Below are 57,671 nucleotides of genomic sequence, written 5' to 3' on the forward strand. Positions count from 1 at the left end.
CGGCACGTGTGGGAAGAGGCCAGGGAGAAGGCGGATGAACTGCGGCTGACGACATGGGGCAAAAAGGTGTACGCGCGACGCAAGGAGACGGTGGAGCGCAGCTTCGCGGATGCGAAACAGCACCACGGTCACCGGTATGCGCGGTATCGTGGGTTGCGGAAGGTACAGATACAGTGCTGGCTTGCAGCGACAGCGCAGAATATGAAGAAGATGGCGCTGCTGGCGCTTCTTTACTGGCTTTTTTGGGTGTTAAAGGCCGCTTATGAGGGATATGTGAGGCCGGAAAGGTCGGGTGAGCGCGAAAACAGAGGGATGAGAAAAAATATCGCGATCGCGACCTGCGGTCGCTCATAAAACAGAACCCCACGAAAAACGCGGGGTTCGTCAGCAATCTGAGGCCGCGCAGTGCGCGGCCTTGACTCGTTTGCCGGGATATTAAGCAATCTTAAAACGCCAGGTCCGCGACTGGCTGGCGGCAAACGCCACCGGCTTGTCTGCCATCTCACAACCCTGTGGCAACGGCTGCTCATCCATTCCGGTCTCGATGCCTTGCAACTGGCACTCGTTGAACGTCACGCGAGTTTCACACGTTTCGCTGTCAGACGGGTTGAACAAACGCAGAACCAACGCTTCGCTGTCTTCTGCCTTCTTCATGGCACTCAGCTGGCAGCCTGTGGCCGGCAACGTAAACAAGCTGTAGTTTTCTGGCACCGTGATCGCGGTGCGGTTGAGTTTCATCGCATCCCACGGGATTTTATTGTAGCACTGCACCGGCGTCAGCCAGCTTTTCGCCTGCTGAGCCACGCCAGCCTCTAACGGCGAGCCGCTGAAGGGCAGCAGACTAAAGCGACAAACCAGCTCTCCGTGAACCTGCGAGTCCGGCACCGGCATTTTGATGCCTGAAGGACGACCCGGACGTAACAGCAAATCTTCTTTGCCCAGCAGCCCTACCCCGCGAAGCAGCGTGAGCGCAAACGTACTTTTCTCTTCGCCAATAACTTCAACTTCACGCAGACCTTCACTGAACAACGCCAGACCGAAACGGCCATTTTGCAAAGCGGCATAGTTAAGGAAATTCCACACAGGCACCGGTGCTTCCTTCCAGCCTTCCGCTTCCCAGACGTTCATCGCTTCATCCTGAACCGGACGCGAGAGCGATCCGAACTGAGTGTCTGTCAGCACACGGTCCGATTTATAAGGCACAGGAATACGCACGCGTACGCGGTGATCATCGGCCTGATTAACAACTTTGACGTCAAATTCCACCCGGCGGCTGTGATGGCTCAGCACAATCGTGGTTTCAAACGTCAGAGATCCGCTGGTTTTGCGAGCAGAACGTTCGGCCAGATTGGCTGGCACCGCCATCGTCGTGCGCAGGACTGCCCTGCTCTGCCAGGCATCGTGAGAGACAGTATGACGATGTTTACCCTGAGCGCTGGTCAGCAACCACTCTTCACGTGAAAGCGAGTAGTCGTACTCATCGCCATCATCAGAGCCGTCTTCAAACTCCAGCACGCGGTCATAAACCAGCCCGCTCTCTTTATCTTCCAGCTTCAGCGTACCGTCACCGTTGAGCGTGATTCGCCAGTAGCTGTTTTCCAGCAGCGCATCGCTGGCCTTCGGCACCGGCACTTGCGGCCCCTCTTCGCCCGCCACGATTTGCAACGTCAGCCAGCCCATCGCGGGCAACACCTGACGCAGCTGAATGTCGTACTCCATGAACGGCTCGTAGTTACCGTAATGGACAATCTGACGGTCCACCAGCCCAGGGTCTATTTCACGTTTATCACGGATGAAGTACGGCACGTCCTGCCCTTCCCCATCCACAATACGGAATTGACTGGAGCGCAGACGAAGAGTGGTATTCACCACTTCATCACGTGACCACGGCATCAGGTTGAACAGCGTCAGTTTGTCGCCCTCGCTCTGCGCCATGTTGTCGACGATTTTACGCATATAGAAGGTTATCAGGCTGTCGGCCATGTCTTCCGCCAGCCAGAAGCGGCTCATGATTTCCCGGTGAACCTTGTCGCTACAGCAGCAGCCGATGCTGTCGTGCGCGTGGTTTTTGAGGATCTCTTTCCACATTTTTTCCAGCAGGCCATGGTGATACTCAAAACCCAGTGTCCAGGCGAGCGTGGCCAGCGGTTCCAGCAAGTTAACGATTTTATTCTCAATACGCGCATGGGCGATTTTGATGTCCATACGCGTTGAACCGATGGTGCGGTGAACGCGCATGTATTTGCCGTCGTTAAACTCACCGTTCAGCGTCGCCAGTTGCTCTCGCTGCTGTTCGATACGCTCGAACACCTCTTCAAAGCGGCTCATCACGAACTCGCGCTGCGGATAAATTTCACGCAGCTTATTCATCACCGCGAAAATGTTCTGCTGGAGCGGCATCTGGTCATGGCCGTTTGGCAGCAAAATTTCTTTGGTTTGCGAGGCTTTCTCCAGCACGTCAAAGTAGCTGTCGAGACGTTTGCGTAACCCCGCTTCGTCCTCCGGTAAGTACTTACCAATCGCGTAGCCCAAGGGCAGCACCTGCGCGACCACTTCGCTGCCGTCCTGGCTCTGCCAGAGGAACTCCGTTTTGTCCGTGCCGTGACGCTCAGAACACCCACGCCAGAACATCGCGCGTTTAATGCCGAAACCGTTATAGATGTGCGGCAATTGCCCGGACATACCAAACGAATCGGGCAGATAACCAATCTTCATCGGTTCGCCAAACGCGAGGCAATCGCGCATGCCGTACATCAGGTTACGCACAATCGACTCCCCCGCCACAACGGTGGTGTCCGTCTGCGTATACCATGGGCCGATAATCAATTTTCCGGCCTCTACCAGCCTTTTCAGGCGCTCTTTGTTTTCCGGTTTAACCGCGAAATAGTCCTCAAGAATCGACGTTTGCCCATCGAGGACGTAATACTTGTACTCTTCATCCTGCTCCAGGCGAGTCAGGATCTCTTCCATATTGTTGACCAGCAGAATGCGCGACTCTTCGGTGGTGAAATACCACTCACGGTCCCAGTGCATGTGCGGGGTGATGTGAACGCGAGATACAGCTTTCATCTTCGTTTCCTGTTCAGTTCTGTTAAGGCATTACGCTGTCTGGAATGTATTTTCCGGTTTTGACCGCCTGGCGACGCCAGAGGATCAAGATGCAGGTGGAGATGGCTGCGCCGATAAGGGCAGAAGCAAACCAGCCAGTGGCAGCGAGCACACCGCCAAGCCCACCGTCATGCAGCAGGAACAAGGAGAAAATCCCTGCGCCCGGCGTAGAGAGACCAATATTCAGGGAACCCACCATCGCGCCAGTAACCATCGACCCCATCACAAACGAGCCAATGACGCGTACCGGATCTTCAATCGCCATCGGAATAGCCCCTTCGGTGATCCCCGCTAAACCCAGCAGCCAGGTGGATTTTCCGGTTTCAATTTCAAAGGTTTTAAACAGCCGCGGCGCAATCATCGTCGAGGCGGTGACGGTAAAGGCTGAGACCATTTTGACAGAGGCAAAAATCGCATACGGGCCATAAACACCGTTCGCCATCGCGCCAAGGCAGAAGGCATAGGCCGCTTTATTGACGGGGCCGCCAAGGTCAAAGGAACACATAAACCCAAGGATTGCGCCCAGCAGCAACGCGTTGGCACCTGACAAACCATTGAGCCAGGCAGTCAAGCCGTTGTTAATCCACGCGACCGGTTCACCGACCACAAACAGCATCAGGCTGCCTGCGCCGAGCGTACCCAAAACTGGATAGAGGTAGAAAGTCAGGAAGCCGTTGTAGCGATTGCTCAGGCGAATATGTGACTTCACCCAGCGCATCAGGTAACCGGCAATCAAACCGCCCGCGACTGCGCCAAGGAACCCTGAACCAATCATGTTGGCTGCAAGTCCGGCGGCAAATCCCGGTGCCAGGGCTGGTTTATCCGCCAGTGAATACGCGGTATAGGCAGCCAGCACCGGCACCATCAGCGTGCCCAGCATGCCGCCGCCTAATTTGCGGTACATCCACAGCCACGAATTTTCCTGATCGAATAAATGCTGAAGCCCAAGCATTTGTGCCAGCAACACAGCCACCGCCAGCACAGTGCCGCCAGCAACAATCAGCGGCACGGCGAAAGAGATCCCGCTCAGCAACGCCTGTTTCAATTCAGTCTTCACACTCTGTTTTTGCTGAGTGTCTTGCTGAACTTCGCGAGTTTCGCTTGAGGGCTTCAGTGCCAGCGCTTGCTCAATGAGTTTTTCAGCATGACGAATCGGCTCAGCTACTGGCACGGTGAGGGAAGGGATTCCGGCGAAACGTTCCGATTCTTTGATGGCGACTTCCGCAGCGAAAATACAGGCCTGAGCAGCGTTAAGTTGCTCAGCCGTCAAACGCCCTTCAATCCCGTTCGCGCCCTGCTTCTCGACATACAGATTGACGCCAAGCTTCTGCCCTGCTTTCTCAAGGTATTCCGCCGCCATATAAGTGTGGGCAATTCCAGCCGGACAGGCCGTCACGCAGACGAGAGTCGGCGCGCTCTTATCCATCGCGCTGTTCGATTCGCTCTGAGGCGCATCCAGGGCGGCAAAGAGTGCTTCAGCGGTAGTTGCCGAACAGACGGCCGCTCGAACGTCATCGTCCACCAGCCGGGTCGTCAGCTCAGTCAGCAACTGCATGTGCGTAGAACCCGCTTCCGCCGGTGGGATGGCAAGCAGCACAATCAGGTTAACGTCTTCTTCACCGTCAACGCCTTCCCAGAGGATCGGGCGTGGCAGCGTGGCGACGGCGAAGGCGGCCTCGTTCACCGCCAAACTTTTGCCATGCGGAACGGCAAGCCCTTCGCCGAGCGCCGTTGGACCTTCACTTTCGCGAAGGTGCACATCACGGAGGAAAGCCTCCAGATTGTTGATTTTACCGAGCGCAGCCAGCCGTTCGGCCAGCGCGCGGATGGCCTCGTCACGACTGTTAAACGTCGCTTGCAGACAGAGGGCATTCGGGTGCGTTAATGCTGTCAGGTTCATCACGATCCTCACTGTGAAGGTGAAAAAAACAGCCCAGAGCTGTTAAGTTGCCTTTATCCTGCCAGATAAAATAATACATTTATGTGATCACTTTCTCTATTACACATAATTTGTATTTAAATTGTATTATTTACAACTTCAATAACCCAGGCATAATTCTGCCATTGGTATTATTGATGTATTGCATTCGGGAGCAGTAAAACGATGGCTAGGAAACCGATGTACCGGCAGATTGCAGACACTCTGCGCGAACGCGTACAGCAAGGCGTGCTAAAACCAGGCGATGCGCTGCCCACTGAGTCTGCGCTGCAGGAAGAGTTTGCTGTCAGCCGTGTGACCGTGCGCCAGGCACTCAAGCAGCTCACTCAGGAAGCGATCATCGAAAGCATTCAGGGCAGCGGATCCTACGTCAAAGAAGAGCGGGTGAATTACGATATCTATCAGCTCACCAGCTTCTATGAAAAACTGGCCGACAGAAATGTCGATACCCACAGCGACGTGAAAGTGTTTGAAGCCATCAACGCTGATGATGAGCTGGCCGACACCCTGCAAATCTCATCGGGGGAGAAAGTCTGGCACGTGAAACGCGTGCGCTTTATCAAGCAAAAACCCGTCACTCTGGAAGAGACCTGGATGCCGCTGGCGCTGTTTCCGGATTTAACCTGGGAAGTGATGGAAAACTCCAAATACCACTTTATTGAGCAGGTAAAGAAGATGGTTATCGACCGCAGCGAGCAGGAAATTGTGCCGGTGATGCCTTCCTCCGAAACGGTAAGTCTGTTGGGATTAGATCCGACACGCCCGATACTGGAGAAAATTTCCCGTGGCTATCTGAGTGATGGACGTGTTTTCGAATACAGCCGTAACGCGTTCAAAAGCGACGACTACAAATTCACCCTGGTGGCGAAGCGTCGCCGCTGAAAGCCCTGCCCGGCGCTCAACTGCCGGGCAAGAACGCTTCATGGCTTAAAGGGTAAAGGTCATCCCGATACGGTAGCGAGATTCGGCGATGCAGTTCTCCCCTTCGTAAAAGCCCTGTTTATCCAGATAATCATATTCCACATACGGGCTAAACCAGCTGTTCCATTTATAACGCAGTGTAAAAGCATTTTCGATAGCCCATGACTTATCGTTTTTATATTTATAATTATCATTGACGTGTTTATACACCGTTCCCTGCCACAGCACACTCCATTGCGGATTAACTTTGTAACCAAGATACACATCCAGACGGTTCACGCTGTCGCGGTGCGATTCTCCTTCTCCGTTGCTGGTTTCGTAGGTGTTATAATCGTAGCGGTAGCGTATGCTGGTATTTAAATCCTGGGTGATTTTATAATTCAGACGTAAATAAGGTCGAATTTGCGTGCCGCTGCTGCTCCAGTGATAAATACCGCCTGGCTGAAAACTCCATTTATCACTTAACGGGATCGTGTAATTAGACTCTATTTCGTTATAGTCTGTTTTGCTGTCACCGAAAGAATGCGCGCCGTCTGATTTATCCGTTCCATTACTCCCTCGGCCATTGTTCTTGTTGTTCTTGTTGTCGGTTTCGATACTCGCCCACCAGCCCGTTTTCCATCCCTGGCTAACCTTGTAGCGCGATTCATAGGAGTGACTGCCTTCCCGATAGCCCCCACGAACATCAAAGGTCAGCGCCTGACTGACGCAAGGATAAGCCGCTGCCACTGACAATACTATGCCTAACCATTTTTTTTGCATAATGCATTCCCTTTGTATTTTTAACTATAGACTTCACCCTGACTTTTCAGTCCTGAATCAACATTTCATGCCGGACGGATAATATTCATTAAAAAAACCAGGTCACGCGAGATATAGCCAAAACAAGATCACCGCCACAATTTTTATTGAAATAACGTTTTATTTTTATTTTAATGAAAAACAGATCATTCCGGTCAATAACCAAAATAGAAGCATTCACGTTTTAAATGCGTTTATTTAAAAAAACAAAATTGTCATAAAACACGATAATTAAATTTTATAATCATGCTCAAAACGATGTGGGTATCGCCTTTTTTTATAAACATAAAACTGTGATGAACGTCATGAACGGCGATCGAAAATTGCCATAACATAAAATGAAATTGCGTTTTATTTTTAAATAAACCTAATTCCAACACACCCTACGGACAACGACATCATGAAGATAAAAAAACTGCGTTGGTATATTATTTCCCTGGTCATGCTGGGGACAATCATCAATTATCTGGCGCGCAGCACCCTCGGTGTCGCCGCCCCGGAGATGATGAAAACCCTGCATCTTTCCAGCGAGCAATATTCGTGGATTGTCTCGGTGTTTCCTTTCACCTACGCCATCGGCGGGATTGCCTGTGGTTTCATCATCGACAAGTTTGGCCTGCGCATCAGCTTCGCGGTGCTGGCCACGCTGTGGTCATTGTGTAATATGCTGACCGCACTTTTTAGCAGCTGGCTGCCTATTGCCTGCCTGCGCGGCGGTCTCGGCCTGACAGAAGCGGCGTTTAACCCGGCGGGGATGAAAGTGACCGCGGAGTGGTTCCCGGCCAAAGAGCGTGGGCTCGCCTGCGGCATTTACAGCCTCGGCACCTCGCTGGGCGCGATGCTGGCACCGCCGCTGGTGGTGTGGGCCATCCTCAACTACAACTGGGAAATGTCCTTCGTTGTCACCGGTGCGCTGGGGATCCTCTGGAGTCTTTTGTGGCTGGCCTGCTATCGTGCGCCGGAGCAGCACCCGGCCCTTATTCAGGAGGAGTATGACGAAGTCCTGGCGGACCACCGACTGACGGAGACCACGGAAAAAGCGACGCTCGGGTCGATGATAAGAGACAAAAATCTGTGGGCCATTTCGCTGCCGCGCTTTATGGCCGATCCGGCCTGGGGCACTCTGCATTACTGGATGCCGCTGTATCTGGTGACTGTCCGTCACATGAACCTGAGTGAAATCGCCATGTTCGCCTGGCTGCCCTTTCTGACTGCAGATTTAGGCTGTCTGGCCGCAGGCTATATCTCGAAATTTCTCAATAACCGCGGCGTGCACATCATCAACGCCAAGCGCATCACCTTCACTTTTGCGGCTCTGCTGATGCTGGCGATGGCGGCGGTGGGCTACGTCGAAAACGTCTATGTGGCTATCGCCCTGTTCTGCATTGCCGGGTTTGCTCACCAGTGTCTGTCGATTACCGTGATCAGCATGTCATCCGATCTGTTCCCGAAACAGAAAGTCGCCACTGCCACAGGCTTTGCGGCCTTTACCGGTAGCATGGGCAACTTCGCTTTCAGCCTGTTCCTCGGCGCGATGGTCGCGGTGGTTGGCTACAATATGTTCTTCATTGGATTAGGGATTTTCGATCTCATCGGCGCAGCGTTCTTGTGGGTGCTGATCAAACGTCCGACAACGGCCTTTACCCCTGCCGTGGCCTGATTGTTCTCGTTAATAAGGATATCGTGATGAAAGTTAAGCTCTTGCTGCTGTCCGCGCTGCTGGGATCCTCCTCGCTTTACGCGCAGAAAAGCACCTGTCTGACCTATGACTGCGCGCAAATGGAGGTGATCAAAACTCACCTCGTCGAAGGCGATACGACTCTGGCTCCGGCCTGGCAGGCTTTACAGAAAAAAGCAGACGAGGCGTTAACGCACCAGCCCTATTCGGTCACGCAGAAAAAGCTGCTGCCGGCCTCCGGGGATAAGCATGATTACTACAGTTTTGGCCCTTACTGGTGGCCGAACCCGGAGACCAAAGATGCTCTCCCCTATGTGCGCAAAGACGGCCAGATAAATCCGTCATCAAAAACCGATGACACCGACAGTAAGCGCATGGTGCAGTTTTCTGACGATGTTCGGGCGCTAGCGCTGGCCGCGTTTTACCGTGCCGACAAGCGCTATGCACAAAAAGCCGAAGTCATGCTGAACACCTGGTTTGTCAATCAACAAACCCGAATGAACCCCAACCTGAATTATGCTCAGGCGATCCCAGGAAGAGTGAATGGCCGGGGGATTGGCATTATTGACACCCGTGTGCTGATAGACGTCGCCGACAGTATCGCGTTGCTGCACTATGCAGGTTTTCTGTCTGACGAGCAGGTTCAGGGTTACAAGCACTGGTACTCTGCCTACACAAGCTGGCTCTTGACCAGCCCTAACGGTCAGGAAGAAGCAAACTGGTACAACAATCATGGTGCCTGGTACGACACGCAAGTCACCGCCTTTTCCCTGTTCAGCGGCAACAAAAAGCAGGCCGACCAGCAAATTGAGGTGTTTAAGCATCGTCATCTGATTTCGCAAATCAACAGCAAGGGCGAGCTCTCCGCTGAACTGGAACGCACGCGCTCATTCCATTACGCCAACTTTGCCCTCGCCGCCTATGCCCGGATGGGCCGCTACGGCGAACAAACCGGCAACGATGTGTGGAATTTCCAGCTCGACAGCCGCACCACCAAAAGTGCCTTCGCGTTCATCAGCAGCCAGGTGGGTAAACCAGCCAGCGAGTGGCAATACCCGGAGCTGAAATACACGCCGGAAGAGGCGATCGGCCCGATGCTCGCCGCCGCCCGCGCATACAAGGATGCCACCTTCGTGCAAAGCGTCGACATCCTTCGCAAAGTGGACGCAAAGAATATCAACTTCCTGACGCCCGGCTCCGCGCTGGTCAGATAATTCGTTCCTGACAGGTAAATGATGAAACAATTCACCGCTCAACAGATTGAAAGTGCACGCCAGAAAGTCACCCCGGAGATAATTCAGGGACTTATCGAGGGCAACCGCGAGGTTATCAACAATGACACCCTGGTTCCGCAAACTGGCTGCGCCACCTGGAACCACTATTTTTATTGCCCTGAACACAGCGTGCGCCTGCTCTGGGACCGACATTCTCCGAAGAAACACCGTTGTCCCGTGGATGGCGCTGAATTTACCGGTGAGCCTTACTCTGGTGCCTGGTGGCGATGGCTTAATGGACTCAATGCCAAAGCCTGCTATGAGCTAGGGCTTCTTTGGCTATTGACCGACGACGAGCGTTATCTCCACAAGGTCATTGATATTCTGATGCAGTACGCCAGGTACTACCCTGATTACGAGGAACATGGCGGTATCCCCTACAATGGCCCGGGGAAAGCCAATGCGCAGACGCTCTGTGAAGCCAACTGTCACGCTGATTTTGCCCGCGGATTCGATATTGTCAGCGCAGTATTAACCGCCGAACAGCATGACTCTATTTCACACCGCTTGCTCCGCTGCGGGGCAGACTTCCTGATGCAACATCGCAGCGATCAGATTCACAATCATGAAGTCAAAATTAATTCAACGATTGGCATCATCGGCGTCCTGCTGGATGACGAACGCTATTTGAATGTTGCGGTTAACAGCCGCTACGGTTTGCGGTATCAACTGGAGCATGCCCTGTTGCCCGGTGGCCTGTGGTTTGAAGGCTCACTGCATTATCACTATTACGCCCTGCAGGGGTTTATGGCCTTTGAGAAATTTGCCCGGAACAGTGCCTGGAGCCTGCTGGATAAACCGTTCTACCCCGAGATGTTGTCGCTGCCGCTCACGCTGCTGATGCCAGATATGACGCTGCCAAAGGTGAATGATTGCGTTAACGGTCAGGAGAAACTGAGCCACGTTGATCTCTATGAATTTGCGTACAGCTACTATGGGAAACAAGAGTATGGTCAGTTGCTGGCGTATCTCTACACCGCCAGACCGCGCGATAACATTGACGCTCTTTTCTACGGCCAACCACTTCCTGAGATGGCGTTGAGCGCTCCCGAGGGCAATGAGCACAATCCCGAAGCTGGCTTCACGCTACTCCGTCCAACGCCAGGTCGGGCCGTGTGCATTAAACATGGCCCCTATGGCGGTGAGCACGATCATTACGACAGGCTTAATCTCATCGTCTTCAACAACGGCAGTGCACTGTTTCCGGATTTAGGCACCACTGGCTATGGCGCTCCGCTGCATTATGGTTATTACAAGAATACATTTTCGCACAACACGCTGTGCGTCAATGCACTCAACCAGCCCCCGGCACACCCGCGGGTGATAGCTTACCAGTCACAGGAAAAAGAGACGCGTCTCATCGCCGAGGTAGACTGGTGCAGCCACGCAGCGTTACCTGACAGCAAAACTCGGGTGGAATGGGATGAAGAGTCTTACCGGGATATCGTCTTTCGTCGCACGGTTGTGGTGACTGAAAATCTGCTTGTTGATAAATGGGACGTCGACAATCCTCATTGTCAGTGTGTGGATGCGGTCTACCATATTGATGCCCCGGCCACGCAGACTGGACCACAGAAAGACGCGAAAACAGGTTATCCCTACGTTAGCCAGGCGACAGAGCAGCCACTGAAGGGGAAAATTGAGGTCCGCTACCAGAGCGATACCCCGGTTTCTGTCACCTGTTATTCAACGAACCCGACCACGTTAATCAAAGCTCAGGGGCCGAATAACCCTTCAACATCCCTGATCGACTCTCTGTTAGTACGCAGCCACGATAAGCAATTTTGCGCTGTCTTTGTTACTGATTTCACGGGCAGTGGCAAAATTGATATTGTGGAAACCGACGAGGGCATCACAGTTATCGACATGACATCAAAGCAGCAATACCGCCTCTGATAACACAGTCAGGGCTAAAAAATTGACTCCTCAACCAAGGTGAAAAAATGTTTGTTTTCAACAATCAGACCCAACTGGAAGACGTAGGTAATGGTGTAACGCGTCGGATCCTTGCCCATGCAGGCAAGATGATGGCGGTGGAAGTGCACTTCGAGAAAGGCGCCATTGGCCCTCTCCACAATCATCCTCACGAGCAATTGACGTATGTGTTATCCGGTGAATTTGAATTCACTATCGCCGATGAAACACATATCGTCAGAGCAGGCGACACTCTCTACAAAAAGCCCCATGTCATGCACGGCTGTGTGTGCCTGCAGAAAGGTGTTTTGCTGGATACCTTCACCCCAATACGTGAGGATTTCCTGCAATAAACCATGAAAAAAGGCCATCCGAAGATGGCCAACCATGTCGAAAACGGACAGTTAAGGCTCCCCGGACGGGGAGCAGAGAGGATCATTAGTTAATGATGGTTTTCAGCGCTTCGCCGATGTCGGCCAGGCTGCGAACAGTGCGGACACCGGCCGCTTCCAGCGCAGCAAACTTCTCGTCTGCCGTGCCTTTACCGCCCGCGATAATTGCGCCTGCGTGACCCATACGTTTGCCTTTCGGCGCCGTCACACCCGCGATGTAACCCACAACAGGTTTAGTTACGTGCTCTTTGATGTAAGCAGCGGCTTCTTCTTCTGCGCTACCACCGATCTCACCGATCATCACGATCGCTTCAGTCTGTGGGTCTTCCTGGAACATCTTCAGGATATCGATGAAGTTAGAACCTGGGATCGGGTCACCGCCGATGCCCACACAGGTGGACTGGCCGAAACCGTAATCAGTGGTCTGCTTAACCGCTTCATACGTCAGCGTGCCGGAACGGGAAACGATACCCACTTTACCTGGTTTGTGAATGTGACCCGGCATGATGCCGATTTTGCTCTGACCCGGGGTGATAACACCTGGGCAGTTCGGGCCAATCATGCGCACGCCAGCTTCATCCAGTTTCACCTTCACGGTCAGCATATCCAGCGTCGGGATACCTTCGGTGATGGTGATGATCAGTTTGATGCCTGCGTCGATCGCTTCCAGGATGGAATCTTTGCAGAACGGTGCTGGAACGTAGATAACGGTGGCGGTGGCGCCAGTCGCTTCTACAGCTTCACGCACAGTGTTGAACACTGGCAGACCCAGATGCGTGGTGCCGCCTTTGCCTGGTGTTACGCCGCCAACCATGTTGGTGCCGTAAGCAATCGCTTGTTCAGAGTGGAAAGTCCCCTGGCTACCGGTGAAACCCTGGCAGATAACCCTGGTGTTTTTATCGATTAAAATGGACATTATTTCCCCTCCACTGCGGCAACGACCTGCTGAGCCGCATCGGTCAGACTTTTCGCTGCAATAATATTCAGGCCGCTGTCAGCCAGTCTCTTCGCGCCGAGTTCGGCGTTGTTACCTTCCAGACGCACCACGACCGGTACGTTCACGCCGACTTCCTCGACCGCACCGATGATGCCGTCAGCGATCAGGTCACAACGCACGATACCGCCGAAGATGTTGACCAGTACGGCCTTCACATTTTCGTCAGAGAGGATGATTTTGAACGCTTCGGTGACGCGCTCTTTGGTTGCACCGCCGCCCACGTCGAGGAAGTTAGCCGGTTCGCCACCGTGCAGTTTTACGATGTCCATGGTGCCCATCGCCAGGCCTGCACCGTTAACCATACAGCCGATGTTGCCATCCAGCGCCACGTAGTTCAGTTCCCACTGTGCCGCCTGAGCTTCACGTGGATCTTCCTGAGACTGGTCGCGCATTTCACGCAGATCAGGCTGGCGGAACAGGGCGTTGCCATCAGCACCCAGTTTGCCGTCGAGGCAGATCAGGTCACCCTGTTTGGTGATAACCAGCGGGTTGATTTCGATCAGCGCCAGGTCGCGCTCCAGGAAAATGTTAGCCAGACCCATGAAGATTTTGGTGAACTGCTGAACCAGTTTACCTTCCAGGCCCAGTTTGAACGCCAGCTCACGTCCCTGGTAAGGCATTGGGCCTGCCAGTGGATCGATGGCGACTTTGTGGATCAGGTGCGGGGTTTCTTCCGCCACTTTTTCGATTTCCACGCCGCCTTCGGTGGAAGCCATGAACACTACGCGACGGGAGCTACGGTCAACGACTGCACCCAGGTAGAGTTCTTTCGCGATGTCGGTCGCCGCTTCAACCAGAATCTGGTTTACCGGCTGGCCGCTCGCATCTGTTTGATAGGTTACCAGGCGTTTACCCAGCCAGTGTTCAGCGAAAGCGCGAATGTCTTCTTTGCTGTTAACCACTTTTACGCCGCCCGCTTTACCGCGGCCGCCAGCGTGAACCTGGCATTTAACGACCCATGGGCCTGCACCGATTTTAGAAGCCGCTTCTTCTGCTTCACGCGGAGTTGAGCAGGCATAGCCGACTGGCGCAGGTAAACCGTAGCGGGCAAACAGCTGTTTGGCCTGGTATTCATGTAAGTTCATGCGTTCTATCCACTTTTCAGGTAATCGTTATCATTAAGCCTGTAGGTCGGTGCGATTATCACGCCGGGTGGCGCTTCGCTTACCCGGCCTACAGGGCAGGTGATGCTTTACTTTGAAACTACACGTCCAGCAGCAGACGAGTCGGATCTTCCAGCAGCTCTTTAATGGCCACGAGGAAGCCCACGGACTCACGACCATCGATCAGGCGATGATCGTAGGACAGTGCCAGATACATCATTGGCAGAATTTCAACTTTGCCATCGACCGCCATCGGACGATCTTTGATGGCGTGCATGCCCAGGATCGCGCTCTGCGGTGGGTTGATGATTGGCGTAGACATCAGGGAACCGAACACCCCACCGTTGGTGATGGTGAAGTTACCGCCGGTCAGGTCTTCAACGGTCAGCTTGCCGTCACGGCCTTTCAGCGCCAGCTCTTTGATGTTCTTCTCAATGTCAGCCATGCCCAGTGCGTCAACGTCACGCAGGACAGGAGTCACCAGACCACGTGGCGTGGAAACGGCCATGCTCACGTCGAAGAAGTTGTGGTACACCACGTCGTCGCCGTCGATAGAGGCGTTCACTTCCGGGTAACGTTTCAGCGCTTCAACCACAGCTTTCACGTAGAAGGACATGAAGCCCAGACGAATACCGTGACGTTTTTCAAACGCATCACCGTACTGCTTACGCAGGTCCATGATCGGCTTCATGTTGACTTCGTTGAAAGTGGTCAGCATCGCGGTAGAGTTTTTCGCTTCCAGCAGACGCTCAGCCACACGCTTACGCAGACGAGTCATTGGAACACGTTTCTCTGAACGACCAGCCAGCGGTGCCGGTGCAGCAGCCGCAGCAGCGGGTGCTTTGGCTTCGGTTTTCGCCGGAGCTTTCGCCAGGTGCTTCTCGATATCTTCGCGAGTCAGACGACCGCCCACACCGGTGCCTTTGATGGCGCTGGCGTCGAGGCTGTGCTCAGCCAGCAGGCGACGGATCGCCGGGCTCAGGGCATCGTTGCTCTGCTCTTCCAGTGAAGCCTGCTGACGCTGAGCCGGGGTAGACTCTTTCGCTTCAGCTTTCGCACCAGACTCTTTACCTGAGCTGTTGCCTTCACGCAGACGACCCAGAATCTGGCGAGACGTCACAGTCGTGCCTTCATCTTCCAGTACTGCATCCAGAATGCCGTCAGCCGACGCCGGTACTTCCAGTACCACTTTGTCAGTTTCGATTTCGACCAGAACTTCATCGCGAACCACCGCGTCGCCTGGCTTCTTGTGCCAGGTTGCAACCGTTGCGTCGGCTACAGATTCTGGCAGGTCGGGAACAAGAATATCTACGCTACTCATTTTGTATCCTTAAATTATTCGACGTTCAGCGCGTCATTAACCAGATCTTGTTGCTGCTTCTGGTGAACGGACATATACCCTACAGCCGGAGAGGCAGAGGCCGGGCGACCTGCATAACGCAGAGCAGCCCCAAAAGGAATCACTTCACGTAAGTGATGCTGGCTGCAGTACCATGCGCCCTGGTTGAGCGGCTCTTCCTGGCACCAGACAAAATCATGCACGTGAGCATAAGCTTTCAGCACGTCCTGCATCGCCTGATGCGGGAACGGATAGAGCTGTTCGATACGCACAATGGCGACATCTTTTTGATCGTTTTTGCGACGCTGTTCCAGCAGGTCGTAATACACCTTACCGGAGCACATCACCACGCGTTTCACGGCCTTCGGATCCAGCTCGTCGATTTCGCCGATGGCTGGCAGGAAGGTGCCGTCAGCCAGTTCTTCCAGGGAAGAGACGGCCAGCGGGTGACGCAGCAGAGATTTCGGTGACATCACCACCAGCGGACGGCGCATACCGCGCAGCGCCTGACGACGCAGCATGTGGTAAACCTGAGCCGGAGTGGACGGCACGCAAACCTGCATGTTTTGTTCAGCACACAGCTGCAGGTAACGTTCCAGACGCGCGGAGGAGTGTTCCGGACCCTGACCTTCGTAACCGTGCGGCAGCAGCATGGTCAGGCCACACATACGGCCCCACTTCTGCTCGCCGGAGCTGATGAACTGGTCGATAACCACTTGAGCGCCGTTGGCGAAGTCGCCGAACTGCGCTTCCCAGATGGTCAGAATACGCGGCTCTGCGGTGGCATAACCGTATTCAAACGCCAGGACCGCTTCTTCAGACAGCACGGAGTCCCAGACTTTGAACTGGCCCTGACCGTTATGCACGTGCTGCAGCGGGGTGTAAGTGGAACCGTTGGTCTGATTGTGAATGACCGCGTGGCGGTGGAAGAACGTACCACGGCCGGAGTCTTCACCGGACAGACGCACAGGAATGCCTTCATCTACAAGCGTTGCGTAAGCCAGCGTTTCTGCGCCGCCCCAGTCGAACAGCTTCTCACCGGCAGCCATGGCCTGGCGATCGCCGTAGATTTTCGCCACGCGAGACTGCATTTCAACCGCTTCTGGCACAGTGCTGATGCGCTTAGCCAGCTCCTGCAGGCGCTTCATCTCGACCTTGTTCGGGTAGCTCTCATCCCACTCGTGGTTGAGGTACGCCGACCAGGTAAAGGAGTGCATGTTCATCGGACGCCACTCTTTCACCACACACTCGCCAGCATCCAGCGCGTCGCGGTAAAGGTTGACCATCTCGGTAGCATCTTCCAGCGTGGAGACTTTGTCGCTTTCCAGTTTGTCAGCGTACAGCTTACGCGGCGTTGGGTGTTTTTTGATTTTCTGGTACATCAGCGGCTGAGTCGCACTTGGCTCATCTGCTTCGTTGTGACCATGACGGCGGTAGCACACCAGGTCGATAAACACGTCGCGTTTAAAGGTGTTACGGAAATCAAGCGCCAGACGGGTCACAAATGCCACCGCTTCCGGGTCATCCGCGTTCACATGGAAAATCGGTGCCATCACCATCTTACCGATATCGGTGCAGTACGGTGTGGAACGCGCATCCAGTGGGTTAGACGTTGTAAAGCCGACCTGGTTGTTGATAACGATGCGAACGGTACCGCCCACTTCATAACCACGCGCTTTGGACATGTTCAGGGTTTCCTGAACCACGCCCTGACCCGCAACAGCCGCATCACCGTGAATGGTGATGGGCAGCACTTTGTTGCTGCTTGGCTCTTCCAGACGGTCCAGACGCGCACGTACGGAACCGATAACCACCGGGCTCACGATTTCGAGGTGAGACGGGTTGAACGCCAGCGCCAGGTGGACCAGGCCGCCTTCGGTTTCGATATCTGACGAGAAGCCCATGTGGTACTTCACGTCACCGGTACCCAGATGTTCTTTATGTTTACCGGCGAATTCGTCGAACAGGTCCTGCGGTTTTTTACCCAGCACGTTGATCAGCACGTTCAGACGACCGCGGTGCGCCATGCCCAGCACCACTTCACGAGTGCCATTCTTACCGGCGTGGCGGATAAGCTCTTTCAGCATCGGGACCAGCGCGTCGCCGCCTTCCAGTGAGAAGCGTTTCGCTCCTGGGAATTTCGCACCCAGATAGCGCTCCAGACCTTCAGCTGCAGTCAGTTCGCTGAGGAAACGTTTTTTCTCATCAGCGGTGAAGCTGGCGTGACCGACCACGGACTCGATACGCTGCTGAATCCAGCGTTTTTCTTCCGTGGAGGTGATGTGCATGTATTCCGCACCGATGGAGCCGCCATAGGTTTGCTTCAGCGCAGCAACCAGGTCAGCCAGTTTCATCGTGTCTTTGCCGATAGCAAAAGAACCCACGTTAAAACTTTCCTGAAGATCGGCGTCGGTTAAGTCGTGGAACGCAGGATCCAGATCGGCCACAGACTCTTGCTTCCACAGCCCGAGCGGATCGAGATTCGCCGCCTGATGACCACGGAAACGCCAGGCGTTGATCAGCTGCAGGACTTTAACCTGCTTGACGTTGGTATCAGGATCGGAAATCGAGGAGGAGTAACGTGAGGCATCCTTCGCCAGACGACGGAAATAATCACGCGTTGTAGAGTGAAATTGATCGGGTTTGACTCCGGTGCCAGGCAGTTGCTGGAACAGTGAACGCCAGTTAGCGTCAACAGAGTCAGGATCGGTTAAGAAGTCTTCATAGAGCTGTTCTATCCAGCTCTGGTTAGATCCAGAGAGGTAAGAAGAGTCCAGCCAGGCTTTCATTGCGCCGTTCTGCATCGTGATCCCTTAAGCATTTTTATGCTTACTTTCGCCGTAGAAACTACCACGCACACCGGGGTACCGGGTCTGCGTGCCGGGGTTCACTTGCGAGCTCTTTTCTATTGGGGCCCGCGAAGGAACCTTTAGAAACTGTCTTAGGGCCTTTGCCCTCTTCCCTGCCCTCGCCATACCGGTAAAGGGGAAGTACATCGGCAGTTTTTAAAGGTTTCCTGCAATTATTTGCCTGATGGCGCTTTGCTTATCAGGCCTACAAGGTCCACACCCCGTAGGCCGGATAAGACGTCAGTCGCCATCCGGCAACCACTACCTCTTACGCACTGCGTTGCAGCAACATCGACTTAATATGGCCGATGGCGCGCGTCGGGTTAAGCCCTTTCGGACAGACACTGACGCAGTTCATGATGCTGTGACAGCGGAATACGCTGAAAGCATCACTTAACCCTTCCAGGCGGCTGTCGGTTTCGGTGTCACGGCTGTCGATCAGGAAGCGGTAAGCCGCTAACAGACCGGCCGGGCCGATGAACTTGTCCGGGTTCCACCAGAAGGACGGGCAAGACGTGGAGCAGCAGGCACAGAGAATACACTCGTACAGACCGTCCAGTTTTTCACGCTGCTCAGGCGACTGTAAATGCTCTCGAGCGGGTGGATTTTGCCCATTATTCAACAAGTAAGGCTTAATCTTCTCATATTGGGCATAGAACTGCCCCATGTCCACCACCAAATCACGCACCACCGGTAAACCCGGCAGCGGGCGAATCACAATTTTCTGCCCGGCACGAAGCAGTGCAGAAATTGGGGTGATGCACGCCAGGCCATTCTTGCCGTTCATGTTCACGCCATCAGACCCGCACACGCCTTCACGGCAAGAGCGACGGAATGACAGTGTCGGATCTTTTTCTTTCAGCTGGATTAACGCATCCAGCAGCATCATGTCGCGCCCTTCTTCCGCTTCGAGGGTATAATCCTGCATACGCGGAGCATCGTCGACATCCGGGTTATAACGATAAACTGAAAACTCGAGTCTCATTTTCCTGTCTCCGCAATTAGTAGGTACGCACTTTCGGCGGGAATGCCGGACGCAGTTTCGGTTCCATGTTCACTTCACGACGCGTCATGGATTCCGATTGCGGCAGGTACAGGGAGTGGCAGAGCCAGTTTTCATCGTCCCTTTCCGGGAAGTCGAAGCGGCTGTGCGCGCCACGGCTTTCGGTACGGAAGTTTGCCGATACCGCGGTGGCATAAGCGGTTTCCATCAGGTTATCCAGCTCCAGACACTCAACGCGCTGGGTGTTGAATTCGCTGGAGGTATCGTCCAGACGCGCATTTTTCAGGCGCTCGCGGATCGCTTTCAGCTGCTCAAGCCCTTTCGCCATGGCGTCACCTTCGCGGAATACTGAGAAATTGTGCTGCATACATTCTTGCAGTGCTTTGCGAATTTCCACCGGATCTTCACCGTTACGGTTGCCGTTCCAACGGTTCAGGCGTTCCAGAGAAGCATCAATTTCTTCTTCGGTTGCATCACGCAGCACGCCCTGCTCAGCAATAGACTCTTGCAGATGCAGACCTACCGCGCGACCAAACACCACCAGGTCAAGCAGAGAGTTACCGCCCAGACGGTTCGCACCGTGTACGGATACGCAGGCGATTTCGCCCACCGCGAACAGACCAGGAATCACCACGTCTTCGCCCTGCTCGTTCACCGTCAGCGCCTGACCGGTCACTTTGGTCGGAATACCGCCCATCATGTAGTGGCAGGTTGGGATAACCGGAATCGGTTCTTTCACTGGGTCAACGTGAGCGAAGGTACGGGAGAGTTCGAGGATGCCCGGCAGACGGGATTCGAGAACATCTTTACCCAGATGGTCGAGTTTCAGCTTGGCGTGCGGACCCCATGGGCCATCGCAGCCACGACCTTCACGGATTTCAATCATGATGGAACGCGCCACCACGTCGCGACCCGCCAGGTCTTTTGCGTTTGGCGCATAACGCTCCATGAAGCGCTCGCCGTGTTTGTTCAGCAGGTAACCACCTTCACCGCGGCAGCCTTCTGTTACCAGAACGCCTGCGCCCGCGATACCTGTCGGGTGAAACTGCCACATTTCCATATCCTGCACTGGCACGCCAGCACGGATAGCCATGCCCACGCCGTCACCGGTGTTGATGTGAGCGTTAGTGGTGGACTGATAAATACGGCCTGCACCGCCGGTCGCCAGCACGGTGGCGTTCGCTTTGAAGTAAACGACTTCACCGGTTTCGATGCACAGCGCGGTACAACCGACCACTGCGCCATCCTGATTTTTAACCAGATCCAGTGCATACCACTCGGAGAAAATCGTGGTGTGGTTTTTCAGGTTCTGCTGATACAGAGTGTGCAGCAGTGCGTGACCGGTACGGTCAGCCGCCGCCGCAGTGCGTGCCGCCTGCTCGCCGCCGAAGTTTTTCGACTGGCCACCAAACGGACGTTGATAAATAGTGCCATTGTCGAGACGCGAGAAAGGCAAGCCCATGTGATCCAGCTCCAGAATCGCTTCCGGGCCGGTCTTGCACATATACTCAATAGCGTCCTGGTCACCGATGTAGTCTGACCCTTTTACGGTGTCATACATGTGCCATTCCCAGTTATCTTCATGGGTATTACCGAGCGCCACGGTGATGCCACCCTGCGCAGAAACGGTATGGGAACGGGTCGGGAAGACTTTCGAGAGCAGCGCACAGGTTTTGCCGCTCTGGGAGATTTGCAGGGCGGCACGCATACCTGCGCCACCTGCGCCTATAACAACAGCATCAAATTCTCTGACTGGCAGTTTCATTACACACCCCACACCACAACAAATCCATAAATGACGTAAACCACCAGTGCAACGACGATAGCCAGTTGCAGCGGCAAACGAATTGCCAGCGGTTTAACGTAGTCGGTCAACACCTGCCACATGCCGATCCAGGCATGAATCAAGAGGGAGAATAAAGCCAGCAGGGTGAAGACTTTGGTGAAAGCGGAAGAGAAGAAACCCGTCCAGACTTCCCAAGTGAGGGTACCGTGGGTCGCGAAGAAACCGACCATGTAGATAATGTACAGAGTCAGGACGATCGCGGTGGCACGCACGAGGATGAAGTCATGTACGCCGTTGCGTCCTAGTGCTGAGGCGTTGCTTACCATACGAGGACTCCTGCGAGAAGTGAAAGCACGACAGTAATAACAAAGGAAATATTCGCAGATTTTTTACCTGCTTCGAATGTCTCTTCCAGATAGCCAAAATCCATCATCAAATGGCGAATACCCAGCACGGCGTGATACGCCAGCGCAGTCAGGATGCCCCACAGGATGAATTTGACGAAGAAGCCGCTCATGATGGAGCTTGCAACCTGAAAACCTTCTGGAGAGGAGAGACTGGTACCCAATAACCACAACAGAATGCCAACCGCCACAAAAGTCATCACGCCTGAAACGCGGTGGAGGATGGACGCTATCGCCGTTACGGGGAATCGGATCGTTTTCAGATCCAGATTGACAGGTCTTTGTTTTTTCACATTTTTTATCATGAATAACGCCCACATGCTGTTCTTATTGTTTCCTTCCTCCGGTCTGCGTGCGGGTCAGACAGCGTCCTTTTCTATAACTGCGCGTCATGTAAAAACTCCCTCTCAAGAGCTAAAACGACACATTACAACGCTGGGTGGCTCGGGATTGCAGGGGGTTTCCGGAGACCTGGCGGCAGTATAGGCCGTTCACAAAATCATTACAATTAACCTACATATAGTTTGTCGGGTTTTATGCGGAACAGTGATCGGTGTCACGATAACAACATTGTTTTAATTTTTACTCACCTGATTTGACAAATATTAAACATTATTGTTACAACCATCACCTGAAAAGGCATATAATGCGTAAAAGTTATGGGGTCATGCTTTCACCTGAGAATAAGTTATGTAACAGTGAGAAAGTATTGACCGATGTAATCTGACAGTGAATAGTGATAGACAGGTTTGAATAAACGGACTGCTAAGACCCTGATTTGCTGTATTTTCATGGTGTAATGAACGTATGCCCCCAGGCGCCCTTTGCTCTGTACCCTGGTTTCCCTCGTGAGCTGAGCTGTGAGCCAAATAACAAACTGGTAACGTCGAACTGCACCCTGGAAGCGAATCCGGCATCCGGCAGTCTTATGCAAATAAGGCGCTAAGGAGACCGTAAATGGCTGATACTAAGGCAAAGCTCACTCTCAACGGTGATGCTGCTATCGAACTGGACGTGCTAAAAGGCACGCTCGGCGAAGACGTTATTGACATCCGTACCCTCGGATCAAAAGGGATGTTCACTTTTGACCCCGGTTTTACCTCCACCGCTTCCTGCGAATCGAAAATCACGTTCATCGACGGTGACGAAGGTATCCTGCTGCATCGCGGTTTCCCTATCGATCAGCTCGCGACGGAATCCAACTACCTCGAAGTGTGCTACATCCTGCTGAACGGCGAAAAACCGACTCAGGCACAGTACGAAGAATTCAAAACCATCGTGACTCGTCACACGATGATCCACGAGCAAATCACCCGCCTGTTCCACGGCTTCCGTCGTGACTCGCACCCGATGGCCGTGATGTGCGGCGTGACCGGCGCCCTGGCGGCGTTCTATCACGATGCCATGGACGTGAACAACCCGCGTCACCGTGAAATTGCCGCGTTCCGTCTGCTCTCCAAAATGCCAACCATGGCGGCGATGAGCTACAAATACTCCATCGGTCAGCCGTTCGTGTATCCACGTAACGACCTCTCCTATGCGGGCAACTTCCTCAACATGATGTTCTCCACGCCGTGTGAAGAATACGTGGTGAATCCGGTGCTGGAACGTGCGATGGACCGTATTCTGATCCTGCATGCGGATCACGAGCAAAACGCGTCAACCTCCACCGTACGTACCGCAGGCTCTTCTGGTGCGAACCCGTTCGCCTGCATCGCTGCCGGTATCGCTTCCCTGTGGGGACCCGCACACGGTGGCGCGAACGAAGCCGCACTGAAGATGCTGGAAGAAATCAGCACCGTGGAACACATTCCGGAATTCGTCCGTCGTGCGAAAGACAAGAACGATTCGTTCCGTCTGATGGGCTTCGGTCACCGCGTGTACAAAAACTACGATCCGCGCGCCACTGTGATGCGCGAAACCTGCCACGAAGTGCTGAAAGAGCTGGGCACCAAAGACGACCTGCTGCAGGTTGCGATGGAGCTGGAACACATCGCGCTGAACGACCCGTACTTCATTGAGAAGAAACTCTACCCGAACGTCGACTTCTACTCCGGCATCATCCTGAAAGCGATGGGCATTCCGTCTTCCATGTTTACCGTGATCTTCGCGATGGCGCGTACCGTGGGCTGGATTGCACACTGGAGCGAAATGCACAACGAAGGCATGAAAATTGCCCGTCCGCGTCAGCTTTACACTGGCTACGACCGTCGTGATTTCAGTTCAGATGTGAAGAAACACTAAGCCTAAAAATGCCCGACGGCGCTATGCTTGCCGGGCCGACGTAAGCCGGGTCTGGCATCGCCTTCACCCGGTTTTTTTACGCTTCAGGGAAGGCGAAAAGCGAGTCTGAGCGAGTCCTGAATGTGTGCAGATTGTGCCTGCAGTTGAGGCATATTGAGCTGATGCAACAGCCTGGCGACAGGGGTTGACGCACGCACCACCAGCACCGCGCTGGAAATTTCTTTTGCCAGCAACTGAGCGGCTGGTTGAGTTAATGGCCCAATCCTGAGCCCCACCTGTTCAAGGGGAATAAGCGACTCTTCCTGATGCCAGACGCCAGTGTCAATCTCGCCCTGAAACACCGCTCGCGGAAGCAAAGTAAAGTCGACTTCCACGTACTCATGCCGATCTTCCGGGAATTGTGCACGCGTCAGACGCTGATGGTCGCTTGAGTGAAAATCAATGCCGACCCTCACACGCTTTGAAGAAGAGGGCTGGGCTTTTTCTACCACCACCAGACTGTCTGGCTTGTAGTAGCTGCCATACCCCACATCGAACAGCTCATAGCCCCGTTCAGCGGCGTCCTCCAGCAGCATCTGAGCCGAACCGGAGGAGAGAAGCACAATGTCCACCTCCCCTGCTTCTAAAGCAGCCAGACGAGTACGTGCGCCACGGAGATAGCCGATTGTAGTGACCGCACCCCATTCATCCGCCTGAAGGACGAAGGCGGAGGCAACCTGCGTTGCCTCCTGCGAGCCGCGCGGAGGCAATAACATCTGAAGTGGGGGAAGACGAGCCGCATCCCAGAGCGAAGAGAAATCCCAGGCAACAACAAAAGTGCCCTGATGACCGCGTGAAACGAGGGTGACGGCACCATTTTTTTTCAGCTCCAGCAGCGCTTTTTGCACCGTGCCGGAACCAATGTTCAGCACCTCCTGAAACCAGGAAGTGGTGGGTAACCGGCCAGACAGGCCGAGCGAAAGCACCGTTCGTGCGATAAACGCGACCGGTGAAAACTGTTTCGCATTGTGCACTATCACTGTCATTCTCTTTGTCGACTCTCCTGATCGAGCAATCGCAATGCCTGCTCGACGCTCTGATTCTCGTGGACCACTGCGTTCAGCGCCCGGAGGACACCGGCAGGTTGCTGCGCCCGGAAGATGCGTCGGCCAAACATCACCCCTTTCGCGCCAGCCTCAATCGCCTGTGCCGCGAGTTGTAATGTTGAGCGAGGATCCTCGCCGCCAGCACCGCCCGCAAGGAGCACCGGAGTATAGCAGGTGCTTGTTACAGCAGCAAAATCCTCCACTGAACCGGGCCACAGCGCCTTCACCAGATCCGCCCCAATGTCGGCGGCGATACGGCAGTACATGCTCATGATTTTCGCACTCAACGCATCCGGGTCGATCCCCTCCAGTGCAGAACGGGGTTCGATGATGACCGCGATCCCATGACGCTCGCAGTCGCGAACAATGCGCGCGTTGCGCACTATCTCTTCCTGCTCCAACGCTGTCTCTTTTTGCCCGAGATACATATAGGTCATCACCGCATCAATACCGCAGGCCGCCACATCGCTGATATCAGCCAGCTGTGCCAGCACCCCCTCACCTCGCCCGTCTTTTCCTGGCGTATAGAGTGAACGGGCATGGTTTTTCCAGTCGAGATGCAAGACAAACCCCGGTCGGTCGCGCCCGATAAAAGTTTTCTCCACCAGCGGGATCATCCCCGGCGACACCATGACGCCATCCGCGCCACGTAGATGACCGAAGACAGTTTCAATTTCATTGCGGGTTTTCAGCCCTGACGGCGGGCCGGCCATGACGCCATGCGAGGCAGCTACCACCACCGCGCGCCCATTCTCCGGGCGAAGAAGACGACCTAAACGAACGGCTTTTCCGGTACGGGGATCCATCTTGCTCTCCTTCACAAATTTGAGGAAAAAGAAAAATGCAATTTGCAGCTTTCTGCAAATTGATCGTATATTAACCATCACCACGATGTCAATGAAATCTGCCAGCGCGTTTTCATCTCATGCAATCGCCCGGCAGCTCTCTTTACCCGTTACTGCAGGAGCATGTATGTCTGACATTTCCACGCTGATTTCCGCCCTGAAACATCTGTTGCCGGAACGGCAGGTGCTGAACGATCCCGACACCCTTCAGGCCTCCAGTCATGATACCTGGCCGCTCTCGACCAAACTCAGACGACTAGGGTGCCACGATTATCAGGCGGATGTTGTGGTGAAAGTCACCGATGAGCAGCAGATCCAGGCGGTGCTGGCACTCGCCACAGAAAAAGATATCCCGGTAACGCCACGTGCCCTCGCCTCATCCGTCACCGGGCAGCCGTTGCCTACACGCGGAGGGATTGTGCTCGATCTCACGGAGATGACGCAGTATCGCGATATCAACACCACGAACCTGACGGTGGAAATCTCTGCGGGCTACAACGGCGGCAAGCTGGAAGATGAACTACAGGCAATGGGATGGACCTTAGGCCACTCACCTCAGTCGCTCTATCAGTCAAGTGTGGGCGGGTGGCTGTCCACGCTCGCAACAGGTCAGTTTTCCTCTTACTACGGGGGAATTGAGGATCTGATTACGGCCTACACGGTAATCCTCGCTACCGGAGAGCGGATACGCCTGAAAGCCTCGCCACGCGCGGCGATGGGCCCGGACCTTCGTCAGCTGTTTATTGGTGCGGAAGGTACGCTCGGTGTGGTGACCTCAGTCCAGCTCAAGATATTCCCTCTCCCACAAACCCGCCTTTATGACACGCTGGAACTCCCCTCGGTCGAGGCCGGTTTGCAGATTATGCGGGAGCAGGCAATGAGCGGATTACGCCCCTTCCTGCTGCGCTTATATGACACCGCCGAAGCCCGTCATGCCATGCAAAACCCGGATCAGGACAAGCCAGTGATGTTCCTTGGCACACAGGGAGTCGATGCCATTGCTCGTGCAGAAATGGCGGCGTTCATGGCTATCATTCAACGCCATGATGGCAAATCGCTGGGCCCTGAGGGCGTACTGAAATGGATGGATCGTCGCTTTGATTTCTCGACCGTGGAAAATCTGCTGGACACCACAGGCGGTTTCGCCGAAACCATTGAAGTGGCCCACACCTGGGACGGCATTGGCCGTCTCTACCATGCGCTGAACAAAGCGCTGACGCCGCTGGCAGGCGAAGTGCTTTCGCATTTTTCCCACGTCTATCCGCAAGGAACATCGATGTACATGATCCTGCTCGGTCAGGAAGCGAGCGATCCGGAGGCCGTCAATAAATTGCGCGCTATCTGGCGCGAAGCCATGCGAGTCTGTCTGGAGCATAACGCCGAGCTGTCGCATCACCACGGCGGCGGGCTGGTGCGTTCCCCGTATGCGCGGGAGTCTCTTGGCTCGTCGCACGTGTTGCTGCGTCGCCTTAAGCACGCGCTCGATCCGAATGGCATTCTGAACCCGGGGAAACTGGGGCTAAATTGACAACACAAGGGGATCACTATGTGGTTTCTTGGGATAGATATCGGCACCACGCATCTGAAGATTATCGGTATCGACGAATCCGGCACGCTGCTGCCGGTGAAAAAGTGCCGCACGCCCGTCCTGGAACGCAACGGGCTGACCTTCCACGATGCCCGGAGCATCTGGGAAATGCTCTCTTCGCTTATCGTGGAATATTCGCGCCACGAAGCGAAGCAGTGCGGCTCGCTGGCCGCGGTCTCCCTCGGCACCTTTGGTCAGGAAGAGTCGGTGGCGGTAAACCGTCGCGGTGACGTCATCTATCCCTCGCTCGCGTGGTGGGAAAATTATCCGCAGGCTGCTCTGGAGGCAGATACCCAACAGTGGCTGGACAGTGAAGAGCATTACGCCATTTCGGGTATGCGTTCGCGCCCCAATCAGAGCCCGGAAAGAATTAGCTGGCTACGAAAACATCATCCTGATATCTGGCAGCAAACGGACAAATGGGTGGATTTCGGCAGCTACGTCATGTGGCAACTCACTGGGGAGTGGCGTGCCTGCTCTTCGCAAATTACCCATTCACAATGTGTTAATTTGCAAACCCTGACCCTGCATGAACCCACGCTTGCCAGACTTAAATTATCGCCAGAGCTTTTCGCCTCCCCTGCGGACACGGGTGAGCGCTGCGGGGAGATCCTTTCGCAGGCGCTACCGGGCGTGCCTCTGCTGCCCGGAGCCAGCGTCTTTGTCGGCGGTCACGATCAAATCGTCGGCGCGTGGGCGGTTCAGAGCCGTCAGCCCACCCACGTTTTCGATTCCATCGGCACCTCGGAATACCTGATGGTGCTGACGCCCCACTATCCGGACAGCCATTTTGCCTGGCAACTGGGGGTCGACATCGAAAGGACCTGGCAGGCAGGTGAGTTTGTAATGGGTTGCGCCACGCCTTCAGGGAAAATTATTCAGACGCTGGCGGAGCTGTTTTATCAGGGTAATTACGACCGGTTGTTCCTTGAACTTCTTCATGAAGAGCCTGACCCGGATGTAGAAGTCACCATCAACGACGATGGCGCATCCAGTCTCTTCTCACTTCTGCATCTGAATGCTGGCATCCAGCCAAAGCAGATTGTACGGGCAACGCTAAACCAGATCGCCGATCGCACTTTCCGTTTACTGCAACAAATGGGGGAAATTGGCGCTGTTCGCCCGCAGGATGCAGTACTGATGGGATCACTGTTCCTGCGTCCGGAAATGCAGGAACACCGGCGGCGGCGCTGGCAAATGCCACTGTTCGTCAGTGAACTTACCGAACCCGTTGCCATGGGGGCGGCGATGATCGCCCGTGAAAGCTGGCTGATTATGACCGATCAGGAGAAACGCCTGTGAAAGTACTTATTGCTTCAATCAATACCGCCATTGAGCGTTTGTTGCGGGTCGAGGAGCAGCAACCTGGTGATGTTCACCGTCTACTGGAGGATTCGACGCTGGCGGGAGGCAAAGGCGTCAACGTGGCAAGGGTTCTGCGTCAACTGCAGCCCCTGCTTGAAAATACTCCCTCGCCTTTACTGATAGGCTTTCTCGGCGGTGCCACCGGACGCCTGTGCCAGGAATTGCTGGCACAGGAAAATCTGCCCGGACGCTGGTGCAACATAGCTGGCAATACCCGTATCTGTGAAGTCATCACCGAGGAAAAAGCGCCTGAAAGAGCCAGCGTCTACAACGCAGCCGGGCCGGTTATCCAACCCGACGAACACCAGCAGTTGCATAATTTACTTAATGAAGCCTTGCCAGATTCCAGCGCCCTGATCTGCACGGGGTCACTGGCAAGGAATCTGGCTTCTGATGAGTATGCCCACTGGATCAGCACCGCGCGTGAACACGGTGTACTGACCCTGTTGGATGCGCAAGGTCCAGCGTTAAGTCAGGCCATTTCCGCCCGGCCGGACATCATCAAAATCAACCGTGATGAACTCCGCCAGGCAAGTAATGGCATCGAACAGAATCTCCCCGCCGCCTGGTGCAAACAGGGTGTGCACTGCGTGATCATCACCGATGGTCCCAATCCTGTGGTCGCCCACACGCCGGATGGCGTCTTCACCATCACACCGCCCGTCGTGAACACCGTCAGCTCAGTGGGATCTGGCGATGCTTATTGCGCCGGGCTGATAACCAGCCTTTTGGCCCGTCCACACGCCGGATGGGAAGCGCATTTAACCCTCGCGGCAGCCTGTGGGGCCGCAAACGCCAGCAGCCCCACCGCCGGGCTGCCAGCTGATGCCGATCTTGTTGCTTTACAGCAACACTGCACGGTTTCGCGTTCAACCGATCGTTAACGGAGAGTTCTATGACCACACATGCACATATCTCTGCCAAAAATGTCTGGATGCGTAACGTGGTGTTGATATCCCTGGTCACCGCCGTCGGCGGCTTTCTGTTTGGTTTCGATAACGGCAGTATTTCCGGCTCGGTGGGCTTTTTGCAGAGCAAATTTGCCCTGGATGCCGACGGCATTGGCTGGGTGACCTCGTCGCTCATCGTCGGCTGTATTATCGGCGTGGCGCTGGCGGGGCCGCTCTCGGATGCCATTGGGCGCAAAAAAGTGCTGCTGCTAACCGCGCTGATTTTTATCTTTGGCGTGCTCGGTGAAACGCTGGCGACCTCCGCAGAGATACTCGTATGGTTTCGTATTCTGGTAGGGGTTGGCATTGGTGTAGAAACCACCATCGCACCACTTTATATCGCTGAAGTGTCACCCGCCCATTTGCGCGGACGCCTTGTGTCACTGAACCAGCTTTTCAACTGCATCGGCAACCTGGCCATTTTTTCGATAGCGGCCATTATCGCCAGCAGCGCCAGTGAGGCATGGAACGTTGAGCACGGCTGGCGGATCATTTTCGCGACGGGTATCGCTCCGGCGATAGTCTTCTTATTACTGCTGGCACGGATACCGGAAAGCCCACGCTGGCTGGTGCGCAAAGGACGTGGCGATCAGGGGCTGAAGGTGCTGCGTCAGATAAACCCCGATGAAGCCAGCGCCAGCGAGCAGTTGCAGGCCATTAAACTGGCGCTGAAAAACGAGCGTCCGTCGCGACTCAGCGAACTTCTGAACCCTCGGTTACGCAAGGCGCTGGTGATTGGCTTTTGCGTCGCCCTGTTCCAGCAGATAACCGGCATCAACGCCATTTTCTACTACGCGCCGGAAATCTTTAAAACGGCGGGCGTGGACGTCAGCGGCGCGATGTCTTTTACCGTATTGATAGGCCTGACGCTGGTCATCGCCACGCTGGTCTCCATGTGGATAATCGATAAAGTGGGCCGCCGTTCGCTGCTGATTTTTGGATCAGTGGGCATGGCAATCGCACTTGCCTGTACGGGTATGCTGTTCCGGGCCAGCGAAGCACACACTACAGCTTTGCTGATCTGCATCCTGGCTTACGTCGCCATCTTCGCGGTCTCTTACGGCACGGTGGCTTACGTTATTATCTCGGAGATTTTCCCCATCCACGTCCGTGGTCTGGCTGTCTCCATCGCCACCTTTGCGCTGTGGGGCGGAAATTTCTTTGTTTCCCGCTTTTTCCCTGTGCTGGTCGAAAACATCAGCGCCGCCAACACCTTTTTTATTTTCGCCGGAACCTCAGTGGTCGCTTTAATATTTGTGCTGACCATGGTGCCGGAAACGAAAGGAAAAACGCTCGAAGAAATTGAACTTGAATTACATGGAAAATAAAGAACAGTGGCAATGTAAATAAAACCACCGTTATCTTTCACTACGATTATCCGGAGTACATGATGAGACCTGGAAAAATATTGCATCCGCAAATCGCCAGCGCCTTAGCCAGCCTGGGCCACGGTGATATTATTTTAGTGACGGATGCCGGAGCACCTATTCCGGCAGAAGCCAACAGAATCGATCTGGCGTTTTGTGCCGGGAGCGTCGATCTGCTGGAAATACTGCGCGTGTTACGCCACGAAATTTTTATCGAAAACGTTATTTTTGCCGCCGAGGTACCAGACAGCAATCCCAATCTGTTCAGCAACGTCACCGATATTTTTACCGGCTCAGGTGCAGACTTCACGCTTATCCCCCACAGCGAACTGGTAGCGAAAGTCTACGGCCGGGCAAAAGTGGTGATACGTTCAGGCTCCTTAATACCGTGGGGAAATTTTGCTCTGGTCGCCAGCACCGATCCCGATGCCTGGTTTGACGAGTCGATGAAGATCATTCCTGAATACGTCGAGCGTTCTAATAAAATCAAAAACAACGCTGTTCCCGGAATCAACAAAGCTCAATGACTGGTGTAAAAAATGACAAATACACATCGAATGAGTTACAGGTTGTCGCTGATCGCTTCGCTGGCGGGTTTATTATACGGGTTTGACTCTGCCGTTATTGCAGGCGCAATCTCCCATCTGGCGAAATACTTTTCCCTTGACGATATCGGTACCGGCTGGGCCGTTTCCTCTGTCGTCCTGGGGTTTATGATTGGTGCCTTTAGTGGGCAGTTTATTACCAATCATCTGGGTCGTAAAAAAGCCCTGATGTTGACAGGTATTCTGGTGTTTCTGGCCGGTATTTTTACCGCCTTCCCGTACAATTTCACGCTGTTTATTATTTTCAGGATAATTGGCGGCATTGGCGTGGGCTTAGGCTCGGCAACCGCCCCGGTATATATTGGCGAAATATCAGCACAGGACGTTCGTGGAAAAACGCTGGGCTTTTACCAGATGATGATTGCCTTCGGCATTTTGTCGGTCTATCTGGTCAACGCGCTGGTCGCCAGTTGGGCAAGCGATGCCGAATGGGCCACGCAATACTCCTGGCGCTACATGTTAGGCGCCATGTCGATTCCAGGCTTTTTCTTTATGATCCTCGCCTGCTATCTGCCGGAATCGCCGCGCTGGCTGATTAGCAAGAATCGTACTGCCGAAGCGAGTGAAGTGCTTCACTACGTCAATGGCAAAGGCTACGACACGCAGAAAGCCATGGCTGAAATTCAGGCATCGTTTCAACAGCACCATCCCTCGGCAAAAAGCGAAGCCATTCTGTCTTCGAAGTACCGACGGGTGTCGCTGACGATCCTTGCGATGGCGCTGCTGGCAAACCTCTGCGGCATCAACGCCGTGCTCTATTACGGTAATATCCTGTTTGAAAACATTGGGATCGCCAATGAGCAAACCGCCTATTATCAGCAGATTGTTATCGGCATCGCGTTCTTTGCGGCAGCGGTCTGGGCTGTTTTACGCATCGAGAAATATGGCCGCCGCCGTCTGCTGATCGTGGGCTCTTTCGTCTGCTTTGCGTCAATTACGCTGCTCGGGATTTTGATCTGGATGGGCGTGACCAGCCTGTTTATGCTGGCGATCATGATTATCTACATTCTGTTCTTTGGCGGCACCGTCGGGCCGATTCTGTGGATAATTATTCCAGAGCTTGCACCCAATATACTGCGAGCAAGACTGATGTCATGGGCCACGTTTTTAATCTGGACCGGCAGCTTTATCGTGTCGCAAACCTTCCCAATGTTGACCAACAATCAGACGCTTACTACCTTATTTAACGGCAGTTTCCCGTTCTTCTTATACGGTTTTTTCTGCCTGCTGTGGTTCCTGCTTAACGTCTTTTTTGTGCCTGAAACCAAAGATAAATCACTGGAGCAGATTAGTGCCGAGATGAGCGCAACCTGAGTATCGCTGACCCTTTCCTGAGTGGAAGGGGTCAGCTTTAATGCTGACACCCAGGACACCAGTAAAAGGGCCGTGAGGACATCATCGTTCGCTCGATTACTCCTCCGCACCGCTCGCACTTCTCGCCATCACGGTGAAACACCTTAAAGCGGAATAACGCGCCATGATGCTTGTTGTCATCCACTTTGCCGCGAGTGGCGTACGAAAGTCTGGGAATAGCCAACAACGCATCTGACAGCGCATCAAGCTGTGTGTCAGTCAGCTCGCTGGCTTTGTGCGTTGCCGCCAGCCCACACTCCCACAGGATTTCGACCCGCAGGTAATTGCCAGGCCCCGCCAGAAAAGCCTGGTCGAGAAACAGCCCTGAAAACTGGCGATGGCGAAACGGTCTGGACAACAATCGCGCCCTCACCGCTTCCGAAGTGAAACGCTCATCAAGCACATCAGGCCCAACTCGCTGCAAGAAAGGATGGGTGGTGAGTTGCTCCGGCGTCAGCATGTCAATATCAGACGCACTGTAGAGCAGAATGGCTTTATCTGCGGTTTGTAACTTCACGCGCAGCACGCGTTTGCTTTCCGGCTGCTCGTCGGCTTCCACCACCCGCCAGACGCCATAAAGCTGGTTGTGGCTGTACAGCGTTAAGCCACCGGAAAAATGCGTGAGTAACGCTTTGCCACGGGTTTCAATGTGAGTCACCGTCTGGCCCACCAGCGTGGGCTCAAACGCTTTCAGCGAATCAAAAGCAAACCAGGCCTGGGTCAGGGGTTTGCCTTTGACTGCCGCTTCGAGGGCATCCGCCGCGCGGCGAATCTCCGGTCCTTCCGGCATAATTCTGTCCTTAACTTTCTCTGTTCAACCGCCAGGCAAGCTGTTGCAGATAGCGACGCTGATCTTCGCGTGCCTTCAGCGCCTCTTCCAGGGTGCAAGGCACAAAGTGAATCGGCTGCCCCAACGGAATTTGCGCCAGTTGGTACATATCGGCTTCGATAATGCAGGCAATTCGCGGATAGCCTCCGGTGGTCTGCGCATCATTCATCAGCACGATAGGCTGACCGTTATGCGGCACCTGCACCACGCCGGGTATCAGGCCGTGCGACAGCAGTTCGCGATCGGTGGTACGCACCAACGGTTGTCCTTGCAGGCGATAGCCCATGCGGTTACTTTGCGGGCTGAGTTTCCACGGCGCACGCCAGAAGTTTTCCTGCGAGGCGGTATCAAACTCATGATACTCCGGCCCCGGCAGCGCACGGATGCGATTCCCGCGCAGCAGCTGTTTGACCCCTTGCGGGCCAGTGAAGGTTCTTGTTGCTGGCAGCAGTTTGAGCGTATCGCCATCCTGCAACCGCCGCCCTTCCAGACCGCCAATGCCCACTTTCAAATCAGTGCTTCGTGACCCCAAAATCTCAGGCACATCAATGCCACCAGCCACCGCGAGATAGCTACGAATGCCGTGTAAAGGGCGTTTAAGCACCAGCGTCTGGCCTGCCGAAACAGGAAGCCGCCAACCCGCCCAAACAGCTTCGCCATCAAGCATGGCTTCGCAACCTGCACCCGTAAGCGCAAACCAACCATCTTGTTCGAACTGAACCGTCAGTTGCCCCAGCGTGATTTCCAGTGCCGCCGCTTCCGGCTCATTCCCCACCAGCAAATTCGCAGTGACGAGCGCAGGTTTATCAAGAGCACCACAGCGGCTCACGCCAGACTGACGAAACCCGTTGCGACCGCCATCCTGCACAGAGGTATACAACCCAGCACGAAGTATTTTCAGCATACGCCCTCCTTTTGCGGCACGAAGCGCACGGTATCGCCGGGCCGTAACAGAACAGGCTCAGTCTGGCTGGCATCAAATAAGGCAAGCGTGGTATGGCCAATTAACTGCCAGCCACCAGGCGTAGTCAGCGGATAAATACCGGTCAGCTCACCGCCAATCCCCACGCTGCCCGCTGGAACCTGCACGCGTGGTTCAGCGCGGCGCGGCATCGCAAGCTTCGCAGAGAGTCCACCGAGATAAGCGAAACCAGGCTGGAAACCGAGGAACCAGACCACGTAATCCACAGAAGCATGAAGCTCCACAACCTGCTTTGGTGAAAGCCCGCTATGTTCCGCCACCAGCGGTAAATCGGGGCCGTGTTGTCCGCCATAAATCACGGGAATATCGACGCGACGGGAGTCTGGCTCCAGCACTTCACTCTCTTCCCACCAGCGCTGCAAACGTTCGATGGCATCCAGCGCCAGCGCCTGCGGGTTACGCAGAATGACGGTAATGTTGTTCATCCCGGGAATGGCTTCCACCACTTCCGGGTAGTCTGGCAGACGCTGAGTCAGTTGCCAGATACGCTTTTGACTTTCCAGCGTCACAGGCGGTTCAAGTTCCAGAACGACTGCCGTTTCACCTAACAGATAACAACGCGCTCGCTGCACTTTAACCCTCTCTCATCAGGCTGGGTTGGGGAGATCAATAAAGGTCACATCCAGGTCGGTCGTTTCCGTCAGCCATTCGCTGAGAGCACGAGTTCCCCCGCGTTCCGTCGCGTGATGGCCTGCCGCATAAAAATGCAAACCTTGCTCGCGGGCAGAGTGAATAGTTTGCTCGGATACTTCACCGGTAATAAAGGCGTCCACGCCGAAACGAGCCGCGCTGTCGATAAAGCTCTGGCCGCCGCCAGTACACCACGCCACACGGGTCACTCTCTCTGGCCCGGTGTCACCGCACCACAACGGTTTACGTCCCAGACGCGCCTCAATCCATGAGGCCAGTTCCAGGCCAGAAACCGGCATAGACAGTTCCCCCCACGGCACTAACGGTTCGATTGCCCCGCGAATATTAATGCCCAGCAGCGCGGCGAGTTGCGCGTTGTTGCCAAGCTCAGGGTGCGCATCAAGCGGCAGGTGCCAGCCAAAGAGGTTGATGTCGTGTGCCAGCAACGTTTTCAGGCGATTGCGCTTCATGCCACGGATCACCGGCGACTCGCCTTTCCAGAAATAACCATGATGAACAATGACAGCATCAGCCTCCAGACGCACTGCTTCATCCAGCAGCGCCTGACTTGCCGTCACGCCGGTGACGATTTTGCGGATCTCTTCACGCCCTTCAACCTGCAGCCCATTCGGGCCGTAATCGCTGAAGGTTGCGCTGTTGAGTTTTTCGTTAATCAGGTGTTCCAGTTCGCTGTTTTTCATCGTCACTCCAGACATACGTTCAATACTGAGGGATAACATAGCCGCCAGAGGGCCGCGCGTCGATAGCAGGTCGACAACGCTTTTGGCCCTTCCCGATTTTTCCCAGCAAAAACCGCTTAACGTCGCCCAGCACAATCGTGTATATTTATGCATTAGGACAGCATATAAATTAAGCACTCATGCTTAAAATCCATGGATAGCATAAAAGAAACGCATAATGCGGAATGATTATCTTCTGCAATTCTGGCAAGACTGAGAGCAACATGAAGACACCATCGTCACAACCCCGCGCTATCTACTACGTGGTCGCACTGCAAATTTGGGAATACTTTAGTTTTTACGGCATGCGCGCCCTGCTGATTCTGTATTTAACCAATCAACTGAAATACAACGACAATCACGCCTACGCTTTGTTCAGCGCTTACTGCTCGCTGGTCTACGTCACGCCGATCCTCGGCGGCTGGCTGGCCGACAAAGTGCTCGGCAACCGCATGGCGGTGATGATTGGCGCCTTTTTGATGGCGGTCGGGCATTTGGTGCTCGGGGCCAGCGAAATCTCCCCGATGTTCCTCTATCTATCACTGGCAATTATTGTTTGCGGTTACGGCTTGTTTAAGTCGAACGTCAGCTGCCTGCTGGGTGAACTGTATGAACCGACCGATCCCCGTCGCGATGGCGGTTTCTCGCTGCTTTATGCTGCCGGTAATGTCGGCTCTATTATCGCTCCGATCGCCTGCGGCTACGTACAGGAAGAGTACAGCTGGGCGATGGGCTTCGCGCTTGCGGCGGTCGGCATGCTGGCAGGTCTGGTGATTTTCCTGTGCGGTAATCGCCATTTCAGCCACACCGTTGGCGTGAACAAGCCGGTGCTTCGCAGTAAGAAAGCTGGCCTGCCTGTCTGGGGTTGGTTGCTGGCGCTGCTGGTGGTCTCGCCGGTGGTTATCGCCGTGCTGTTCTGGAAAGAGTGGGCGCTGTATGCGCTGATTGTCGCCACCGTTATTGGTCTGGCGATGCTCGGCAAAATCTACAAAAAAGCCGAGAACCCACAGCAGCGTAAGGAGCTCGGCATGATTGTGGTGCTGACCTTCTTCAGCCTGCTGTTCTGGGCCTTTGCCCAGCAGGGCGGCAGCTCCATCAGCCTGTATATCGACCGTTTCGTTAACCGCGATATCTTCGGTTACGAAGTGCCAACGGCGATGTTCCAGTCGGTTAACGGCTTTGCCGTCATGATGTGCGGTGTCTTCCTCGCCTGGGTGGTTAAAGAATCTGTAACAGGTAACCGTGCGGTACGTATTTGGGGCAAGTATGCGCTCGGCCTGGGGCTGATGAGCGCCGGATTCTGTATTCTGACCCTGAGCGCTCGCTGGTCTGCTACTTACGGCCATTCCTCTATGCCGCTGATGGTGCTGGGCATGGCCGTCATGGGCTTTGCCGAACTGTTTATCGACCCGGTTGCCATGGCACAAATCACCCGCATCAGCATTCCGGGAGTCAACGGTGTGCTGACGGGTATCTATATGCTGCTTTCCGGTGCGATCGCCAACTATGTTGCCGGGGTAATCGCCGATCAGACCTCACAAAGCTCTTTTGATGCAGCAGGCGCGATCAACTATTCGATCAACGCCTACATCGAGGTATTCAGCCAGATTACCTGGGGAGCTTTGGCCTGTGTCGGCATGGTGCTGGTCATTTGGCTGGGCCATGCGATGAAAGTCAGAGCCCGCCACCTGGCACTGGAATCTTAAGCAATTCTTGCGGCTTCATAGGCCGCCAGCGTGTTCAACCGCGCCTGTTTGTGATCGACAATCGGGCGCGGATACTTCAGCTCAATTCCCTCTTTCTGCGCCCACTCCCACGGTGAATGAATCGCTTTCCCCGGCACTGTTTTCAGCTCCGGCAACCAGCGGCGGATAAACTCACCTTCTTTATCGAATTTTTCGCCCTGGGTGGTCGGATTGAAAATCCGGAAGTACGGCGCGGCATCGGTGCCTGTTGAGGCAGCCCACTGCCAGCCGCCATTGTTGGCCGCCAGATCGCCATCAACCAGCTGCGCGATGAAATAGCGTTCGCCTTCCCGCCAGTCAATCAGTAAATCTTTAACCAAAAAACTGGCGACAATCATCCGCAAGCGGTTATGCATCCAGCCCGTTTCATTCAACTGACGCATGGCAGCATCGACAATGGGATACCCCGTTTTGCCTTCCTGCCAGGCTTTTAAGGTCTGAGGATCGTTTTGCCATTTGACGTTGTCCGTCCAGCTAATAAACGGTTTGTGACGGCACAACTCAGGATGAAAGGTCATCAAATGACGATAGAATTCACGCCAGATCAGCTCGTTGAGCCATATCGCACCTGCTCCACCTTCCAGCGCATCAGGGCATTCCACCAGCAAGCGATGCAGGCACTGACGGGGGGAAAGGACACCGAGCGTCAAACAGGCCGAAAGCCGACTGGTCCCCTCTATTGCCGGGAAATCCCGCTGTTGCTCATATTCCGCCGCGTGCTGCTGGCAAAAATGGCGCAATCTGGCGAGCGCATTTTTTTCATCCGCCGGGAAGTATTCCGGATCAAAAGCTTGCTGCGGGTAGTTTAGCGTGATGTCCGTTGCCGCGACTTCCTTCCCCTCACGTACGGCAGGAGCACGAACGCACTCCGGAAGCCCTTCCTTTAATCGCTTCAGATACGCATTTTTGAACGGCGTGAAGACTTTGTACATTTGATGGTTACCGGTCATCACGCTACCCGGCGGCAGCATCACGCTGTCGTCGAAGCCCTGGCAGACCACTTCCTTCAGCGTTTTTTCTACCCGTGCATCACGCTGACGTTCGTTGATTTCATACTGATAGTTATAAAAAAGGTGTGTCACCTCCTGTTCAGCGCAGAACCGGGCAAGTTCATCGACCGTCGCCGTAAAATCAGCGACTTCGCGGAACAACAAGGGAATGCCCTTTTCAGCCAGGCCACTTTGCAACGCCCGCAAATGAGCCTGCATAAACGCAGCCTGACGCGGGGCCATGTGATGTTGATGCCATTGTTGCGGCGTGGAGATAAACAGCGCGATAACGTTCGCCTTGTTATCGCGGCAAGCGGCGGCGAGTGCCAGGTTGTCATGCAGACGTAAATCCGTGCGAAACCAGATCAGATGAGTGGGCATAACTCTCCAGTTAATGTCCGTAACGTAAACGTAAAGCCTCCGGCCACGGGTCAAAATAACGCTGCCCGGCCAGATAAGCATCAGGAAATTCAGCCATATAGTGTTTTAACAGCGTCACGGGTGCAAGCAGCGGCTGCGTACCCTGGCGATACCTGTCGATCAGGTTTGCCAGCTCTTGCCGCTGACGGCTGTTAAGCTGGTTACGGAAATAGCCCTGAACGTGCATCAATACGTTGGTGTGATTGCGGCGGGTGGCGGGATGGGCCATCAGCGCCATAAGGCGCAGACGATACTCGATGAAATACGCCTCCAGTGAAGACCACTCACCCATCGCGGCGACAAATCGCCCCAGTTCGCGGTATAGCGGCTGAGAATGGGCTAACAGCAGCAATTTATAGCGGCTATGAAAAGCCATTAAATCGCCGCGAGTCAGACCGCGCGCTCTTAAAGCATGCAGTTCGTGCAGCGCGTAAATACGTTCCACAAAGTTCTCACGCAGAACGGGGTCCTGTAACCGGCCATCCTCTTCCACCGGTAGCCAGGGCCAGGCGTCCATCAGCAGCTTAGTGTAAATACCTCGCCCCGCTTTGCGGTTGTTCTTGCCATCGGCTTCGTAAACACGCACCCGCTCCATCCCGCAACTGGGCGAATTTTTGCACACGATGTAGCCACACAGGTTTTCAAAACGAGCAATGCGATTGCGGGTAAATTCGTTCATGGCATCGGTTAAATCACCTTCGCTGCCATTGCTGAAGCGCAAATGCGGGCTACCCTGCTCATCTTTTACCAGCCGTAATGCGGGACGCGGGACGGGAAGACCGATGGCCATTTCCGGACAAACAGGCTCAAACGCCACCCACGGACTCAGCTCTTCAACGGCAAAAGTCAGGCGCTTGTGGCCGCCGTCAAAACGAACGTTTTCACCCAGCAAACAGGCGCTGATGCCAACCGGGATTTTCTCTTTCATAGCCATTCCTCTCAGGCACATACAAGAAGTGTAGACGCAAGAGAACGAAAAAGGCCGCACAAGGCGGCCTGAGAGCTACTTGCCCGGTTGTGACGCGGAGACAGAATCAAGCACGGTTTGCTTGTCTGCCGCCAGCATCAGCGAGCCGGAAACAATGAACGCGATACAGAACCAGCGTGTCATCATGCGGTCCTTGCAAAGGGCCGCTTCACCGTATTACCACCGGTGATAAACCGGTGAATGCAAGTTCCTGGACAGGAACTTTACGGTCATAAGAAAGCCTTTCCAGATACCGATGCCCATGTGCGAGATGGCGGAAAGGGCCGCCATCATGATAGAGCTTTTTATTTCCATGAATACCATGCAGCCGATTTTTAAGAATTCATCAAGGTTGGTATCCTTGACCATTCACGAAAAGAGGCACAAAATCACCGCTCCTGGGCAGGAACTTTAAGTCTTCCCCAACGGACCGCGAATCCTGAGGGCATAAAAAAACCGCCACGTTTAACGTTGGCGGTTTTTTTATGCCTGCTTACGAATCAGTAAAAATCACAGGTCGCTTTTTCTGCTTGATCCATCCACACCGGTTTGTCGCTGGTTTTTGACCACACGCGGTGCAGGTAGCTGTAAAAACGCCCGCGATCTTTCCAGAACAGCATCACAGGTAAGGCCACGACCCCCGCCACGACGGCGAAAGTGCGGCGCATCAATACGATATGTGCAGGAAACTCTTTGTACATTATTTCTCTCCCCTTTCATGGCCGGCAACGCGCGCCGGTAAAAATGTTATCTGGCTAAAAGAGTACCTGTTTGCGTGTAACTTTACTACTCATCCGACCACTTATTTTTGGTTATTTTATGCTTTTTTACATTCACGCCGTAATTGAGTTACGAAAGTGTTAAATTAAAACTAACCATTAGTTAATGAGTGGCCTTTCGCCATTTTTATATTTTTTTTACACCCCCCGTCACGTTTTTTGCGAAATATTTGCACCGAAAATCCTACCGTTATGGCAGATCATTAAACACCTGGAGGTGGACTGTGAGTGCAGGCGTGCTAACCGGCATCGTGCTGGTTTTCCTGTTATTGGGTTATCTGGTTTATGCCCTGATCAATGCGGAGGCCTTCTGATGGCAGCGCAGGCGTTTTTACTGATAGCCAGTTTCTTGCTGGTACTTTTCCTTCTGGCCCGTCCGCTCGGTTCTGTGCTGGCGCGGCTGATTGCCAATACCTCTTTGCCTGGCACGGCAACCCTTGAGCAGGGGTTATGGCGAGTGCTGGGCATTTCTGCTCAGGAGATGAACTGGCGGCAATATCTGTTTGCCATTCTTTGGCTGAATATCGCAGGCGTCGTGCTGCTGTTTCTGATGCTGATGTTCCAGAGCCTGTTGCCTTTGAATCCGCAACACTTCGCCGGGCTTTCCTGGGATCTGGCGCTGAATACCGCCATCAGCTTTGTCAGCAATACCAACTGGCAAGCCTATAGCGGCGAAAGCACCCTGAGTTATTTCAGCCAGATGACCGGCCTGGCGGTGCAAAACTTCCTTTCTGCCGCCACTGGTATTGCGGTGGTGTTCGCCTTGATTCGTGGTTTTTCACGCCACAGCACGGATACTCTCGGCAACGCCTGGAAAGATATCATTCGCGTGACGCTGTGGATCCTGCTGCCACTCTCGTTGATCATCGCTTTGTTTATGATTCAGCAAGGTACGCTGCAAAACTTTCTTCCTTACCAGCACTTCACCTCGCTGGAAGGCGTGAAAGGCGTTTTGCCGATGGGACCGGTGGCTTCGCAGGAAGCCATTAAAATGCTGGGCACCAACGGCGGCGGTTTCTTTAACGCCAACTCCAGCCACCCGTTTGAAAACCCAACGGCTTTAACCAATGCCGTCCAGATGCTGGCAATTTTCCTTATCCCGACCGCGCTCTGCTTTGCCTTTGGTGAGGCGGTAAACGACAAGCGTCAGGGGCATGCCATCCTGTGGGCCATGACGATCATTTTCGTGATTTGTGTGGTCGTCGTGATGTGGGCTGAACTCAAAGGCAACCCGCACTTCCTGCAATTGGGTGCTGACAGCGCCGCCAATATGGAAGGCAAAGAGAGCCGCTTCGGCATTCTGCAAAGCAGTCTGTTTGCGGTTATCACTACCGCAGCATCTTGCGGTGCCGTCAACGCGATGCATGACTCCTTCACCGCACTCGGCGGGATGGTGCCGATGTGGCTGATGCAGATTGGTGAAGTGGTGTTCGGCGGTGTGGGTTCCGGCCTGTACGGCATGCTGCTGTTTGTCCTGCTGGCGGTCTTTATCGCGGGCCTGATGATTGGCCGCACTCCGGAGTATCTCGGCAAAAAAATCGACGTGCGCGAAATGAAAATGACAGCGCTGGCGATTCTGGTGACGCCTGCTCTGGTCTTGCTCGGCACCGCGTTGGCCATGATGACGCAAGCCGGTCGCGCGGGGATGTTCAACCCGGGCATTCACGGCTTCAGTGAAGTGCTGTATGCCGTGTCTTCCGCCGCCAACAACAACGGTAGCGCCTTTGCAGGCCTCAGCGCCAACTCACCGTTCTGGAACTGTCTGCTCGGCTTCTGCATGTTCGTGGGTCGCTTCGGCGTGATTATTCCGGTAATGGCGATTGCAGGCTCACTGGTCACTAAGAAAATCCAGCCTGCAAGCCCTGGCACCTTGCCAACCTGCGGCCCACTTTTTGTCGGCCTGCTTATCGGCACCGTGATTCTGGTGGGCGCCCTGACCTTCATCCCTGCCCTGGCCTTAGGCCCGGTGGCTGAACATCTCTCTTCGTTATAAGTTTGCCGGAGACACGTTTTATGAGTCGTAAACAACTGGCCCTGTTCGAACCCGCTTTGGTTCGCCGGGCGCTGATGGATGCCGTCAAAAAACTGAGCCCTGCGGTACAGTGGCATAATCCGGTGATGTTTATCGTCTGGCTGGGCAGCGTGCTGACCACTCTGCTGGCGGTCGCCATGGCGACTCGTCACCTGCCAGGGAATGCTGGTTTTACCGCTGCGATCAGCGTTTGGCTGTGGTTTACCGTTCTGTTCGCTAACTTCGCTGAAGCACTGGCGGAAGGTCGCAGTAAAGCGCAGGCCAACAGCCTGAAAGGCGTGCAAAAAACCGCATTCGCCCGGAAACTGCGCGCACCACAGCATGATGCGCAAATGGACCACGTTCCGGCAGACGACCTGCGCCAGGGCGATATCGTATTGGTCGAAGCGGGTGACATCATTCCCTGCGATGGGGAAGTGATTGAAGGCGGTGCCTCCGTTGACGAAAGCGCCATTACGGGCGAATCTGCTCCGGTGATTCGTGAATCCGGCGGCGATTTCGCCTCGGTAACCGGCGGGACACGCATTCTGTCTGACTGGCTGGTGATTCGCTGTAGCGTGAATCCAGGCGAAACCTTCCTCGACCGCATGATTGCGATGGTCGAAGGTGCCCAACGTCGGAAAACGCCCAATGAAATCGCCCTGACAATCCTGTTAGTCGCCCTGACCATCGTGTTCCTGCTGGCAACCGCCACGCTGTGGCCATTCTCCGCTTACGGTGGTGTGGCCGTTAGCGTGACGGTTCTGGTTGCGCTGCTGGTCTGTCTGATCCCAACCACCATCGGCGGCCTGCTTTCCGCCATCGGCGTGGCCGGGATGAGCCGGATGTTGGGCGCAAACGTGATAGCCACCAGCGGACGTGCAGTAGAAGCGGCTGGTGACGTGGACGTGCTGTTACTGGATAAAACCGGCACCATCACGCTCGGCAACCGTCAGGCTTCAGAATTCCTGCCTGCGCCCGGTGTCGATGAAAAAACCTTAGCCGATGCCGCGCAGCTCGCGTCACTGGCCGATGAAACGCCGGAAGGCCGCAGCATCGTGATCCTCGCCAAACAACGCTTCAATATCCGCACTCGTGATGTGCAGGAATTGCAGGCAACGTTTGTCCCGTTTACCGCTCAAACGCGCATGAGCGGGATTAACATCCATGACCGCATGATCCGCAAAGGTTCCGTGGATGCCATTCGCCGCCACGTGGAAGCCAACAACGGTCACTTCCCGCCGCAGGTCGATACGCTGGTAGAAGGCGTCGCTCGCCTGGGCGGCACACCGCTGGTGGTGGTCGAAGGCGCAACGGTGCTCGGTGTCATTGCGCTGAAAGATATCGTCAAAGGCGGCATTAAAGAGCGCTTCGCTCAACTGCGCAAAATGGGTATCAAGACGGTGATGATCACCGGTGATAACCACCTGACCGCCGCTGCCATTGCCGCCGAAGCGGGTGTCGATGATTTCCTGGCTGAAGCCACGCCAGAAGCGAAACTGGCGCTAATCCGTCAGTATCAGGCCGAAGGTCGCCTGGTGGCAATGACCGGCGACGGCACCAACGACGCGCCAGCGCTGGCGCAGGCCGATGTCGCCGTGGCGATGAATTCAGGGACTCAGGCGGCGAAAGAAGCCGGGAACATGGTCGATCTCGACTCCAACCCGACCAAGCTGATTGAAGTGGTGCACATCGGTAAACAGATGCTGATGACGCGCGGTTCACTCACCACCTTCAGTATTGCCAATGACGTAGCGAAGTATTTCGCCATCATCCCGGCTGCGTTTGCCGCGACTTATCCGCAGTTGAACGCGCTGAACGTGATGCATCTGCATTCGCCAGCCTCGGCCATTCTCAGCGCCGTGATTTTCAATGCGCTGATCATCGTGTTCCTGATCCCGCTGGCATTGAAAGGCGTGAGCTACAAGCCATTGTCAGCGGCAGCAATGTTACGTCGCAACCTGTGGGTTTATGGTCTGGGCGGTCTGCTGGTGCCGTTTGTCGGCATCAAAGTTATCGATCTGCTGCTGACTCTGTTTGGTCTGGTGTAAGAGGATATAAAAATGGCGACGTTACGCCCTGCTATAGTGGTTTTGCTTTTTCTCACGGTGATAACAGGGGGCGTTTATCCTCTGTTGACGACAGCGCTTGGACAAGGGCTGTTTAAGGATCAGGCCAACGGTTCGTTGATTTTGCAGAATAATGAGATTCGAGGTTCGCACCTGATTGGTCAATTTTTTTCCAGCGCAGGTTATTTTCATGGTCGCCCTTCCGCCACGGCTAATAGCCCCTATAATCCTGAAGCATCAGGCGGAAGCAATCTGGCCGGCAGTAACCCAGAGCTGGACAAAGAAGTCGCCGAAAGGGTGGCGAAGCTGCGTGAAGAAAATCCGCAAGCTGGCGAAAAAGTTCCGCTAGAACTGGTGACAACGTCCGCAAGCGGTCTGGATTACAGCCTGTTACCGCAGTCCGTTCTCTGGCAGATCCCGCGGGTGGCACAAGCCCGCAATCTGCCAACTGAAACACTGATGAAGCTTGTGACAAAGTATACGCAGCAGCCGCTGGCCAGCTTTATCGGCCAGCCGGTGGTCAATATTGTTGAACTGAACATGGCGCTGGACGGCCTGAAAAAACCGTAAGGATTGAGCATGACCGACGAGCCCTTTCGTCCCGATCCCGACCGCCTGCTGGAGGAGTCCTCCGGCTGGCATCGTGGCAAACTGAAAGTTTTCTTTGGCGCCTGTGCTGGCGTAGGCAAAACCTACGCGATGCTCAACGAGGCACAACGCCTGCGGGCGCAAGGGCTCGATATTCTGGTCGGCGTGGTCGAAACCCACGGCCGACAGGAAACCGCCGCCCAATTGAAAGGCCTGGCAACACAGCCACGTAAACGTATTCATTATCGCGGACGTCAGGTCGAAGAGTTTGACCTCGATGCTGCCCTCGCCCGCCGCCCCGCACTGATCCTGATGGATGAACTGGCGCACACCAATGCGCCGGGTTCACGTCACCCTAAACGCTGGCAAGACGTTGAAGAGTTGCTGGAAGCAGGTATTGATGTCTTCACGACCATCAACGTACAACATCTGGAAAGTCTTAACGATGTGGTAAGCGGCGTCACCGGCATCAAAGTTCGGGAAACCGTTCCGGATCCGTTCTTTGATTCTGCCGATGAGGTTGTGCTGGTTGACCTGCCGCCCGACGATCTCCGTCAGCGTCTGCATGAAGGCAAAGTGTATATTGCCGGGCAAGCGGAACGAGCCATCGAGCACTTCTTTCGAAAAGGCAATCTCATCGCCCTGCGTGAACTGGCGCTGCGCCGTACTGCCGACCGGGTCGACGATCAAATGCGAGCCTGGCGTGACTGTCAGGGAGAAGAAAAAGTCTGGCACACGCGGGATGCGATTCTGCTTTGTGTTGGCCATAGCGGCGGCAATGAAAAACTGGTTCGCACTGCCGCGCGTCTGGCCGCGAAATTCGGCAGCGTCTGGCACGCCGTTTATGTTGAAACACCTGATCTGCATCGTCTGCCTGAGCATCAACGCCGTAGTATTCTCGCCGCTTTGCGTCTGGCTCAAGAACTGGGCGCAGAAACGGCGACCCTTTCCGACCCGGCAGAAGATAAAGCGATTCTGCGCTACGCCCGTGAGCATAACCTCGGCAAAATCATTATTGGCCGCCGTAGCCAGCGCCACTGGTGGAGCCACGAATCGTTCGCCGACAGGCTGGCACGTCGCGCACCGGATCTCGATCTGGTGATTGTTGCGCTGGAAGAAAATCAGACCAGTAACACTCCGCTCCGCGCAGACAGCCGCCCCTGGCGGGATCGCTGGCGCGTACAGCTTCGCGGCTGTGTCGCTGCCCTGGCGCTTTGTGCTTTTATCACTCTGTTCGCCAGTCATTTCCTGATGGCTTTTGATGCCGCCAACCTGGTGATGCTTTATCTGCTGGGCGTGGTGATTGTCGCACTGTTTTATGGGCGCTGGCCGTCAGTGCTCGCCACAGTCATCAACGTCATCAGCTTTGACCTGTTCTTCATCGCGCCGCGCGGCACGCTTGCAGTGTCGGATGTGCAGTACGTTCTGACCTTTGGCGTGATGCTCACCGTCGGGCTGGTTATCGGGAATCTCACCGCGGGAGTGCGTTATCAGGCGCGAGTTGCCCGCTATCGTGAACAGCGTACTCGCCATCTGTATGAAGTCTCGAAAGCCCTTGCGACCGGGCGTACGAAGCAAGATATCGCCCGAACCAGTGAACAGTTTGTCCACTCGACGTTCCACGCCCGTAGCCAGGTTCTTCTGCCAAATGATGAAGGACGTCTCACAGCGATCACCGAAGACAACGACATTACCCCTTGGGACGATGCGATTGCTCGCTGGAGCTTTGACAAAAGCCAGCCCGCCGGTGCAGGAACCGATACGCTGCCCGGCGTGCCCTACCTTATCCTGCCGTTGAAAAGCGCAGAGAAAACTCACGGCGTGCTGATTGTTGAACCCGGTAATCTGCGTCAGTTGATGATCCCTGAACAGCAGCAGCTCCTGGAAACCTGCACGCTGCTGGTTGCAAGCGCACTGGAGCGTCTGGCTCTGACCACCAGCGAAGAGCAATCGCGTTTGGCTAGCGAAAGAGAGAGTATCCGCAACTCGCTACTGGCAGCACTTTCTCACGATTTGCGCACGCCGCTGACCGTGCTGTTTGGACAGGCAGAAATTCTGACGCTCGACCTGGCAAGTGAAGGGTCTAAGCATGCCCCGCAGGCCAACGAAATCCGTCAGCATGTGCTCAACACCACACGGCTGGTGAACAATCTGCTGGATATGGCGCGCATTCAGTCCGGTGGCTTTAATTTGCGCAGAGAATGGCTGACGCTGGAAGAAATGGTCGGCAGCGCCATTCGCACGCTGGAACCAGGCCTTGGCGGTCGGCATATTCAGCTTGAGCTGGGTGACCCGCTGACGCTTATTCATGTGGATGGCCCTCTGTTTGAGCGCGTGCTGATCAACCTGCTGGAGAACGCTGTGAAATATGCGGGTTCTTCAGCCACGATAGGCATTGCCGCCGAACGTCAGCCAGACAGGTTAACGCTGGAAGTCTGGGATTCCGGGCCCGGTATCCCTGCTGGTCAGGAGCAGGCCATCTTTGCTAAATTCTCGCGTGGGCATAAAGAATCGGCTATTCCGGGCGTCGGTTTGGGTCTGGCAATTTGTCAGGCTATTGTTGAAGTGCACGGCGGCGAACTGCATGCTCATAACCGTCCACAAGGCGGCGCGGCGTTTGTCGTCACTTTGCCGCTTGAAACCCCACCGGAGCTGGATGAACTCGCTGAGGAATTGTGATTAACGTACTGATTATCGAAGATGAACACGCTATTCGCCGTTTTCTGCGCAGTGCGCTGGAAGGCGACGGTCTGCGCGTGCATGAAGCCGACACACTGCAACGCGGGCTGCTCGAAGCGGCAACGCGCAAACCCGATCTGGTGATCCTCGATTTGGGGTTGCCCGATGGCGACGGCATTGAGTTCATCCGCGATTTTCGTCAGTGGAGCCAGGTGCCGGTTATCGTGCTGTCCGCCCGCGCCGAAGAGACAGACAAAATCACCGCGCTCGACGCCGGTGCGGATGACTATCTCAGTAAACCTTTCGGTATTGGTGAACTGCAGGCGCGTTTGCGCGTGGCACTGCGTCGACATGGCAGCCAGGAACAAAATCAGCCGCTGTTTAACTTCTCAGAGATACAGGTGGATATCGCCAACCGCCGTATTCAACGCGGTGAGGAAGAGATCCATCTGACGCCCATTGAGTTTCGCCTGTTGGCGGTGCTGCTGAATAATCACGGAAAAGTCCTCACCCAACGCCAGCTGTTAAGCCAGGTGTGGGGGCCGAACGCCGTGGAGCACAGCCACTATCTGCGGATTTATATGGGGCATTTACGGCAAAAACTGGAGGTCGATCCGGCAAGGCCGAAGCACCTTCTGACGGAGACCGGGATCGGGTATCGGTTTATGCTTTAGCCTCCCAGAGAGGCAAAATAGCGCTGGCGCTCCATCATAAATTAAAGCAATTTTGCCAGTGTTTTATTTGATGAATGAATAAACCCCTGCAGTTAAATTCATCACCTCAATCAATTCATCCTTATGTTAACAAGTCACATCACACCGACAACATTATTTATATCCATTTTAAATAGTGTAGTTCGCGCACAGTTTAAAAATTTTAGAATGTTTTAAAATCAATTACACGTGTACCATCGCGATAATGAACCCCAAACGTTCCTTAATCGTTTATTAAAGGTTTACGCTGTGACCATTTGGCATTCACCAAGCTTATATTATTTACACACACATTCCTTATCGTTATTTTCAAACTCTCATTGGAGGCATGATTTGTATTTAAAAATGGTATTCAAGTGGTAATGTAACAGCCTAAAAGATGATCTTCTACACACTGCTTAACGAGTATATTCCAGATAATCAGGGTGTACCTGATAGTCGGATGGCGCTATTAAGCAATCTGTAGCGTCCCGCTTACAGCCAGTTGCTGGAACAGACAGCCAATAAAGGATTATAAAATGACATCACCATCAACCACTGCAGGTAAGGCCTGTGCAGAATGCGGTATTCCTGACCCCTGCATTCTGGACGTGATCGCAGACTTTCCGTCAAATAAAGAGAAACACCGTTGGTCCCGGGACGGGCGGGTACATTTTGATCTGCTGGACGACGGCGATGGAGCGCAAGGGACGATTACAATCACCAGTAAATGCGATCGTCAGGACCAGCATAAAGCCAGGCTGGAAGAAGAGGCAGGAAACACGAAAAATGCACTGAAAGCCGATGGCACCCTGAATCATGTCATTCTGTATTATAAAGGCGAAGAGAGCAATCTGACGCTGGAGGATATCTTTCAGACGCCATGGGGATATCTGAGCTCAATTACCTCACCAGCAGATATTTATGATGAGCCCGCGCATTACAGCGTCGAGGTTGACAGCTGTTATGAGTGCGCAACCTATGTCGAAATCGACGTCTATCCAACCCTGGAAATTCGCTTTTCCACCGGGCTGTGTTATGAATTAACGTCCACCCGGCGCAAACGATCGGTGAAAGAGCGTCGCGATGAACAGAGAAAATCCCGGCAGGCCATGGAGGATACGAAGCCGAAGAATAACAATAAACTCCGGTCAGGGTGGCAGGATCAAACCGCCGAATTTGAGTTTATCAATAAAACGCAGCTGAATGTCAGTTTTGGCGTCAAGGTGTGTAACACGGAATTCAGCGAGAATTATAAACAGGCTATCAGCAGTCGTTGCCGGAATGGCGCTCTGGCTCATCTGAACAGGATCGACAGTCTGCTCGACAAAATTAACACTTACTTCGCCCCCGACCCTGAAAACGAAAACAGTACAAGGCAGTATTCCGTTTTCAGTTGTATTGTGGCACCGGTGGAATTAGGTATCTCCTACGCCTATCAGTACACCGATGCGGAAAAGGGGCCGTGTCATTTCTTCGGCCTCTATGGCAGTCCTTTTCTGAAGGCAACGCTGCGTTTTGATATTATTCAGTTCATCTGTGCGTACTGCAAAATAGAGTCACTGGTCGCCAGATGCCGCGATTATCTGAGGAAACACGGCACCAGCGTGGAATGTTATTTGGAAATCGAACCCGGGGTGAACCTCAATTTTGGAGCTGCTTACAGCAAAAAAAATGACGAGTGGACGTTCAATCTTGTTGATGACAGTCAGCTTTATTTGGGACTAAAAGGTGTGGTCAGTGCCACGTTTGAAGCCGAGGTTTTTGTAGTCGAACTCAAAGCACAGGCGGAAGGAACAATCAGTGCCAATGCCTGTTTTAAACCTGATCCACATGAAAAGGGGCTGGATTTGGTGTTATGCCATGATGGGGTGAAAGGGCATTTTAAGTTTAGTGCAGATGTACAACAGAAAGATAAGATAAAAAATAAATCATCCCCTCGTCATGAGAACGGTACAGAAAAAGAATGGCAGTTGTGCAAGCAGCTGACCAGAGAAGAGTCTCCGCTGAGGGCTAACTTATATGGTAAGGAACGGGTATTACAGACCCCAACTTATTCACCACCTGTACACGAACCCTGGGCGATGGGGTCTAACCCTAACTGGAATAAATGAAAGCAATATAATTCTTATACCTGAGAACAAGGAGTGTTTATGAGATATAACCCGCTTTTTTTAATGATAATATTGATCGGAGCAATTATGACGGTAACAACTTTTGCTTTTGCAGGTGAACAACCTGTAAAAATCAGAACCCTATTCAATATCGAGCAGGCTTTCTGTGCCATCAAAACTAATGGTGTAACAGGGTTTGACAACCGGACATCTGCTTTTAATGGCCGGGGGGGTGGAATTTCCAGTACAAACTCCCTTATTTTGATGGAAAACGGTGAAAACGAAATCACTCTTGAAATGGGTGCCTTAGGGTGGTTTTCCCCTAAAGTTAAGACTCTTGATGAAAAAAGGCAGTTTACTAAAGATTCGGGTTGTAATGTGGATGTAGTGAGTTTTGACAAAGAGAATAACAAACAGATTATTTCTTCAATAAAATTACACATCAACCCTCAGGGGATTCCTGCATCATCACCAGATGAAACCCATCCAATAATACGTTCAAAAATCATTGCCCAACAAATAACTGAAGGACATATTGATTCTGATTATTTTTATGACAACTATTACCCTAAAAACATGGAAATCTATCAATTTTCGCAAAAAATAATGATAAATGGTATCCCTAAATGGGCTTGGGTTGAGTCTGAGAAATTTACTGGAAATGATATTCAAATGCAAAAATTGAAAGCGTCGTATAGTGAGTTAGCTGAAGTAATCAACAAACAGGACCGACGAAAATTAAAAGAAATTAGTGGTGTGGCACTGGATGCATGGTCTAAAACAACAGGAGAAAGCATAGAAGATATTTTGTTTTCACAGTATCCTAAGGAAGACATTGAGGTGAAAAAAATTACAATACTACCAATTAAATGGAGCGATTATGATATCAAAGTTATGAATCAAGGTCGTATGGTTAAAATGTATAACAAAACAAATCCAGAATACTCACCGCTAACATATAAGTGTGTTGATGAAGATGGTGATGAGTGCTTAGGTTATTTTGCACCAATATTTTCATTGATAAATGGGAAATATGTACCTGTTATATAACGATGCCTGTGGTGCGAAACGGCGAAGTGACATTGGTGATGTCGAGAAGCTGTCAAATTCCATTAAAAAAGGGTTCATGGCAAATATGAACCCTTTCATTGCAACTCTATTCTTTAATTGATCTGCATTACATCTGGAGATGGCTTTTCAAAACAGATCAACCTAGGCGTTTTTCAGCACTTCGCTAACAATCTCTACGGCTTCTTTCTCAATCAGCTTACGGTGTTCCGCGCCGAGGAAGCTTTCGCAGTAAATTTTGTAGGCGTCTTCGGTGCCGGATGGACGAGCCGCGAACCAGCCGTTCTCGGTCATCACTTTCAGGCCGCCGATGGAAGCACCGTTACCCGGCGCTGCGGTCAGGCGTGCGGTGATTGGGTCACCGGCCAGCGTGTTAGCGCTCACCATTTCTGGGGAAAGTTTAGACAGCGCCGCTTTCTGTGCGGACGTTGCAGAAGCTTGCAAACGGTTGTAGCTTGGCGCACCAAAACGTGCAGCCAGCTCATCGTAATGCTGCTGCGGGTTCTTGCCAGTGACTGCGGTGATCTCTGCGGCCAGCAAACACATGATGATGCCGTCTTTATCGGTTGACCACGGCGTGCCGTCGAAGCGCAGGAATGACGCGCCCGCACTCTCTTCGCCGCCGAAGCCGAAGCTGCCGTCAAACAAGCCGTCAACAAACCATTTGAAGCCTACCGGCACTTCCACCAGTTTACGGCCAAGGTCGTTAACCACGCGGTCAATCATTGCGGAAGAGACCAGCGTTTTGCCCACCGCAACCTCTTTGCCCCACTGCGGGCGATGCTGGAACAGGTAATTGATAGCCACAGCCAGATAGTGGTTCGGGTTCATCAGGCCAGCCGGCGTGACGATGCCGTGACGGTCATAGTCCGGGTCGTTGGCGAAAGCCAAATCGAACTTATCACGCAGTGCCAGCAGCCCCGCCATCGCACACTCAGAGGAGCAATCCATACGGATCGCACCGTCTTTATCGAGGTGCATAAAGCGGAAAGTCTGATCGACATGATCGTTCACAATGGTCAGATCGAGTTTGTAGAACTCGGCAATGCGTTTCCAGTATTCGATCCCGGAACCGCCCAGCGGATCAACGCCCAGCTTCAGGCCCGCTTTCTGAATCGCTTTGATATCAACAATATCGGCCAGGCCTTCAATGAACGGCTGCACCAGATCTTGTTCTTTAATATGACCAGACGCATACGCTGCATCCAGTGAAAGGCGTTTCACCCCTTTCAGGCCATCCGCCATCAGTGCGTTCGCGCGGTCTTCCACCACTTTGGTGACGTTGGTATCAGCCGGGCCGCCATTCGGTGGATTGTACTTGATGCCACCATCGTCCGGCGGGTTATGGGACGGCGTAATCACGATCCCATCGGCCTGTGGGCCCCCTTTTTTGTTATGAACCAGGATGGCATTCGAGATGGCAGGCGTTGGGGTGTAGCCGTTATTTTCCTGCACAATCACGTCCACGCCGTTCGCAGCCAGGACTTCCAGTACGGAAATGATCGCCGGCTCAGACAAGGCGTGAGTATCCTTACCCACGTAGCATGGCCCGGTGATGCCATTTTTCGCACGTTCTTCCGCAATCGCCTGGGCAATCGCCAGAATATGCGGTTCGTTAAAACTATGGCGAGCTGCGCTCCCGCGGTGTCCGGACGTGCCGAATTTCACTGCGTGTTCTGCGTTGCCTGCTTCCGGCTTCAGCACATAGTACTGAGACGTCAGTTGGGCGACGTTAATCAAATCACTCTGCTGTGCAGGCTGACCCGCACGGTTATGAGTTGCCATTGCCTGGTCCTTCTTATGCAAGGGTTAGATTGTGCCGCAAACCTTTTCAATCAATTCCGCGGGGAACTGCATTGACTGCATGATGTGCTCAACCATGCTGCATTTACGGCCAGTATTGGTATTGGTAATGACCCAGTACGGCGTCTGAGGCACTTGCTTTGGCTTGGTGTGCGTGCCGTTTTTCAGCAGCGTCGCTTCATCAGCGGCGAAGTAAACACGCGTACGACCATGCAGTGACTCGGTGGCCTCAACAAATGCCTTGCTGTCTAAGGAGTAAAGTGTAGTCAGCACCAGCATGAAGCGGTTAACCGCTTTATTTTGCTCGGCGTATTCATCAGAAAGCAGCAGTTCACGCACCGCGCGAACGTTCTCTTTTCGGGATGAGACTTTTTTCACGGCGGCGACGACCGGTGCAGCAGGCTGAACCGGCGTGTCTTTGACCACGGTTGCTGCGGGTTGCGAGGCAGCGGAAAATTTCAGCATGCGCCGCAAAATGTCGGATGCGCTCTCGCCGATGTGCCGGGTGTGGCTAGCGATAAAGGCATAGAGTTCGTCATCAACTTCGATCGTTTTCATCTTAATCCAGTGAGATATCTTTTCTGAATACAAGTCGTTGGGATTATAAAGTCAAAACCCAACAGCGGATAGCGTGTCGGCAAAAACTCAGACGACTACTGAGTGTTGCAGCCGGGTGGCAGAATGTTCAACATGATACCCTAACCCGACGAAGCGAAAAAAAGAACTTTGCCATGAATTTACATACCCGAGCGCAAACTGCACAAAACCCGCACAATAATTCTCCCATCGTCCTGGTACACGGCCTTTTTGGGAGTCTGGATAACTTAGGGATCCTCGCCCGAGACCTCGTGAGCGACCATGACATCCTGCAAGTTGATATGCGCAATCACGGCCAGTCAGAGCGTTCATCTGAAATGACTTATTCCGCGATGGCTCAGGATCTTTTAGACACCCTTGATGCCCATAACATTGAAAAAGCCACGCTGATGGGTCATTCAATGGGCGGAAAAGCGGTGATGGCCTTCACGGCGTTAGCGCCGAATCGCGTGGATAAGCTGGTCGCTATCGACATCGCCCCCGTGGATTATCACGTCCGTCGTCACGATGAGATTTTTGCGGCCATTAACGCCGTGACCGAAGCGGGCGTGGCAACGCGTCAAAAAGCCGCTGAAGTGATGCGCGAGCATCTTAATGAAGAAGGCGTGATTCAGTTTCTGCTGAAGTCGTTTGTCGAGGGCGCGTGGCGCTTTAACGTGCCCGTCTTGTGGGATCAGTATGCCAATATTGTTGGCTGGCAGACTGTTCCTGCGTGGGATCACCCTGCCCTGTTCATTCCTGGCGGAAACTCACCGTACGTCACGCCAGAGTATCGCGATGATTTGCTCTCTCAGTTCCCGCAAGCCCGAGCGCATATTATTGCAGGCGCAGGACACTGGGTGCATGCCGAAAAACCGGACGCTGTGCTCCGCGCCATTCGCCGATATCTGGCTGAATGATTAAAATGCGAGCGACCGCACGCCAATGTGGCTCACGGCGTTGGCGTGTGGGGTTCGCTGATGTATGATTGCGCGCTATCTGCGCCGGGCCTGTCGTCCGGCGGCTTGTTTCCCCGAAGTCACTCTGAATCATGGCAAAAGAACAAACGGACCGAACGACATTAGATTTGTTCGCAAATGAGCGTCGCCCGGGAAGGCCGAAAACCAATCCGCTCTCACGCGACGAACAGTTACGCATTAATAAGCGTAATCAGCTTAAACGTGACAAGAGTAAAGGTCTCAAGCGAGTTGAGCTGAAGCTCAATAACGACGCCGTTGATGCGCTGAATGAACTGGCTGACGCCAGAAACATGAGCCGCAGCGAACTCATCGAAGAGATGTTGATGCAACAACTGGCCGCTCTGCATCGCCAGGAACTTGTCTGAAAATCCAGCAAAACGTCACTTTCATGTAGCAGAGAGTGCAGTCCAGCGCGTTTGCTGTTTCCGCGCACTTCACCTCCTGCTATCATTGCCTTTATCTGTGGGCAACATTCCACCACCATTTCAATACGTTTCAAGAGGTTATTTTACTCATGGCAATTACAGGCATTTTCTTCGGCAGCGACACCGGCAATACCGAAAATATCGCGAAGATGATTCAGAAGCAGCTTGGGAAAGACGTTGCTGAAGTGCATGACATTGCCAAGAGCAGCAAAGAAGATCTCGAAGGGTTCGATATTCTGCTGCTGGGTATTCCGACCTGGTATTACGGTGAAGCGCAGTGTGACTGGGACGACTTCTTCCCAACGCTGGAAGAGGTAGACTTCAACGGCAAGCTGGTCGCGCTGTTCGGCTGCGGTGACCAGGAAGACTACGCAGAGTACTTCTGTGACGCACTGGGCACAATCCGGGACATCATTGAACCACGCGGCGCAACTATCGTCGGCCACTGGCCAACGGCGGGCTATCATTTTGAAGCCTCTAAAGGCCTGGCTGATGACGATCACTTCGTCGGTCTGGCGATTGACGAAGACCGTCAACCAGAACTGACCGCAGAGCGTGTTGAGAAATGGGTTAAGCAGATTTCTGAAGAGCTGCACCTCGAAGAGATTAAAAACGCCTGATTGGGTGACGGCGCAGCGCCTGCGTTGCGCCGTATTAGCGATAGGTTGTGTGACATTAATAGCTAAAAGCAATCAAATTAATCGCTACAAATTTTTAACTTTTGGCCGCATGTCTGTACAATGTCCACTGTTTTGACGAGGTCTGAGGTTTCGCTTTGCCGGACGCCTCGTTTTTGAAAAGCATACTTTGCTCAGGGATTGCGGTTTTCATTTAAGGTTGACAGTTCTATAATGAGACGCATTATCCTGAATTCATTCTTAGTAATGCTTCCTGATAAGGAAGTGTATCGTATAGCAACAGGACTGATTCCGCATGACTGACAACAATACCGCATTGAAGAAGGCCGGCCTGAAAGTCACGCTTCCTCGTTTAAAAATTCTGGAAGTGCTTCAGGAGCCGGACAATCACCATGTCAGTGCGGAAGACCTCTATAAACGCCTTATCGACATGGGCGAAGAAATTGGTCTGGCAACGGTTTATCGCGTTCTGAACCAGTTCGACGACGCCGGCATTGTCACCCGCCACAATTTCGAAGGCGGTAAATCTGTTTTCGAACTGACACAACAACATCATCACGATCACCTGATTTGCCTCGACTGTGGCAAGGTGATTGAATTCAGTGATGATTCCATTGAAGCGCGTCAGCGCGAAATCGCCACTAAACACGGCATTCGTCTGACCAACCACAGCTTGTATCTTTACGGTCACTGCGCAGAAGGCGACTGCCGTGAAGATGAACATGCACACGACGATACTGATAAATAATCAGTATCCGTAGTATAAAACCCACCAGCAGAGATGTGCTGGTGGGTTTTTCTTTCCATTTATTATTATATTTTTCATTTCACTTACCTACATAAATATTTTGTTTAGCATTAAATATTTTTCTCTTCATCGACCACCACCCTCAGTGTCATCATAAGGCGATGTTAGCTTATCTCCATCTATGTCAATCACAATCTGATTAGTTCTTATCTCAAAATAATTATTGGGATCAAAGCCATGAAAATCTAAATTATATAAAAACTCTCCTATGCTAATGTCAGAAGAATCA

49 protein-coding genes (1 of these 49 running past the window's edge) are annotated in these 57,671 nt (G+C 53.6%); 26 read left to right on the plus strand and 23 right to left on the minus strand.

Translation table 11 applies throughout. The annotated features are described in order from the left end of the window. A partial coding sequence (locus ACLW56_RS20995; RefSeq protein WP_330982744.1) for a transposase occupies nt 1-354 on the plus strand: 354 nt, incomplete at its 5' end. A gap of 81 nt (nt 355-435) precedes the next feature. On the opposite strand, the gene mngB is transcribed toward ACLW56_RS20995, so the two are convergent. Further along, nucleotides 436-3,069 carry a mannosylglycerate hydrolase gene (gene mngB, locus ACLW56_RS21000; RefSeq protein ID WP_330985646.1) on the minus strand — a complete coding sequence of 878 codons (2,634 nt, stop codon included), beginning with the start codon at nt 3,067-3,069 and terminating at the stop codon, nt 436-438. A gap of 22 nt (nt 3,070-3,091) precedes the next feature. After that, on the minus strand, nt 3,092-5,008 hold the full coding sequence (gene mngA, locus ACLW56_RS21005) for a PTS 2-O-a-mannosyl-D-glycerate transporter subunit IIABC (protein WP_330985647.1): 1,917 nt from the start codon (nt 5,006-5,008) through the stop codon (nt 3,092-3,094). Nucleotides 5,009-5,212: 204 nt separating this feature from the next. Between mngA and ACLW56_RS21010 the strand changes: the two genes are divergently transcribed. Next, a complete protein-coding gene (locus ACLW56_RS21010; RefSeq protein WP_330985648.1) occupies nt 5,213-5,929 on the plus strand; it encodes a GntR family transcriptional regulator in 717 nt (238 codons plus the stop codon). Between the two features lie 45 nt (nt 5,930-5,974). Here ACLW56_RS21010 and ACLW56_RS21015 read toward each other — a convergent pair whose 3' ends face one another. Further along, nucleotides 5,975-6,730: an oligogalacturonate-specific porin KdgM family protein gene (locus ACLW56_RS21015; RefSeq protein ID WP_330985649.1), complete on the minus strand. Its 756-nt coding sequence runs from the start codon at nt 6,728-6,730 to the stop codon at nt 5,975-5,977. A gap of 439 nt (nt 6,731-7,169) precedes the next feature. Between ACLW56_RS21015 and ACLW56_RS21020 the strand changes: the two genes are divergently transcribed. From ACLW56_RS21020 to ACLW56_RS21035, 4 genes are read left to right on the plus strand one after another with little or no spacing between them, the layout of a single operon-like run. Beyond that, complete coding sequence (locus ACLW56_RS21020; protein ID WP_330985650.1) at nt 7,170-8,429, plus strand: MFS transporter; 1,260 nt, start codon at nt 7,170-7,172, stop codon at nt 8,427-8,429. 26 nt (nt 8,430-8,455) lie between these two features. Further along, the gene (locus tag ACLW56_RS21025; protein WP_330985651.1) at nt 8,456-9,661 is read left to right on the plus strand and encodes an alginate lyase family protein; all 1,206 of its coding nucleotides are present in this window, start codon (nt 8,456-8,458) and stop codon (nt 9,659-9,661) included. 21 nt (nt 9,662-9,682) lie between these two features. Continuing rightward, the gene (locus tag ACLW56_RS21030) at nt 9,683-11,617 is read left to right on the plus strand and encodes a heparinase II/III family protein (protein ID WP_415378053.1); all 1,935 of its coding nucleotides are present in this window, start codon (nt 9,683-9,685) and stop codon (nt 11,615-11,617) included. 47 nt (nt 11,618-11,664) lie between these two features. Further along, the gene (locus ACLW56_RS21035) at nt 11,665-11,988 is read left to right on the plus strand and encodes a cupin domain-containing protein (RefSeq protein ID WP_330985653.1); all 324 of its coding nucleotides are present in this window, start codon (nt 11,665-11,667) and stop codon (nt 11,986-11,988) included. A gap of 85 nt (nt 11,989-12,073) precedes the next feature. Here the strand turns inward: ACLW56_RS21035 and sucD are convergent, their stop codons facing one another. The 8 genes from sucD to sdhC all read right to left on the minus strand — a co-directional run bounded on the left by sucD (nt 12,074) and on the right by sdhC (nt 21,828). Beyond that, nucleotides 12,074-12,943, minus strand: coding sequence for a succinate--CoA ligase subunit alpha (gene sucD, locus ACLW56_RS21040; RefSeq protein ID WP_330985654.1), 870 nt, complete (start codon nt 12,941-12,943; stop codon nt 12,074-12,076). Continuing rightward, a complete protein-coding gene (gene sucC, locus ACLW56_RS21045; protein WP_330985655.1) occupies nt 12,943-14,109 on the minus strand; it encodes an ADP-forming succinate--CoA ligase subunit beta in 1,167 nt (388 codons plus the stop codon). The genes sucD and sucC overlap by 1 nt, the downstream gene beginning before the upstream one ends. Nucleotides 14,110-14,227: 118 nt before the next feature. Beyond that, nucleotides 14,228-15,448 carry a 2-oxoglutarate dehydrogenase complex dihydrolipoyllysine-residue succinyltransferase gene (gene odhB / locus ACLW56_RS21050; RefSeq protein WP_330985656.1) on the minus strand — a complete coding sequence of 407 codons (1,221 nt, stop codon included), beginning with the start codon at nt 15,446-15,448 and terminating at the stop codon, nt 14,228-14,230. Nucleotides 15,449-15,462: 14 nt separating this feature from the next. Next, complete coding sequence (sucA, locus tag ACLW56_RS21055; protein WP_330985657.1) at nt 15,463-18,270, minus strand: 2-oxoglutarate dehydrogenase E1 component; 2,808 nt, start codon at nt 18,268-18,270, stop codon at nt 15,463-15,465. A 313-nt stretch (nt 18,271-18,583) separates the two neighbouring features. Continuing rightward, the gene (gene sdhB / locus ACLW56_RS21060) at nt 18,584-19,300 is read right to left on the minus strand and encodes a succinate dehydrogenase iron-sulfur subunit SdhB (RefSeq protein ID WP_330985658.1); all 717 of its coding nucleotides are present in this window, start codon (nt 19,298-19,300) and stop codon (nt 18,584-18,586) included. A 16-nt stretch (nt 19,301-19,316) separates the two neighbouring features. Then, a complete protein-coding gene (sdhA, locus tag ACLW56_RS21065) occupies nt 19,317-21,083 on the minus strand; it encodes a succinate dehydrogenase flavoprotein subunit (RefSeq protein ID WP_330985659.1) in 1,767 nt (588 codons plus the stop codon). Continuing rightward, a complete protein-coding gene (gene sdhD / locus ACLW56_RS21070) occupies nt 21,083-21,430 on the minus strand; it encodes a succinate dehydrogenase membrane anchor subunit (protein ID WP_330985660.1) in 348 nt (115 codons plus the stop codon). Before sdhD ends, sdhA begins: the two co-directional genes overlap by 1 nt. Continuing rightward, a complete protein-coding gene (gene sdhC, locus ACLW56_RS21075) occupies nt 21,424-21,828 on the minus strand; it encodes a succinate dehydrogenase cytochrome b556 subunit (RefSeq protein WP_330985661.1) in 405 nt (134 codons plus the stop codon). The genes sdhD and sdhC overlap by 7 nt, the downstream gene beginning before the upstream one ends. 637 nt (nt 21,829-22,465) lie before the next feature. Here sdhC and gltA point away from each other — a divergent pair. After that, nucleotides 22,466-23,752: a citrate synthase gene (gene gltA / locus ACLW56_RS21080; RefSeq protein ID WP_330985662.1), complete on the plus strand. Its 1,287-nt coding sequence runs from the start codon at nt 22,466-22,468 to the stop codon at nt 23,750-23,752. Between the two features lie 83 nt (nt 23,753-23,835). Here the strand turns inward: gltA and ACLW56_RS21085 are convergent, their stop codons facing one another. Both ACLW56_RS21085 and ACLW56_RS21090 read right to left on the minus strand, forming a co-directional pair. Beyond that, on the minus strand, nt 23,836-24,777 hold the full coding sequence (locus tag ACLW56_RS21085) for a YhfZ family protein (RefSeq protein WP_330985663.1): 942 nt from the start codon (nt 24,775-24,777) through the stop codon (nt 23,836-23,838). Beyond that, nucleotides 24,774-25,643, minus strand: coding sequence for a hypothetical protein (locus ACLW56_RS21090; RefSeq protein WP_330985664.1), 870 nt, complete (start codon nt 25,641-25,643; stop codon nt 24,774-24,776). Before ACLW56_RS21090 ends, ACLW56_RS21085 begins: the two co-directional genes overlap by 4 nt. A gap of 166 nt (nt 25,644-25,809) precedes the next feature. Here ACLW56_RS21090 and ACLW56_RS21095 point away from each other — a divergent pair, with 166 nt between their 5' ends. From ACLW56_RS21095 to ACLW56_RS21120, 6 genes are all read left to right on the plus strand, one after another. Further along, nucleotides 25,810-27,210: an FAD-binding oxidoreductase gene (locus tag ACLW56_RS21095; protein WP_330985665.1), complete on the plus strand. Its 1,401-nt coding sequence runs from the start codon at nt 25,810-25,812 to the stop codon at nt 27,208-27,210. Between the two features lie 18 nt (nt 27,211-27,228). Further along, a complete protein-coding gene (locus ACLW56_RS21100; protein ID WP_330985666.1) occupies nt 27,229-28,572 on the plus strand; it encodes an FGGY-family carbohydrate kinase in 1,344 nt (447 codons plus the stop codon). Next, nucleotides 28,569-29,519, plus strand: a complete 951-nt coding sequence (locus ACLW56_RS21105; RefSeq protein ID WP_330985667.1) for a 1-phosphofructokinase family hexose kinase — start codon at nt 28,569-28,571, stop codon at nt 29,517-29,519. Before ACLW56_RS21100 ends, ACLW56_RS21105 begins: the two co-directional genes overlap by 4 nt. Before the next feature lie 11 nt (nt 29,520-29,530). After that, on the plus strand, nt 29,531-30,913 hold the full coding sequence (locus tag ACLW56_RS21110; protein ID WP_330985668.1) for a sugar porter family MFS transporter: 1,383 nt from the start codon (nt 29,531-29,533) through the stop codon (nt 30,911-30,913). A gap of 62 nt (nt 30,914-30,975) precedes the next feature. Next, a complete protein-coding gene (locus ACLW56_RS21115; RefSeq protein ID WP_330985669.1) occupies nt 30,976-31,479 on the plus strand; it encodes an RbsD/FucU domain-containing protein in 504 nt (167 codons plus the stop codon). 30 nt (nt 31,480-31,509) lie between these two features. After that, the gene (locus tag ACLW56_RS21120) at nt 31,510-32,871 is read left to right on the plus strand and encodes a sugar porter family MFS transporter (RefSeq protein WP_330985670.1); all 1,362 of its coding nucleotides are present in this window, start codon (nt 31,510-31,512) and stop codon (nt 32,869-32,871) included. A 37-nt stretch (nt 32,872-32,908) separates the two neighbouring features. On the opposite strand, the gene nei is transcribed toward ACLW56_RS21120, so the two are convergent. The 4 genes from nei to ACLW56_RS21140 are packed head-to-tail and all read right to left on the minus strand — an operon-like array spanning nt 32,909 to nt 36,052. Next, nucleotides 32,909-33,700: an endonuclease VIII gene (gene nei / locus ACLW56_RS21125; protein ID WP_330985671.1), complete on the minus strand. Its 792-nt coding sequence runs from the start codon at nt 33,698-33,700 to the stop codon at nt 32,909-32,911. Nucleotides 33,701-33,710: 10 nt separating this feature from the next. Further along, entirely contained in the window at nt 33,711-34,643 is a 933-nt protein-coding gene (gene pxpC, locus ACLW56_RS21130) for a 5-oxoprolinase subunit PxpC (RefSeq protein ID WP_330985672.1), read from the minus strand. After that, nucleotides 34,637-35,293: a 5-oxoprolinase subunit PxpB gene (gene pxpB / locus ACLW56_RS21135; protein ID WP_330985673.1), complete on the minus strand. Its 657-nt coding sequence runs from the start codon at nt 35,291-35,293 to the stop codon at nt 34,637-34,639. Before pxpB ends, pxpC begins: the two co-directional genes overlap by 7 nt. Before the next feature lie 15 nt (nt 35,294-35,308). Continuing rightward, nucleotides 35,309-36,052, minus strand: coding sequence for a type 2 GTP cyclohydrolase I (locus ACLW56_RS21140; RefSeq protein ID WP_330985674.1), 744 nt, complete (start codon nt 36,050-36,052; stop codon nt 35,309-35,311). Nucleotides 36,053-36,315: 263 nt separating this feature from the next. Between ACLW56_RS21140 and dtpD the strand changes: the two genes are divergently transcribed. Further along, nucleotides 36,316-37,797: a dipeptide permease DtpD gene (dtpD, locus tag ACLW56_RS21145; protein ID WP_330985675.1), complete on the plus strand. Its 1,482-nt coding sequence runs from the start codon at nt 36,316-36,318 to the stop codon at nt 37,795-37,797. Here the strand turns inward: dtpD and phrB are convergent. The 3 genes from phrB to ACLW56_RS21160 form a co-directional block, all read right to left on the minus strand. Continuing rightward, a complete protein-coding gene (gene phrB, locus ACLW56_RS21150; protein ID WP_330985676.1) occupies nt 37,794-39,206 on the minus strand; it encodes a deoxyribodipyrimidine photo-lyase in 1,413 nt (470 codons plus the stop codon). The two genes, dtpD and phrB, sit on opposite strands and share 4 nt — an antisense overlap. A 10-nt stretch (nt 39,207-39,216) precedes the next feature. Then, entirely contained in the window at nt 39,217-40,173 is a 957-nt protein-coding gene (locus ACLW56_RS21155; protein WP_330985677.1) for a 2-thiouracil desulfurase family protein, read from the minus strand. 539 nt (nt 40,174-40,712) lie between these two features. Next, entirely contained in the window at nt 40,713-40,913 is a 201-nt protein-coding gene (locus ACLW56_RS21160; protein ID WP_330985678.1) for a YbfA family protein, read from the minus strand. A gap of 302 nt (nt 40,914-41,215) precedes the next feature. On the opposite strand from ACLW56_RS21160, the gene kdpF reads away from it, so the two are divergent. The 8 genes from kdpF to ACLW56_RS21200 all read left to right on the plus strand — a co-directional run bounded on the left by kdpF (nt 41,216) and on the right by ACLW56_RS21200 (nt 52,194). After that, nucleotides 41,216-41,305, plus strand: a complete 90-nt coding sequence (gene kdpF, locus ACLW56_RS21165) for a K(+)-transporting ATPase subunit F (RefSeq protein WP_110510103.1) — start codon at nt 41,216-41,218, stop codon at nt 41,303-41,305. Continuing rightward, nucleotides 41,305-42,984, plus strand: coding sequence for a potassium-transporting ATPase subunit KdpA (kdpA, locus tag ACLW56_RS21170; protein ID WP_330985679.1), 1,680 nt, complete (start codon nt 41,305-41,307; stop codon nt 42,982-42,984). Before kdpF ends, kdpA begins: the two co-directional genes overlap by 1 nt. Nucleotides 42,985-43,004: 20 nt before the next feature. Further along, nucleotides 43,005-45,053 carry a potassium-transporting ATPase subunit KdpB gene (gene kdpB, locus ACLW56_RS21175; protein WP_330985680.1) on the plus strand — a complete coding sequence of 683 codons (2,049 nt, stop codon included), beginning with the start codon at nt 43,005-43,007 and terminating at the stop codon, nt 45,051-45,053. Between the two features lie 12 nt (nt 45,054-45,065). Then, nucleotides 45,066-45,641, plus strand: a complete 576-nt coding sequence (kdpC, locus tag ACLW56_RS21180) for a potassium-transporting ATPase subunit KdpC (protein WP_330985681.1) — start codon at nt 45,066-45,068, stop codon at nt 45,639-45,641. A gap of 9 nt (nt 45,642-45,650) precedes the next feature. After that, nucleotides 45,651-48,338 carry a two-component system sensor histidine kinase KdpD gene (gene kdpD / locus ACLW56_RS21185; protein WP_330985682.1) on the plus strand — a complete coding sequence of 896 codons (2,688 nt, stop codon included), beginning with the start codon at nt 45,651-45,653 and terminating at the stop codon, nt 48,336-48,338. Further along, on the plus strand, nt 48,335-49,012 hold the full coding sequence (kdpE, locus tag ACLW56_RS21190; RefSeq protein WP_330985683.1) for a two-component system response regulator KdpE: 678 nt from the start codon (nt 48,335-48,337) through the stop codon (nt 49,010-49,012). Before kdpD ends, kdpE begins: the two co-directional genes overlap by 4 nt. A 557-nt stretch (nt 49,013-49,569) precedes the next feature. Next, nucleotides 49,570-51,144 carry a hypothetical protein gene (locus ACLW56_RS21195; protein ID WP_330985684.1) on the plus strand — a complete coding sequence of 525 codons (1,575 nt, stop codon included), beginning with the start codon at nt 49,570-49,572 and terminating at the stop codon, nt 51,142-51,144. A gap of 39 nt (nt 51,145-51,183) precedes the next feature. Continuing rightward, nucleotides 51,184-52,194, plus strand: coding sequence for a hypothetical protein (locus ACLW56_RS21200; RefSeq protein ID WP_330985685.1), 1,011 nt, complete (start codon nt 51,184-51,186; stop codon nt 52,192-52,194). A gap of 162 nt (nt 52,195-52,356) precedes the next feature. On the opposite strand, the gene pgm is transcribed toward ACLW56_RS21200, so the two are convergent. Together pgm and seqA are read right to left on the minus strand one after the other, a co-directional pair. Continuing rightward, the gene (gene pgm, locus ACLW56_RS21205) at nt 52,357-53,997 is read right to left on the minus strand and encodes a phosphoglucomutase (alpha-D-glucose-1,6-bisphosphate-dependent) (protein WP_330985686.1); all 1,641 of its coding nucleotides are present in this window, start codon (nt 53,995-53,997) and stop codon (nt 52,357-52,359) included. Nucleotides 53,998-54,021: 24 nt separating this feature from the next. Then, on the minus strand, nt 54,022-54,573 hold the full coding sequence (gene seqA, locus ACLW56_RS21210; RefSeq protein ID WP_330985687.1) for a replication initiation negative regulator SeqA: 552 nt from the start codon (nt 54,571-54,573) through the stop codon (nt 54,022-54,024). A 173-nt stretch (nt 54,574-54,746) separates the two neighbouring features. Here seqA and ybfF point away from each other — a divergent pair, with 173 nt between their 5' ends. The 4 genes from ybfF (at nt 54,747) to fur (ending at nt 57,382) form a co-directional block, all read left to right on the plus strand. After that, a complete protein-coding gene (gene ybfF / locus ACLW56_RS21215) occupies nt 54,747-55,511 on the plus strand; it encodes an esterase (RefSeq protein WP_330985688.1) in 765 nt (254 codons plus the stop codon). Between the two features lie 131 nt (nt 55,512-55,642). After that, on the plus strand, nt 55,643-55,936 hold the full coding sequence (ybfE, locus tag ACLW56_RS21220) for a LexA regulated protein (RefSeq protein WP_330985689.1): 294 nt from the start codon (nt 55,643-55,645) through the stop codon (nt 55,934-55,936). Between the two features lie 149 nt (nt 55,937-56,085). Next, nucleotides 56,086-56,616, plus strand: coding sequence for a flavodoxin FldA (gene fldA, locus ACLW56_RS21225; protein WP_312629191.1), 531 nt, complete (start codon nt 56,086-56,088; stop codon nt 56,614-56,616). A gap of 313 nt (nt 56,617-56,929) precedes the next feature. Then, nucleotides 56,930-57,382: a ferric iron uptake transcriptional regulator gene (gene fur, locus ACLW56_RS21230; protein ID WP_330985690.1), complete on the plus strand. Its 453-nt coding sequence runs from the start codon at nt 56,930-56,932 to the stop codon at nt 57,380-57,382. A gap of 126 nt (nt 57,383-57,508) precedes the next feature. On the opposite strand, the gene ACLW56_RS21235 is transcribed toward fur, so the two are convergent. Beyond that, nucleotides 57,509-57,671: the 3' portion of a hypothetical protein gene (locus ACLW56_RS21235; protein WP_330985691.1), read on the minus strand. It continues 743 nt past the right edge of the window; only the last 163 of its 906 coding nucleotides appear in the window; its start codon lies beyond the right edge, outside the window; the stop codon is at nt 57,509-57,511.

Origin of the sequence: Pantoea sp. sgz302252 (assembly GCF_047713085.1) — a bacterium.
In the GTDB taxonomy this organism is placed as follows: domain Bacteria; phylum Pseudomonadota; class Gammaproteobacteria; order Enterobacterales; family Enterobacteriaceae; genus Scandinavium.

Excerpts from the sequence above, each read along its gene's own strand:
- dtpD (WP_330985675.1), top strand. The coding sequence starts at position 36,316 with ATGAAGACACCATCGTCACAACCCCGCGCTATCTACTACGTGGTCGCA.
- ACLW56_RS21200 (WP_330985685.1), top strand. The coding sequence starts at position 51,184 with ATGAGATATAACCCGCTTTTTTTAATGATAATATTGATCGGAGCAATT.
- sdhD (WP_330985660.1), bottom strand. The coding sequence starts at position 21,430 with ATGGTAAGCAACGCCTCAGCACTAGGACGCAACGGCGTACATGACTTC.
- kdpA (WP_330985679.1), top strand. The coding sequence starts at position 41,305 with ATGGCAGCGCAGGCGTTTTTACTGATAGCCAGTTTCTTGCTGGTACTT.
- fldA (WP_312629191.1), top strand. The coding sequence starts at position 56,086 with ATGGCAATTACAGGCATTTTCTTCGGCAGCGACACCGGCAATACCGAA.
- ACLW56_RS21115 (WP_330985669.1), top strand. The coding sequence starts at position 30,976 with ATGAGACCTGGAAAAATATTGCATCCGCAAATCGCCAGCGCCTTAGCC.
- sdhC (WP_330985661.1), bottom strand. The coding sequence starts at position 21,828 with ATGTGGGCGTTATTCATGATAAAAAATGTGAAAAAACAAAGACCTGTC.
- sucD (WP_330985654.1), bottom strand. The coding sequence starts at position 12,943 with ATGTCCATTTTAATCGATAAAAACACCAGGGTTATCTGCCAGGGTTTC.
- ACLW56_RS21015 (WP_330985649.1), bottom strand. The coding sequence starts at position 6,730 with ATGCAAAAAAAATGGTTAGGCATAGTATTGTCAGTGGCAGCGGCTTAT.
- mngB (WP_330985646.1), bottom strand. The coding sequence starts at position 3,069 with ATGAAAGCTGTATCTCGCGTTCACATCACCCCGCACATGCACTGGGAC.
- ACLW56_RS21160 (WP_330985678.1), bottom strand. The coding sequence starts at position 40,913 with ATGTACAAAGAGTTTCCTGCACATATCGTATTGATGCGCCGCACTTTC.
- ACLW56_RS21025 (WP_330985651.1), top strand. The coding sequence starts at position 8,456 with ATGAAAGTTAAGCTCTTGCTGCTGTCCGCGCTGCTGGGATCCTCCTCG.
- seqA (WP_330985687.1), bottom strand. The coding sequence starts at position 54,573 with ATGAAAACGATCGAAGTTGATGACGAACTCTATGCCTTTATCGCTAGC.
- ACLW56_RS21120 (WP_330985670.1), top strand. The coding sequence starts at position 31,510 with ATGAGTTACAGGTTGTCGCTGATCGCTTCGCTGGCGGGTTTATTATAC.
- ACLW56_RS21030 (WP_415378053.1), top strand. The coding sequence starts at position 9,683 with ATGAAACAATTCACCGCTCAACAGATTGAAAGTGCACGCCAGAAAGTC.
- ACLW56_RS21035 (WP_330985653.1), top strand. The coding sequence starts at position 11,665 with ATGTTTGTTTTCAACAATCAGACCCAACTGGAAGACGTAGGTAATGGT.
- ACLW56_RS21020 (WP_330985650.1), top strand. The coding sequence starts at position 7,170 with ATGAAGATAAAAAAACTGCGTTGGTATATTATTTCCCTGGTCATGCTG.
- kdpC (WP_330985681.1), top strand. The coding sequence starts at position 45,066 with ATGGCGACGTTACGCCCTGCTATAGTGGTTTTGCTTTTTCTCACGGTG.
- sdhA (WP_330985659.1), bottom strand. The coding sequence starts at position 21,083 with ATGAAACTGCCAGTCAGAGAATTTGATGCTGTTGTTATAGGCGCAGGT.
- sucA (WP_330985657.1), bottom strand. The coding sequence starts at position 18,270 with ATGCAGAACGGCGCAATGAAAGCCTGGCTGGACTCTTCTTACCTCTCT.
- mngA (WP_330985647.1), bottom strand. The coding sequence starts at position 5,008 with ATGAACCTGACAGCATTAACGCACCCGAATGCCCTCTGTCTGCAAGCG.
- sdhB (WP_330985658.1), bottom strand. The coding sequence starts at position 19,300 with ATGAGACTCGAGTTTTCAGTTTATCGTTATAACCCGGATGTCGACGAT.
- ACLW56_RS21195 (WP_330985684.1), top strand. The coding sequence starts at position 49,570 with ATGACATCACCATCAACCACTGCAGGTAAGGCCTGTGCAGAATGCGGT.
- fur (WP_330985690.1), top strand. The coding sequence starts at position 56,930 with ATGACTGACAACAATACCGCATTGAAGAAGGCCGGCCTGAAAGTCACG.
- ACLW56_RS21095 (WP_330985665.1), top strand. The coding sequence starts at position 25,810 with ATGTCTGACATTTCCACGCTGATTTCCGCCCTGAAACATCTGTTGCCG.
- ACLW56_RS21090 (WP_330985664.1), bottom strand. The coding sequence starts at position 25,643 with ATGGATCCCCGTACCGGAAAAGCCGTTCGTTTAGGTCGTCTTCTTCGC.
- ybfE (WP_330985689.1), top strand. The coding sequence starts at position 55,643 with ATGGCAAAAGAACAAACGGACCGAACGACATTAGATTTGTTCGCAAAT.
- pxpC (WP_330985672.1), bottom strand. The coding sequence starts at position 34,643 with ATGCTGAAAATACTTCGTGCTGGGTTGTATACCTCTGTGCAGGATGGC.
- kdpB (WP_330985680.1), top strand. The coding sequence starts at position 43,005 with ATGAGTCGTAAACAACTGGCCCTGTTCGAACCCGCTTTGGTTCGCCGG.
- ACLW56_RS21085 (WP_330985663.1), bottom strand. The coding sequence starts at position 24,777 with ATGACAGTGATAGTGCACAATGCGAAACAGTTTTCACCGGTCGCGTTT.
- kdpD (WP_330985682.1), top strand. The coding sequence starts at position 45,651 with ATGACCGACGAGCCCTTTCGTCCCGATCCCGACCGCCTGCTGGAGGAG.
- pgm (WP_330985686.1), bottom strand. The coding sequence starts at position 53,997 with ATGGCAACTCATAACCGTGCGGGTCAGCCTGCACAGCAGAGTGATTTG.
- nei (WP_330985671.1), bottom strand. The coding sequence starts at position 33,700 with ATGCCGGAAGGACCGGAGATTCGCCGCGCGGCGGATGCCCTCGAAGCG.
- ACLW56_RS21155 (WP_330985677.1), bottom strand. The coding sequence starts at position 40,173 with ATGAAAGAGAAAATCCCGGTTGGCATCAGCGCCTGTTTGCTGGGTGAA.
- ybfF (WP_330985688.1), top strand. The coding sequence starts at position 54,747 with ATGAATTTACATACCCGAGCGCAAACTGCACAAAACCCGCACAATAAT.
- phrB (WP_330985676.1), bottom strand. The coding sequence starts at position 39,206 with ATGCCCACTCATCTGATCTGGTTTCGCACGGATTTACGTCTGCATGAC.
- ACLW56_RS21100 (WP_330985666.1), top strand. The coding sequence starts at position 27,229 with ATGTGGTTTCTTGGGATAGATATCGGCACCACGCATCTGAAGATTATC.
- odhB (WP_330985656.1), bottom strand. The coding sequence starts at position 15,448 with ATGAGTAGCGTAGATATTCTTGTTCCCGACCTGCCAGAATCTGTAGCC.
- ACLW56_RS21010 (WP_330985648.1), top strand. The coding sequence starts at position 5,213 with ATGGCTAGGAAACCGATGTACCGGCAGATTGCAGACACTCTGCGCGAA.
- ACLW56_RS21110 (WP_330985668.1), top strand. The coding sequence starts at position 29,531 with ATGACCACACATGCACATATCTCTGCCAAAAATGTCTGGATGCGTAAC.
- gltA (WP_330985662.1), top strand. The coding sequence starts at position 22,466 with ATGGCTGATACTAAGGCAAAGCTCACTCTCAACGGTGATGCTGCTATC.
- sucC (WP_330985655.1), bottom strand. The coding sequence starts at position 14,109 with ATGAACTTACATGAATACCAGGCCAAACAGCTGTTTGCCCGCTACGGT.
- ACLW56_RS21140 (WP_330985674.1), bottom strand. The coding sequence starts at position 36,052 with ATGAAAAACAGCGAACTGGAACACCTGATTAACGAAAAACTCAACAGC.